The sequence below is a fragment of the Microcoleus sp. B5-D4 genome, assembly GCF_036705145.1.
Lineage (GTDB): Bacteria > Cyanobacteriota > Cyanobacteriia > Cyanobacteriales > Microcoleaceae > Microcoleus.
Map to the genome: position 1 here is coordinate 149997 of NZ_JAUBTV010000002.1, position 57136 is coordinate 207132.

General features: G+C 45.8%; 62 protein-coding genes and 1 pseudogene. 35 read left to right on the forward strand and 28 right to left on the reverse strand.

The annotated features are described in order from the left end of the window. The 5 genes and pseudogenes from QUB10_RS01590 to QUB10_RS01610 form a co-directional block, all read left to right on the forward strand. Positions 1-717: pseudogene (locus QUB10_RS01590) on the forward strand (precorrin-3B synthase); the annotation flags it as partial. A 178-nt stretch (positions 718-895) separates the two neighbouring features. Next, on the forward strand, positions 896-1525 hold the full coding sequence (locus QUB10_RS01595) for a precorrin-8X methylmutase (protein WP_333198861.1): 630 nt from the start codon (positions 896-898) through the stop codon (positions 1523-1525). Beyond that, the gene (locus tag QUB10_RS01600; protein ID WP_333198863.1) at positions 1522-2232 is read left to right on the forward strand and encodes a precorrin-2 C(20)-methyltransferase; all 711 of its coding nucleotides are present in this window, start codon (positions 1522-1524) and stop codon (positions 2230-2232) included. Before QUB10_RS01595 ends, QUB10_RS01600 begins: the two co-directional genes overlap by 4 nt. A gap of 227 nt (positions 2233-2459) precedes the next feature. Then, on the forward strand, positions 2460-3542 hold the full coding sequence (psbA, locus tag QUB10_RS01605; protein ID WP_333107820.1) for a photosystem II q(b) protein: 1083 nt from the start codon (positions 2460-2462) through the stop codon (positions 3540-3542). 205 nt (positions 3543-3747) lie between these two features. Continuing rightward, positions 3748-4326: a Uma2 family endonuclease gene (locus QUB10_RS01610; RefSeq protein WP_333058540.1), complete on the forward strand. Its 579-nt coding sequence runs from the start codon at positions 3748-3750 to the stop codon at positions 4324-4326. A 16-nt stretch (positions 4327-4342) separates the two neighbouring features. On the opposite strand, the gene QUB10_RS01615 is transcribed toward QUB10_RS01610, so the two are convergent. From QUB10_RS01615 to QUB10_RS01630, 4 genes are all read right to left on the reverse strand, one after another. Next, the gene (locus tag QUB10_RS01615) at positions 4343-4477 is read right to left on the reverse strand and encodes a hypothetical protein (RefSeq protein ID WP_333198866.1); all 135 of its coding nucleotides are present in this window, start codon (positions 4475-4477) and stop codon (positions 4343-4345) included. Then, positions 4474-4698 carry a type II toxin-antitoxin system HicA family toxin gene (locus QUB10_RS01620; protein WP_333058538.1) on the reverse strand — a complete coding sequence of 75 codons (225 nt, stop codon included), beginning with the start codon at positions 4696-4698 and terminating at the stop codon, positions 4474-4476. Before QUB10_RS01620 ends, QUB10_RS01615 begins: the two co-directional genes overlap by 4 nt. A 2-nt stretch (positions 4699-4700) precedes the next feature. Further along, the gene (locus QUB10_RS01625) at positions 4701-4910 is read right to left on the reverse strand and encodes a type II toxin-antitoxin system HicB family antitoxin (RefSeq protein WP_333058537.1); all 210 of its coding nucleotides are present in this window, start codon (positions 4908-4910) and stop codon (positions 4701-4703) included. 307 nt (positions 4911-5217) lie between these two features. Continuing rightward, positions 5218-6339: an ATP-binding protein gene (locus tag QUB10_RS01630; protein ID WP_333198869.1), complete on the reverse strand. Its 1122-nt coding sequence runs from the start codon at positions 6337-6339 to the stop codon at positions 5218-5220. 197 nt (positions 6340-6536) lie between these two features. On the opposite strand from QUB10_RS01630, the gene QUB10_RS01635 reads away from it, so the two are divergent. Continuing rightward, on the forward strand, positions 6537-7085 hold the full coding sequence (locus tag QUB10_RS01635; RefSeq protein WP_333198871.1) for a hypothetical protein: 549 nt from the start codon (positions 6537-6539) through the stop codon (positions 7083-7085). 194 nt (positions 7086-7279) lie between these two features. Here the strand turns inward: QUB10_RS01635 and QUB10_RS01640 are convergent, their stop codons facing one another. The 6 genes from QUB10_RS01640 to QUB10_RS01665 form a co-directional block, all read right to left on the reverse strand. After that, the gene (locus tag QUB10_RS01640; protein WP_333198873.1) at positions 7280-8173 is read right to left on the reverse strand and encodes a pentapeptide repeat-containing protein; all 894 of its coding nucleotides are present in this window, start codon (positions 8171-8173) and stop codon (positions 7280-7282) included. 142 nt (positions 8174-8315) lie between these two features. Next, the gene (locus tag QUB10_RS01645) at positions 8316-9299 is read right to left on the reverse strand and encodes a hypothetical protein (RefSeq protein WP_333198875.1); all 984 of its coding nucleotides are present in this window, start codon (positions 9297-9299) and stop codon (positions 8316-8318) included. 25 nt (positions 9300-9324) lie between these two features. Further along, positions 9325-9522 carry a DUF433 domain-containing protein gene (locus tag QUB10_RS01650; protein ID WP_333198877.1) on the reverse strand — a complete coding sequence of 66 codons (198 nt, stop codon included), beginning with the start codon at positions 9520-9522 and terminating at the stop codon, positions 9325-9327. A gap of 197 nt (positions 9523-9719) precedes the next feature. Then, entirely contained in the window at positions 9720-10328 is a 609-nt protein-coding gene (locus QUB10_RS01655) for a Uma2 family endonuclease (RefSeq protein WP_333198878.1), read from the reverse strand. Positions 10329-10888: 560 nt separating this feature from the next. Further along, positions 10889-11266 carry a hypothetical protein gene (locus QUB10_RS01660; protein WP_333198880.1) on the reverse strand — a complete coding sequence of 126 codons (378 nt, stop codon included), beginning with the start codon at positions 11264-11266 and terminating at the stop codon, positions 10889-10891. Between the two features lie 27 nt (positions 11267-11293). Then, positions 11294-11539, reverse strand: a complete 246-nt coding sequence (locus QUB10_RS01665; protein ID WP_333198882.1) for a hypothetical protein — start codon at positions 11537-11539, stop codon at positions 11294-11296. Between QUB10_RS01665 and QUB10_RS01670 the strand changes: the two genes are divergently transcribed. Further along, positions 11534-11920, forward strand: a complete 387-nt coding sequence (locus QUB10_RS01670) for a hypothetical protein (protein ID WP_333198884.1) — start codon at positions 11534-11536, stop codon at positions 11918-11920. The two genes, QUB10_RS01665 and QUB10_RS01670, sit on opposite strands and share 6 nt — an antisense overlap. 740 nt (positions 11921-12660) lie before the next feature. Here the strand turns inward: QUB10_RS01670 and QUB10_RS01675 are convergent. Beyond that, positions 12661-13446 (reverse strand): PspA/IM30 family protein, encoded by a 786-nt coding sequence (locus QUB10_RS01675; protein ID WP_006635936.1) that lies wholly within the window; start codon positions 13444-13446, stop codon positions 12661-12663. Between the two features lie 70 nt (positions 13447-13516). Between QUB10_RS01675 and QUB10_RS01680 the strand changes: the two genes are divergently transcribed. After that, complete coding sequence (locus QUB10_RS01680) at positions 13517-13693, forward strand: hypothetical protein (RefSeq protein ID WP_333057771.1); 177 nt, start codon at positions 13517-13519, stop codon at positions 13691-13693. A gap of 53 nt (positions 13694-13746) precedes the next feature. Here QUB10_RS01680 and QUB10_RS01685 read toward each other — a convergent pair whose 3' ends face one another. From QUB10_RS01685 to QUB10_RS01695, 3 genes are all read right to left on the reverse strand, one after another. Next, a complete protein-coding gene (locus QUB10_RS01685) occupies positions 13747-14451 on the reverse strand; it encodes a PspA/IM30 family protein (protein ID WP_333198886.1) in 705 nt (234 codons plus the stop codon). Positions 14452-14595: 144 nt separating this feature from the next. After that, positions 14596-15822 (reverse strand): SPOR domain-containing protein, encoded by a 1227-nt coding sequence (locus QUB10_RS01690; protein ID WP_333198888.1) that lies wholly within the window; start codon positions 15820-15822, stop codon positions 14596-14598. A 25-nt stretch (positions 15823-15847) separates the two neighbouring features. Continuing rightward, positions 15848-17095: a transposase gene (locus QUB10_RS01695; protein ID WP_333198890.1), complete on the reverse strand. Its 1248-nt coding sequence runs from the start codon at positions 17093-17095 to the stop codon at positions 15848-15850. Positions 17096-17637: 542 nt separating this feature from the next. On the opposite strand from QUB10_RS01695, the gene QUB10_RS01700 reads away from it, so the two are divergent. Beyond that, positions 17638-17967 (forward strand): hypothetical protein, encoded by a 330-nt coding sequence (locus QUB10_RS01700; RefSeq protein ID WP_333157113.1) that lies wholly within the window; start codon positions 17638-17640, stop codon positions 17965-17967. Between the two features lie 228 nt (positions 17968-18195). Here QUB10_RS01700 and menB read toward each other — a convergent pair whose 3' ends face one another. Both menB and QUB10_RS01710 read right to left on the reverse strand, forming a co-directional pair. Continuing rightward, positions 18196-19029 (reverse strand): 1,4-dihydroxy-2-naphthoyl-CoA synthase, encoded by an 834-nt coding sequence (gene menB, locus QUB10_RS01705; protein WP_015176244.1) that lies wholly within the window; start codon positions 19027-19029, stop codon positions 18196-18198. Positions 19030-19339: 310 nt separating this feature from the next. Further along, entirely contained in the window at positions 19340-19936 is a 597-nt protein-coding gene (locus tag QUB10_RS01710) for a TerB family tellurite resistance protein (protein ID WP_333198893.1), read from the reverse strand. Between the two features lie 75 nt (positions 19937-20011). Here QUB10_RS01710 and tadA point away from each other — a divergent pair, with 75 nt between their 5' ends. The 4 genes from tadA to QUB10_RS01730 all read left to right on the forward strand — a co-directional run bounded on the left by tadA (position 20012) and on the right by QUB10_RS01730 (position 22482). Next, positions 20012-20512 (forward strand): tRNA adenosine(34) deaminase TadA, encoded by a 501-nt coding sequence (gene tadA / locus QUB10_RS01715; RefSeq protein ID WP_333198895.1) that lies wholly within the window; start codon positions 20012-20014, stop codon positions 20510-20512. 568 nt (positions 20513-21080) lie between these two features. Then, positions 21081-21809 carry a lysophospholipid acyltransferase family protein gene (locus QUB10_RS01720; RefSeq protein WP_333198897.1) on the forward strand — a complete coding sequence of 243 codons (729 nt, stop codon included), beginning with the start codon at positions 21081-21083 and terminating at the stop codon, positions 21807-21809. 139 nt (positions 21810-21948) lie between these two features. Beyond that, positions 21949-22101, forward strand: a complete 153-nt coding sequence (locus QUB10_RS01725) for a hypothetical protein (RefSeq protein ID WP_333198900.1) — start codon at positions 21949-21951, stop codon at positions 22099-22101. Between the two features lie 24 nt (positions 22102-22125). Next, positions 22126-22482 carry a hypothetical protein gene (locus QUB10_RS01730; protein ID WP_333198902.1) on the forward strand — a complete coding sequence of 119 codons (357 nt, stop codon included), beginning with the start codon at positions 22126-22128 and terminating at the stop codon, positions 22480-22482. A 181-nt stretch (positions 22483-22663) separates the two neighbouring features. Here the strand turns inward: QUB10_RS01730 and QUB10_RS01735 are convergent, their stop codons facing one another. Beyond that, the gene (locus QUB10_RS01735; protein WP_333139323.1) at positions 22664-23428 is read right to left on the reverse strand and encodes an ABC transporter ATP-binding protein; all 765 of its coding nucleotides are present in this window, start codon (positions 23426-23428) and stop codon (positions 22664-22666) included. A gap of 9 nt (positions 23429-23437) precedes the next feature. Between QUB10_RS01735 and QUB10_RS01740 the strand changes: the two genes are divergently transcribed. The 9 genes from QUB10_RS01740 to QUB10_RS01780 all read left to right on the forward strand — a co-directional run bounded on the left by QUB10_RS01740 (position 23438) and on the right by QUB10_RS01780 (position 31101). Beyond that, on the forward strand, positions 23438-23575 hold the full coding sequence (locus QUB10_RS01740) for a hypothetical protein (protein ID WP_333139325.1): 138 nt from the start codon (positions 23438-23440) through the stop codon (positions 23573-23575). A 560-nt stretch (positions 23576-24135) separates the two neighbouring features. Continuing rightward, positions 24136-24966 carry a DUF4231 domain-containing protein gene (locus QUB10_RS01745; protein ID WP_333198905.1) on the forward strand — a complete coding sequence of 277 codons (831 nt, stop codon included), beginning with the start codon at positions 24136-24138 and terminating at the stop codon, positions 24964-24966. Between the two features lie 262 nt (positions 24967-25228). Then, a complete protein-coding gene (gene gor, locus QUB10_RS01750) occupies positions 25229-26572 on the forward strand; it encodes a glutathione-disulfide reductase (RefSeq protein WP_333198908.1) in 1344 nt (447 codons plus the stop codon). A 376-nt stretch (positions 26573-26948) separates the two neighbouring features. Next, positions 26949-27491, forward strand: a complete 543-nt coding sequence (locus QUB10_RS01755; RefSeq protein WP_333198912.1) for an opioid growth factor receptor-related protein — start codon at positions 26949-26951, stop codon at positions 27489-27491. Positions 27492-27783: 292 nt separating this feature from the next. Continuing rightward, on the forward strand, positions 27784-28374 hold the full coding sequence (locus QUB10_RS01760; protein WP_333157121.1) for a sigma-70 family RNA polymerase sigma factor: 591 nt from the start codon (positions 27784-27786) through the stop codon (positions 28372-28374). After that, the gene (locus QUB10_RS01765) at positions 28371-28817 is read left to right on the forward strand and encodes a hypothetical protein (RefSeq protein ID WP_333198915.1); all 447 of its coding nucleotides are present in this window, start codon (positions 28371-28373) and stop codon (positions 28815-28817) included. The genes QUB10_RS01760 and QUB10_RS01765 overlap by 4 nt, the downstream gene beginning before the upstream one ends. A gap of 19 nt (positions 28818-28836) precedes the next feature. Next, positions 28837-29322, forward strand: a complete 486-nt coding sequence (locus QUB10_RS01770; RefSeq protein ID WP_333198917.1) for a Spy/CpxP family protein refolding chaperone — start codon at positions 28837-28839, stop codon at positions 29320-29322. A gap of 346 nt (positions 29323-29668) precedes the next feature. Then, a complete protein-coding gene (locus QUB10_RS01775; RefSeq protein ID WP_333198920.1) occupies positions 29669-30361 on the forward strand; it encodes a YqiA/YcfP family alpha/beta fold hydrolase in 693 nt (230 codons plus the stop codon). A 32-nt stretch (positions 30362-30393) separates the two neighbouring features. Continuing rightward, positions 30394-31101 carry an ROK family protein gene (locus QUB10_RS01780; RefSeq protein ID WP_333198922.1) on the forward strand — a complete coding sequence of 236 codons (708 nt, stop codon included), beginning with the start codon at positions 30394-30396 and terminating at the stop codon, positions 31099-31101. A gap of 154 nt (positions 31102-31255) precedes the next feature. Here the strand turns inward: QUB10_RS01780 and QUB10_RS01785 are convergent, their stop codons facing one another. Continuing rightward, positions 31256-31540 (reverse strand): WGxxGxxG family protein, encoded by a 285-nt coding sequence (locus QUB10_RS01785; protein WP_333198924.1) that lies wholly within the window; start codon positions 31538-31540, stop codon positions 31256-31258. A 183-nt stretch (positions 31541-31723) separates the two neighbouring features. Between QUB10_RS01785 and QUB10_RS01790 the strand changes: the two genes are divergently transcribed. From QUB10_RS01790 to QUB10_RS01810, 5 genes are all read left to right on the forward strand, one after another. Further along, positions 31724-32905 carry a histidinol-phosphate transaminase gene (locus QUB10_RS01790; RefSeq protein WP_333198926.1) on the forward strand — a complete coding sequence of 394 codons (1182 nt, stop codon included), beginning with the start codon at positions 31724-31726 and terminating at the stop codon, positions 32903-32905. Positions 32906-32941: 36 nt separating this feature from the next. Beyond that, positions 32942-34132, forward strand: a complete 1191-nt coding sequence (locus QUB10_RS01795) for a DNA cytosine methyltransferase (protein ID WP_333198928.1) — start codon at positions 32942-32944, stop codon at positions 34130-34132. A gap of 38 nt (positions 34133-34170) precedes the next feature. Then, positions 34171-34782, forward strand: a complete 612-nt coding sequence (locus QUB10_RS01800; protein ID WP_333198930.1) for an Eco29kI family restriction endonuclease — start codon at positions 34171-34173, stop codon at positions 34780-34782. 86 nt (positions 34783-34868) lie between these two features. After that, positions 34869-35507 (forward strand): IS607 family transposase, encoded by a 639-nt coding sequence (locus QUB10_RS01805; RefSeq protein WP_333198932.1) that lies wholly within the window; start codon positions 34869-34871, stop codon positions 35505-35507. Continuing rightward, positions 35473-36666, forward strand: a complete 1194-nt coding sequence (locus tag QUB10_RS01810) for a transposase (RefSeq protein ID WP_333198933.1) — start codon at positions 35473-35475, stop codon at positions 36664-36666. The genes QUB10_RS01805 and QUB10_RS01810 overlap by 35 nt, the downstream gene beginning before the upstream one ends. 122 nt (positions 36667-36788) lie before the next feature. On the opposite strand, the gene QUB10_RS01815 is transcribed toward QUB10_RS01810, so the two are convergent. Then, on the reverse strand, positions 36789-37367 hold the full coding sequence (locus tag QUB10_RS01815) for a hypothetical protein (RefSeq protein WP_333198935.1): 579 nt from the start codon (positions 37365-37367) through the stop codon (positions 36789-36791). 58 nt (positions 37368-37425) lie between these two features. Here QUB10_RS01815 and QUB10_RS01820 point away from each other — a divergent pair, with 58 nt between their 5' ends. Together QUB10_RS01820 and QUB10_RS01825 are read left to right on the forward strand one after the other, a co-directional pair. Then, positions 37426-37851, forward strand: coding sequence for a DUF2358 domain-containing protein (locus QUB10_RS01820; RefSeq protein ID WP_333199006.1), 426 nt, complete (start codon positions 37426-37428; stop codon positions 37849-37851). A gap of 165 nt (positions 37852-38016) precedes the next feature. Further along, the gene (locus tag QUB10_RS01825; RefSeq protein WP_333198937.1) at positions 38017-38430 is read left to right on the forward strand and encodes a fasciclin domain-containing protein; all 414 of its coding nucleotides are present in this window, start codon (positions 38017-38019) and stop codon (positions 38428-38430) included. A gap of 189 nt (positions 38431-38619) precedes the next feature. Here QUB10_RS01825 and QUB10_RS01830 read toward each other — a convergent pair whose 3' ends face one another. After that, complete coding sequence (locus tag QUB10_RS01830; RefSeq protein WP_333157131.1) at positions 38620-40086, reverse strand: glycoside hydrolase family 13 protein; 1467 nt, start codon at positions 40084-40086, stop codon at positions 38620-38622. Between the two features lie 407 nt (positions 40087-40493). Here QUB10_RS01830 and QUB10_RS01835 point away from each other — a divergent pair, with 407 nt between their 5' ends. Then, complete coding sequence (locus tag QUB10_RS01835; protein WP_333157132.1) at positions 40494-40808, forward strand: hypothetical protein; 315 nt, start codon at positions 40494-40496, stop codon at positions 40806-40808. A 184-nt stretch (positions 40809-40992) separates the two neighbouring features. Further along, positions 40993-42282: a glucose-1-phosphate adenylyltransferase gene (locus QUB10_RS01840; RefSeq protein ID WP_333198939.1), complete on the forward strand. Its 1290-nt coding sequence runs from the start codon at positions 40993-40995 to the stop codon at positions 42280-42282. Between the two features lie 225 nt (positions 42283-42507). Here QUB10_RS01840 and QUB10_RS01845 read toward each other — a convergent pair whose 3' ends face one another. Continuing rightward, the gene (locus tag QUB10_RS01845) at positions 42508-42711 is read right to left on the reverse strand and encodes a hypothetical protein (RefSeq protein WP_333198941.1); all 204 of its coding nucleotides are present in this window, start codon (positions 42709-42711) and stop codon (positions 42508-42510) included. 891 nt (positions 42712-43602) lie between these two features. Here QUB10_RS01845 and QUB10_RS01850 point away from each other — a divergent pair. After that, complete coding sequence (locus QUB10_RS01850) at positions 43603-44613, forward strand: J domain-containing protein (RefSeq protein ID WP_333198943.1); 1011 nt, start codon at positions 43603-43605, stop codon at positions 44611-44613. 162 nt (positions 44614-44775) lie between these two features. Here QUB10_RS01850 and QUB10_RS01855 read toward each other — a convergent pair whose 3' ends face one another. From QUB10_RS01855 to QUB10_RS01875, 5 genes are all read right to left on the reverse strand, one after another. Further along, on the reverse strand, positions 44776-45051 hold the full coding sequence (locus QUB10_RS01855) for a DUF1816 domain-containing protein (RefSeq protein WP_333198946.1): 276 nt from the start codon (positions 45049-45051) through the stop codon (positions 44776-44778). Between the two features lie 369 nt (positions 45052-45420). Then, a complete protein-coding gene (locus QUB10_RS01860; protein WP_333198949.1) occupies positions 45421-45711 on the reverse strand; it encodes a DUF1816 domain-containing protein in 291 nt (96 codons plus the stop codon). Between the two features lie 235 nt (positions 45712-45946). Continuing rightward, positions 45947-46702 (reverse strand): DUF2993 domain-containing protein, encoded by a 756-nt coding sequence (locus QUB10_RS01865; RefSeq protein ID WP_333035730.1) that lies wholly within the window; start codon positions 46700-46702, stop codon positions 45947-45949. Between the two features lie 127 nt (positions 46703-46829). Then, on the reverse strand, positions 46830-47423 hold the full coding sequence (locus QUB10_RS01870; protein ID WP_333198951.1) for a pentapeptide repeat-containing protein: 594 nt from the start codon (positions 47421-47423) through the stop codon (positions 46830-46832). Positions 47424-47517: 94 nt separating this feature from the next. After that, positions 47518-48930, reverse strand: coding sequence for an HD domain-containing phosphohydrolase (locus QUB10_RS01875; protein WP_333198953.1), 1413 nt, complete (start codon positions 48928-48930; stop codon positions 47518-47520). 426 nt (positions 48931-49356) lie between these two features. Here QUB10_RS01875 and QUB10_RS01880 point away from each other — a divergent pair, with 426 nt between their 5' ends. After that, positions 49357-50094: a DUF2993 domain-containing protein gene (locus tag QUB10_RS01880; RefSeq protein WP_333198955.1), complete on the forward strand. Its 738-nt coding sequence runs from the start codon at positions 49357-49359 to the stop codon at positions 50092-50094. Positions 50095-50328: 234 nt separating this feature from the next. Further along, a complete protein-coding gene (locus QUB10_RS01885) occupies positions 50329-50913 on the forward strand; it encodes a DUF6658 family protein (RefSeq protein ID WP_333198957.1) in 585 nt (194 codons plus the stop codon). A gap of 378 nt (positions 50914-51291) precedes the next feature. Here QUB10_RS01885 and psb35 read toward each other — a convergent pair whose 3' ends face one another. Next, a complete protein-coding gene (gene psb35, locus QUB10_RS01890; RefSeq protein WP_333198959.1) occupies positions 51292-51486 on the reverse strand; it encodes a photosystem II assembly protein Psb35 in 195 nt (64 codons plus the stop codon). Between the two features lie 137 nt (positions 51487-51623). Here psb35 and QUB10_RS01895 point away from each other — a divergent pair, with 137 nt between their 5' ends. Further along, positions 51624-54638, forward strand: coding sequence for a glycerol-3-phosphate acyltransferase (locus QUB10_RS01895; RefSeq protein WP_333198961.1), 3015 nt, complete (start codon positions 51624-51626; stop codon positions 54636-54638). Positions 54639-54768: 130 nt separating this feature from the next. Here QUB10_RS01895 and QUB10_RS01900 read toward each other — a convergent pair whose 3' ends face one another. After that, complete coding sequence (locus QUB10_RS01900) at positions 54769-56499, reverse strand: phosphatase PAP2 family protein (protein WP_333198963.1); 1731 nt, start codon at positions 56497-56499, stop codon at positions 54769-54771. Between the last annotated feature and the right edge of the window lie 637 nt (positions 56500-57136).

Sequence of the window (57136 nt, forward strand, 5' to 3'; positions counted from 1 at the left end):
TCGATCGACTCATCTGCAAGGGCGATCGAACAATCCCGACATCTCGGCATTCATCCTCAGCGACAGTCCGGTTTCTCCTACATGGGAATTGCACTGCCTCTCGGTAGGCTAGAATCAAAGCAACTGCTGAATTTGGCAAATTTAGCCCAAAATCTAGCCAGCGGTACCCTGAGACTTACGCCGTGGCAAAATCTGTTGATTTCTGATATCCCCAACTCCCAGCTTTTTGAGGTAAAACAGCAAATCGCCGATTTGGGATTGCACTCGTCGGCGACTCGCCTAGATTCGTGCTTGGTGGCTTGTGCGGGCAGCACCGGCTGTGCGTCGGCGGCGACAGATACTCAAAGTCACGCCCTAGCAATGGTGAGGGATTTAGCGCAAAAATTGACGATCGACCTGCCGATTAACATTCATTTCAGCGGTTGCCAAAAGTCCTGCGCCCAGCACCAGCCAATTGATATCACGCTGGTGGGAATTCAGATTGAGCGAGGACACGAGACGATCGAAGGTTACGACATTTATGCGGGTAGAAAAGATTTGCCCTTCGGACGACCAATTTTTCCGGCGGTGAGTTGGGCCGAGATGCCCGGTGCGATCGAGCGAATGTTGCAGGTATATCAGCGGTTTCGAGAGCCTTGGGAGTCATTTGGTGAGTTTGTCGATCGGCAGGCGATCGACAAATTGCAGGAATTGTTGAGTACCGAAAATCGGAATTGAAAGTGAAAAAATATCCCATGAAAACAGACAATTTTTAATTATTTCTCTTTCTATATTTCTTGATATTTCTTCCTTCGCGTCCTACCCTTTGGGAACGGCTTCGCCGAACGCGCCTTCGCGGTTCATTCAAAAAATCTATTTCACAAATCCCACAAAATTCCCATAGCAGTTTTAAACAATGATTGACTACATTCGAGACGGAACAGAAATCTACATTAAATCCTTCGCCACAATTCGAGCCGAAGCAGATTTGTCAAGCTTGCCGCCCGATTTAGAATCGGTAGCCGTGCGACTAATTCACAGTTGCGGCATGACCGATATTGTTGCAGATTTAGCAGCTTCGCCCGGTGCCGCCACCTGCGGACGCCAAGCCCTCGCCGCAGGTGCGCCGATTCTGTGCGATGCCCGGATGGTGGCCGAAGGCATCACTCGCAAACGCCTTCCCGCTGACAATCCGGTGATTTGCACCCTCTGGCATTCCGAAATCCCGGAGTTGGCGCGACAAATGGGAAATACTCGATCGGCCGCGGCCCTGGATTTATGGCTAGACAACTTGCAGGGTGCGGTTGTGGCAATTGGCAATGCCCCGACAGCTTTGTTCCGACTACTGGAAATGCTGGATGCCGGAGCACCCAAACCGGCTTTAATTCTGGGTTTCCCGGTAGGATTTGTCGGGGCCGCCGAATCCAAAGCCGAACTGGCCGCCAACAGTCGGGGAGTGCCATTTATTACGTTGCACGGGCGGCGCGGTGGCAGTGCAATGGCAACGGCGGCTGTGAATGCGTTAGCGAAAAAGGATGAATTATGACTAAGGCTACTGGTAAATTGTACGGTTTGGGTATTGGCCCTGGCGATCCAGAGTTGATTACTTTGAAAGCTTATCGGATTTTGCAATCGGTGCCGGTGATTGCCTATCCGGCGATGGAAAATGGTAAGGTGCTGGCGCGGGCGATCGTCGCAGATTATCTGCGCCCGGAGCAAATTGAGATTCCGATGCCGTTGCCTTTTAGTCCGACGCGATCGTCTCAACCTTATTATGATATTGCTGCCGAGAAAATTGCCGCACATCTGAGCGAGGGACAGGATGTGGCGGTGCTATGTGAGGGCGAACCTTTTCTCTACGGCTCGTTTATGTATCTATTCAACCGTTTGTCGGGGAGATTTACGACGGAAGTTGTGCCGGGAATTTCTTCGACAATGGCTAGTGCGGCTGCGCTGGGAGTGCCACTAACTTATCGTAACGATGTGTTAAGTATTATGCCTGCGACGCTGGATGCTGAGGTTTTGCGCGATCGACTGGCGGTTGTTGATGCTGCTGTGATTATTAAACTGGGGCGGCATTTTGCGAAAGTCCGGGACGTACTGATTGAGTTGGGACAGTTCGATCGAGCATTGTATATAGAACGCGCAACTATGCCGAATCAGCGAATTCGGGCGATCGCAGATGTCGAACCCGCTGAAGTTCCCTATTGGGCTCTCATTATGATACCTAGCCAGCAGAAGTCTGTATCTTAATATTTCCATGCCTGAAGGCGACGCGCTTCCAGGCTTTACCTACTTTTTGTCCATTCTTTCCCATTTATCCACCATTCCTGCTATTGATAAGTCAATCTTATACATATCATCAGTTAATCTGTTGTTAAAAAACTTTACAAACCTGAGAATATGCTTTATGTTTATTTACATGGCGGAACACAAAGCCGTCACGAACATTGAAAACCAAATAAAGCAATCATAAACAAATGACAACAACCTTACAGCAGCGCGAAAGCGCCAATGTCTGGGAACGCTTTTGTGAGTGGGTCACAAGCACCGACAACCGCATTTACATCGGTTGGTTCGGCGTCTTGATGATTCCTACCTTGCTCAGCGCCACCATCTGCTACATCATCGCCTTCATCGCTGCTCCTCCAGTGGACATCGACGGCATCCGTGAACCAGTAGCAGGTTCCTTGATGTACGGTAACAACATCATCACAGGTGCTGTTGTTCCTTCATCCAACGCAATTGGTCTTCACTTCTACCCAATCTGGGAAGCAGCTTCCTTAGATGAGTGGTTGTACAACGGCGGCCCTTACCAATTGGTAATTTTCCACTTCCTGATCGGTGTATTTTGCTACATGGGTCGTGAATGGGAATTGTCCTACCGCTTAGGTATGCGTCCTTGGATCTGCGTCGCTTACTCTGCACCAGTTGCAGCAGCAACCGCAGTATTCTTGATCTACCCGATCGGACAAGGCAGCTTTTCTGACGGTATGCCCTTGGGTATCTCCGGTACATTCAACTTCATGATCGTGTTCCAAGCTGAGCACAACATCCTGATGCACCCCTTCCACATGTTGGGAGTTGCTGGTGTCTTCGGTGGTAGCTTGTTCTCCGCCATGCACGGTTCCTTGGTAACATCCTCTTTGGTTCGTGAAACAACCGAAACCGAATCACAAAACTACGGTTACAAATTCGGTCAAGAAGAAGAAACCTACAACATCGTTGCAGCCCACGGCTACTTCGGTCGTTTGATTTTCCAATACGCTTCTTTCAACAACAGCCGTTCTTTGCACTTCTTGTTAGGTGCATGGCCAGTTGTCGGTATCTGGTTTACCGCTTTGGGTATCTCCACGATGGCTTTCAACTTGAACGGTTTCAACTTCAACCAATCGATTATCGACTCTCAAGGTCGTGTCATCAATACTTGGGCTGATGTCATCAACCGCGCTAACTTGGGTATGGAAGTAATGCACGAGCGCAATGCTCACAACTTCCCGCTTGACTTGGCTGCTAGTGAAGTCACCCCAGTAGCTTTGGTTGCTCCTTCTATCAACGGTTAATTTTTAACTTGAGATTGACAAAAAGCGCTCCTAGAAATAGGGGCGCTTTTTGTTTGGGAAAAAATATTTTGCGATGACTCGGCGGTTGAAACCGCGTCTACACAAACGAAGTCCGCCTCCGCGGACTAAAGAATAGAATATTACGATAGACTCCAAATTTTTGAAGTCGTATATTATGGAAAAATGATTGTGAAAGGTAAGTCAGATGGTTGTCGCAATTTCTAAAGCAGGATTGGGTAAAGGTGCGGCCTTCCTGTCAAACGTGACATGGGAGACTCTGGAAAAATTGGATGCTGATTTGGCGGACACTGGGGCGCGTTTAACTTATTTGGATGGGTGTTTAGAAATTATGGCTCCTTTATCTGAGGCCCACGAAGAACCTAAAAACACTTTAGGCCAGCTTTTAGAAATTTATATGCGGATGAGAAATATTCGTTTCTACGGGCGCGGCAGTACAACCATCGGGATGAAGGAATTGGGCGCACGGAAGGAACCAGATGAGTCTTACTGTTTGGGTACGCGCAAGTCAGTTCCAGATTTGGCGATCGAGGTGACAGTGACGAGTGGTGGAATTGATACGCTGGAAATCTATCGTCGGGTTGGAGTGCAGGAGGTTTGGTTTTGGGAGGATGGTGTAATTTCGGTTTATTGTTTGCGTCCAACGGGGTATGAGTTGGTGAGTAAGAGTGAACTGTTGGCGGATTTGGATTTGCGATCGATCGAGTTCTATTCGCGTATGGCAGACCAATATGATGCGGTGAATGCTTTTATGCGATCGTTGTAGAAGTTGAGAAGAGCGATTAAAAAAATCCTGCTTTCCCCTCACATTTTGCCTTGGCGGGAGTTTGTTTCCCAGCAGTTTCAGTTCCCGGATTTCGGTAGTTTTGCAGCAGCAATTGGGGCAAAAAGTAGTCACGTAGTTCACGTAAACTCACCGGGACTCCAACATTTCCTCAACTGTCAAGCCAATATCAATTGCAATCCGCTGAAGCAATCGAGGTGATATATCACGCCCTTTATGAAAAGGAACAGTAGTTCCTCGCCCATCTTGATGACGGAACTGCTTATGTGAGCCTTTTTGACGCACCTCTACAAAGTCAAGGTTCTCTAGTATGCGGACTATTTCCTGTGGTTTCAGAACTGGGATATTGCTCATGTTTATCGGATCACAATCTGTTGTGTACCTATAAACTCAGTCTGAATGACGAGAGTATCATCTTCTAGGAGCATCTCAATTACCTCACGCAGATTCTCGTGTAACTCATCCAAGGTTTCTCCCTGGGAATGCGCCCCAGGAAATCCAGGAATATAACCAACGTAAAGCTTGGTCTCAGAATCTTTTTCGATTATAGCGGTAAATGTTTTCATAAGATTTGCTTTCTATTCGTTAAATGTAAGAAATGTAATCTCTCATAGATTATATAATATTTCACCTGCACTGAATGTATGCTTTGAATACGGGATTGAGGAAAAAGAGCGATCGCCCTCCTACTAACACTTTTTCCACTAAGCCACGTCGCGCTAAAGATTGTATAGCTTGCCAAAATTCTGGTTGGGATAATTCACTATCAGTAGCTTTTCGGGAAATATCTACAGTTTCATTTTGAGTTGCTAACCAGTATAATGCCTTTTTTTCTGAGCCTGATAAACGCTCTAGGTGAGAGTCTAAGATGGGTTATAAGTCACCTACAAATAAATCATTTACATCGGATAAAAACAGGGAAACGCTACCATCAAATAACTCCAAAATAGTTGCAGCAATGATATTTAGCCAGGAAGGATGACCTTGATAAAGGGCGATCAAGTCTGACCATTTTTCCTCATCGACTAATCCTTTTTGTTGAAAAATTTCTGCGGCTTGTTGTCCTAACCCTTTGAGGTGTAAGCTTCGGGTGGAGAGGTTCTCGGCTTCTAAATTCGCGAGTTCTTTGGGTTTTTCCCAACTGAGGAGGATTAAACAACTCTGATGAGAGGATGTGGCAATTTGTTTAAAAAATTTGCCATAATCTTCATAGCCTGCTAAATATTGACCTGCTAATTGACTGCTACTAAAAATATTCTGTACGTCATCAAGAATTACTAGACAGCGAGAAGATCGGAAATAATCGATGATTGTGGGTAATGGGGGTTGTTGCGATCGCCCAAAAAATTGCTTGAGTTCGGTTTCGAGGGTGGAAAGTGTGGGAGTGTGGGTGAGACTTAACCAAATAATATAATCAAATTCAGTTTGAATTTGTTCGATGAGTTTGAGGGCGATCGCGCTTTTGCCAATTCCACTTAAGCCGTAGACGGTAATTAAGCGGGTGTGGGCTTGTAAAATCCATTGTTTGAGGGTGGAGAGTTCTGAGGTGCGATCGTAAAAGTAAGGGAGTTCGGGTGCGTCTGTTAAATCGATTATGGGCGATCGGGCTTGATTTTGGGGAGATTCAGGGGGAAAGGGCGAGGGCGTTTCTGTATCTTTGATAGTTTGTAGAAATTCACCGCAAATATTAACATTATCAATTTGTAAACAATCTCCCCAATGGGCAACTTGAGAAACACGATATTTTTTCTCTAACTTGGAACGAAAGTTAAATTTATTAAGATCTTCTCCTAATTCCTCACGCAACTTTTCCCATAACTTAGCCGCTTCTTTTTTAACGTGAGATTCACTACAATTAAACTCTTTAGCTATTTGAGGATATTTTTGCCTTTGCCAAACACCCGTTAATATTGCTTCCTGTAGGGGTGTGAGATGTTCTCCAGTTTTATCAACACTCAAATTATTCGCCCATTCTACAACATCTTTAACATTCATGGGTCAGGGTTGAATGAGGTTTACTGAACTATATCCTACTAAATCCTACTTTGTCAACCGATTTATACTAAGTTCTACTAAATACCTTCAGGATGGTTAAAAATTTAGGGTGCTAAATCCAACCGTTTTGAGTTGTCATATCTCAGGTAAATGTTGCAAACTATAAATTAGTTTAAATAGTTAGGAGGGTATGTATTATGGATTTTTTATTTGCCATACCAAGTTTTATTCTCCACTTGATATCAAGTTTATTTGCTTGGGTTTTCAGTGTCCTATCGGGAATTGTAGGTATTTTTCTATTGCCCGTTAAGCTCGTGTGGGGATTATTAATGGGGGTTGGTAAAACACTAATTTCAATAATATTATTACCAACTTTATTATTTTCCCACCCAGGAGAAATCTCATCATCGCAACCTGTTGTCGCCACAACTCCTACAATTCCTAATAACAATCTTGAACAAATATTCAATGAAATAAAGCGGCTAGAATTCGCAGGCAGAAATATGGAGCCTTTGAGAACTAAAGAAAAATTAGGACAGTGCGGTGACAAAATGCGAGAATACAAAGCTCAAGCAGAAAATTTAATTAATAAAACGAATGCCCTACCTATAAAATATAAGATAACATTAGGATCGGCAGCTATAAGACTCGATTCTTGCGTGTCTTGCACAACTGATGCCAAACAACAATGCGAAATGGTTCGAGTTGATATCAGTGATTACCAATCAATGATGAATGAAGAGTAAGAAACAACCAGTATTAAGCTGTTAAGCATTTAAACTGGGTATGAGCAAAACGCCAAACGCTTACACCTTAATCTTGACAGCAAATCGGAATAAGTGATTTAAATGCACAACAGCTTAGTAGAGTGCGTCATATGTATATAAATTTTCGATTAAACAGATCGATTATAGCAGGTGACACACTCTACTAAGTAAAACTAACGTCGATAGAGAGTGCCATCAGGCATTTTTGCACCGTTGAGATTTGCTTGTCTCAAGTCTGCACCACTCAGGTTAGCTTGCTGTAAGTTGCTACCAGTAAAGTTTGCTTTTTGTAAGTCAACTCCACTTAAGTCTACTGCACTCAACTTGTTTGCTAGTAAATTTAGTAAATCTTGACTATTTAGCGTGGAACTTCGCCATAAAGCGCTGTTATTTAAATGTAGCTGAATTAACCCTAGTAATTCGTCCTTACTAAGATTTACCTGATTAGGATCGCTTTTGATTAAGTTAATTAAATCATGCTGATCTAACTTAGAATTGACGAGCTTCTGTACGTCTTGCTGGCTGAAGTTAACTTTATTCCAGTCTAACCCACTGAAATCCAAGTTACTAGGGTCAGCTTTGATAAAATTGACTAAATCTTGCTTGCTCAAGTTAGCTTTAACTATCTTGATTGAATCTTCCTTACTCAACTTAATTTTACTCCAGTCAAATCCCTGAAAATCTAAGTTGCCAGGGTTTTTAACTTTGCTGATTTTGACTTCACTCAAGTCAGCACCTGTTAAGTCTACGCCCGTCAAATTTGCACCACTCAAATCTGATCTTCTCAAATCAGCATTATGCAGGTTAACACCTTGTAGATTCTTACCACTGAGGTTAGCACCTGGTTTGATTTCGGTTTCATTGGCTACTGCATTGCTCGTAGATTCTTTACTGCCACAAGTTCCTTGTCCGAAAACTAAAAAGCAATCAGTTTTTTTAGTTACATTAGGTTGAGTTCCTTCTGCTCGGACTTTTTCAGGGTGCATCAAGAGGATTCCCACACAGCAAAATATGACAATTAAAAACTTGCTCGTCAACTTTTTAGCCATTGTCATTTGAGGTAGCATCGTAAATTTTATCCGATAGTGAGTTTGACAGAAATTGAGACCGATATGATATTTGCTAGTCTAACAGCAAAACAGGGAAACGGCCCGCGAACGGGCTACTTTTTTAAAGTATACTTTCCCTAAATAGTATCTCCACATTTAACTAGCGAGGCCCAGCTTCAATTGCAGAATTGGCTATTTGAATGAGCGTTTCCTCTCGCCCATTCTTCATGGTTACTCGGTACAAAACGCCTTGATACTGCCATTCAACTAAGGCCGTGCAGTAAGCACCGCAGCCATTAGAAAAAACTCCTTGTGTTCGGCCGGCTAATTTAATGGTTTTGAATTCACTCCTAAATCCTCTAGGCGGTGCTTGGGCTGGTTCTCCACCTCTTTCTGCTGAGATACTCCCGATATAGCAAGGCGTACTGCTGCAATTAGGTATGTGGCCCATTTCAACACTATAGCCATTTGTTTCTACTCGGTTTTTAAAGTAAATTTTTTCTGAGAATGGAAGCTGACTGGGGAGAAAAATTGGTACTCTTGTCTTACCTTCAATCTGTGATAGAATTTCACGAACTGGAAAAGAAATACTCGATCGAGAATTACCACCTTCAGAATTAGCAGACTGAGGGCGAAACCCTTGCACAAAATTTGTCCACCGCTGAATTTTATTACCAGTAATATCTAAAATTGGAATAGAACGAGTCCTGGATATTGGCCGCCCAGCCTCCCCCTGAGAATATTCGATCGCAGTACGCTCTGGTTTCCCTAAACCATAAGTATTAGCAATATCGCTAGCCAACTGACAGTTGATTCTGAATTGCCCCATATCAATTTTACCATTTCCGGCGCGGTAATACCAAGTTCTACCGCCAGCTTGGGGTATCTCCTGACAGTCCGAATATGTCACCTCAAACATCTTGGCAATATGCACGTCATAGAGGCGCAATTGACCCCCATAAGCAGATTTTGTGGTATTGGTTTCTGACACCGTAAGGGTATAAGTTCCTTCTGCGTGTTGCAATCTCATGGGAACTTGTGTTTGAGCGATCGCCCCTGGTATACCCTGAATTTGGGTTACTGCTCCCCAACTCAAAGTAACAAACCCCAAACTTGTTAGTAATAATTGTTTTGTAACTTTCATTTGTCCCTTAAAAGGTAGAGGATATTTACAGCCTATCTTCAATATAATTTAAAGCTGCGTTAATTTCTTCCTCTGTAAGCTCAAACAATCCTCTGATAAACTTAGGCGGATATTGAGCCGTCACATAGTCCATGATGTCGTAGATAGTGATGCGCGTACCTGCGATCGTCAGTCCTCTTTCTGTACGGATGATAGCTGTTTGTTCGTTGGATATGGTTGTCATCTCTATAGCCTCCTACAAGTTATCTCTATATTACTAGCTGATTAATTCCCAGCCCTAGATGTGCTATCGCTAAAGTTGTATTCGCCAATAGCCGATCAATATGATGCGGTGAATGCTTTTATGCAATTGATGTAGAAATTGAGAAGAGTGCAGCACAAGCATTGTTAACTTTCATTAGAAGTGTCACCATATCGCCCTTAAAAATTAATCCGGCGGTAGACTTCCGACATCGGAAGTTCTATATTTAAACTGTGCAGGACGATCGCCCGATCGAGCCGATCGCAAACTTGCCATTGCCAGCGATCGCTACTTGGGCGATCGCCATTATAATATTGCTCAATATAGGGTTCAGCTTGACTAACCAGCAAATATTCACAAAAACTAGCAAGAGAGCGATATTTTCTGAACTTGTCACCTCGATCGTAGCCTTCAGTAGAGGGGGAAAGAACCTCAACAATCAGTAAAGGATTGAGAATTTCATCCGTGCGATCGCCATTGAATTCCGGTTCACCATCAATTACCATAACATCGGGATAAGTTCCATGATTGAAGCTAGGAATCCAAATGCGTAGATCGCCGTTATAGATTTGAAAATTTGTGTCTCGCAGAGCCACGTTAAGAAAAGTCGTAATATCTACGGTAATACGGCTGTGAGCGGGAGAACCTCCTGGCATAGCGATAATCTCTCCGTTACAATATTCGTGACGTTCTTCAGCAGTTTCCTCGATCGCCCGGTATTCATCTGGAGTAAAGTGAGTCTTTGTCGCACCTGGAAGATTTGGCGGGTTGGTTTGAGTTATAACCACGATCGCACCTCCTAAATAATTAGACCTTAAATAATTATGGCTGACAGCTAGATAATTGTCTCAACCCAGAGGCGTTTTCTGGATTACATTCAAATTCCAAAAAAAACTCTCCCTGCCTTTTCCCGCTTCAGTTTCACAACCGTTAAATTCTCGCTTTCCTTTTAGTTTTAACACTCAATTGCTTAGTAAGCGATGTATAATAATGCAAAGCAAAAAGCAGATTAATTCCAAAAAACACCAAAGTTAAAACAAATGTAAAAAAAGACGTAAACGACAGCCGGGAAGTCATCGTAAACATCGCCAAAATGATTGAGCAAAGGCCAAAACCGGAAGCAAAAGAACTTAAAAGCAGCAACCGAACCTTAGACATAGTTTAATTTAAAGATTATCAGTAAAATACACTCTTGGCATCCACAGAGGAGTGCCAAATGATACTTATTACTATATAGCGGAATTGCTCAGTTCCGCCAAGCGCAAAACGACTGCTTTCCTAAAAAGGTTTGAATTATAGAGAAAAATACAGCCCGCGCTCTTGTAAACTCCTGTTGCCCAACTTAATATCAATCAAAGGAATTCCCCAGCCTCCGCAAGCATTCCACCTTTCGCCGTACAGTCACCGCAGCCGCAATCCCGCTGACAGCAAAGTATTCGCTTCCAAAACCGCGCTTGCCCTGGGATACCAAACATTGCCAAAATCCACAAACGCCGTCACCTGCAAAACTCCTTGTTTGTCGTCGGTGCGCTTGCATCGGATACCGCAACTCGGCTGAATCACAAATCCCGCTATCGGCAAGCATTGCATCCTGACGGTAGCCCTGCCATGTGTTTGAGCCCCCTATACCGAATTGTTCGATCGACAAAAGCTCTGCCCCAGCCAATTTCACACCCGATCGCACCACCAGCAGCCTCTCAGGAACCAAAAACCGCACGTAGTGCAATTGACCTCGCCACGCAAAAATCGACTGTCAGGGCTGCTGCTGCTCACCGTAGCGCCCAATGCTGCCACTTCCTGACAAAACTGCGATCGCCCCGCCAAGACATCTCTCTCCCCTCTGAGTAAAATCCTGAAACAGCCTCAGCACCGCAACCCGATTTCTGCCCCGATTATCTGCTTCCGGCGACAACGGAAAATCCTTTCCCAGCAAAGATGTATCGCTTTCTCGCCTGCAGGTACCAATACCGATCGCAATTTCTCTTCTCGGATTTTGCACGATCAGCTCGCGGTAAGTCAACTGCCAACTACTTCAAATCGATCGACTTTTATCGTACCCGGAATCTTAGCAATTCTGCAGGCTGTGTCGGTGGGGGAACAGCAGGCGGCAAAAGCTGTTCGGCTGAAAGCAAGGGTGCTGGCGGCGCGGGTTATGGGAGAGGAGCCGGATTTGGCCGTCGCGGGTTGGGAATCGGAAATTCGTGTCTGTTTTCTCCTCGGTTCGGCAATGGAGGGAGAGTTTCTGGGGCCTCACTTTGGGTCAATTGATCGAACTCCGGGATGCTATTTTCTTGCTCTTTACTGTCTCTATCTAATTCTGAACCCGAGTATAAATCACGAAGCCGATCGCGATCGTCTGCTGTTTCTTGATCTAGTTTGAATTGAGACGGTAAATGATCATGCAAAATTGGCGCTTGCACCCCTGAGTCGGTAGCAACCATCGACTCGCCAATACTTAGAGCTGATAGCAGTGCGGGGCAAATAGCGGCCATTGAAAAACCAAGCGCTAATGCCTTGAAAAACTTGATTTTACAAAAGCCTCTAGAAGATTGCACGGGCATGACAGATTAGCCATATTTGATAGTTATTTACACTTACGATCGGGCGAGACCGACGCAATTGCAAGGAATAAAACCACTCTATCACTTTTTAAACAATTAATTCCTTAACTCCATATAAAGATAGTTGACAGCAACTCTAGTTTGTGTAGTTAACAATTACTAAAAACACTCCGACCGAAAGCATCCAGGATACAAGCCCCCGGATTCATTCCGAAAGCAGACTCAGGACCGGTGAAATAAAAAACCTGTATCCGATGAAACTTGCCCCCGGAATTTATCCGTGGGGCCAATGCTTCAATTCTTTAATCTCAAATCTAAAATCTAAAATCTAAAATCGATTGACCTCCCAAGCTAGCCCTCTTGCAAGGAATAAAATTACTCTATCACTTTTTAAACACTTAATTCCTTAAATCAATATAAATATAGTTGACATAATTCCTACTTTGTGCATACGAGGATTAGTCAAAAAAACTCCGACCTCCCAAGCTAGTCCTGTAGGTCGGCGGAGCATTCTATCAAACCTGCGATCTGACAAATAGGTAAATTTTGATACAGATTACTACATTTTATTGAGCTGCGATCGCAATTCTTCCAACTCAGCGTCAATCACCGGACTCGACTCCGAGCTACTAGCTGCTGCCGTTTTACCCGCTGCTGGCAATTGACCTTGAGACACAGAACCCCCGGTCAGTTGAGCTTTCATCTGAGCCAACTCGTCGTCAACATCACCGCCGCTTTCGAGCAAGCGGAACTGTTCCTCTAAATTGCTGCCGCCGGCTGCCAATTCTGCCGAAGCCCCCGCGCGAGCTTCAATCTGCAAAACTTTTTCTTCCATGCGATCAAAAGCTGCCATTGAACTGCCAGTATTCAAGGTGCCAATGGTATTGTTGAGCTGTTCCTGAGCTTTAGCAGCGGATATTCTCGCTTTGAGCATATCCTTCTTAGTCTTAGCTTCGGAAATTTTGCTCTCCAAACCGATCAAGTTGCGCTTGAGACTTTCCACCTGAGCCGATTGCTGATCCAGACTGGCTTTCAGGGTAGCCGCCGTTTCAGCGTGAGACTTTTTGCGAACCAGCGCTTCCCGAGCCAAAGTCTCGTCTCCTTTTTGCAGGGCTAGCTGAGCGCGCTGCTGCCACTGGTTAGACTGAGATTCAGCTTGATTGTACTGAGTCTGGGTGCGCTTTTGAGTGGCGATCGCGCTGGCAACGGCCTGACGCAACTGCACCAAGTCTTCCTGCATATCCGTAACAGACTGTTCTAAAATCTTTTCCGGGTCTTCAGCTTTGTTGACCAGATCGTTAAGATTGGCTTTGACGACTCGGCTAATGCGGTCAAATAATCCCATAATGCTATTTTTCCTGGGTGAGGTGTACGAAGTAGGCGGCAAGAAGGCTTGATAGCCCTAGCCCGCAGTTGTGAAATTCACTCTGGTCAGATTTTTAGTGCGATTTAGTTTTTGGCAATTTTTGCAGACAGATAAATCCAGTTTAAAGCGATCGAGTAATGTGATGCAGGCAAGCTTATTCATGCACCTACCTCTTGAGTTTAACTTCGATCCGGGAATTCCCCAACAGGCTTCGAGCCATCTCTAGCTAGGCTGTTGAGAAGTTTTTGCTCGTCCCGACTCTTGTTCTGTTGGCGGGGTTCAGGATGCGGGCGGCTCCCTCGACGGCAATTTGGGTGTATTGTGGCCCGGAAGCATTTGTGCTTTCATCGCCGCCAACTCGGTATCCACATCGTCGGCACCTTCGAGAGAGAGAAACTTCTTTTCTAAATCATTAGTTCCGAGTTCTGCGATTGCTTCGGAGCGAGCTTCTAGCTGCATGACTTTCTCTTCCATCCGTTCAAACGCGCTCAAAGCGCTGCCGGTACTGAGATTGCCCATCATTTCTTGCAGCCTTTCCGACGATGCGGCCGATCGAGCTCGGGCAATGTACATATCTTTTTTAGATTTTGCCTCGGAAATTTTACTTTCGAGCGCCCGCATATTTTCTTTAAGTTTAGTCACAACAGCCGATTGCTGATCCAGACTGGCTTTCATCGCCGTTGCCGTTTCTTGATAAGATTTCTTGCGCGTCAGAGCTTCCCGCGCCAAATTTTCCTCGCCTTTTTGCAAAGCTAGCTGCGCCCGCTGATACCATTCTGCTGCTGTAGACTCAGCTTGGGAACACTGGCGTTCGGTGCGTTTTTGAGCGGCAATAGCCCCTGCCACAGCTTGTCTGAGCTGCACTAAATCTTCCTGCATATCCATTACAGCCTGTTCCAGAATTTTTTCTGGGTCTTCGGCAGCCCCGACCAAACTGTTAATATTGGCTCGAATCACTCGCCATAGGCGATCGAATAATCCCATTTTGCCCGTCTCCCGATTTTATTAAATTTTAGATTTAGGACAGGGAATTGACAATTACAAAACCAATTTTGTGTTAGACAAAACATTCCTCATTGTCGAGCTTTGTCTAACAATTTAGTTAAAGTTTTTCACCCTTTACCTAATTTATGGCTGATAGTATTGTGGCTTCACCCCTTTTTCTTGGAGTTCTTTCGCCAAACGTTCTGCTGAGGCAGGATCGTTCAAAGCCCCCATTTGGATCTTGACACCCTTTGAGAAGTTCCGCACGTAGGCATCGGGAACAGCGGTTCTGGCTTGCTGCAGCGATTTTTCGTCGGTGTAATCGGTGACAACGTAATAGAAACCGTCGGCCGCCCGTGCAGGCCTTCCCAGCGGGGATGCGGCGGCTGGGGATGCGGCGGCTGGGGATGCGGCGGCTGGGGATGTGGCGGCAGGCTGGGCTGGGGAGGGTGTTGGAGGCAGTGTCGGCAGTGTCGGCACAGGCTGGGCGGCGCTGGGGCTGGGAGTGGGAAGCAAAGCCGTACTCAGATTGTTGAGTCCTTGTTCCCTACCTCTGGCGGGGTTGCCGTCTTCTGTAGGAATCGGCACAGCCGCGCCCGGGCCCGGAGGCGCTGGCGGAGTTGGCGGGATTGATGCTTTTGGTGACGGGGAAGGAATCGGGCTGACTGTAGGCTTGACATTGCTGAGAGTGCTCAAATCTAGCTCGACAAATTCCTTGGATACCAGATTTGGTGCTTTCGGCAGTTCCTTGGTGCTGGTATCTGAGGTGGCAGTAGAGGCGGGACTGTCGCTTGAAGAGGGTGCGTTGCGATCGAGCAAACGGTTCAGGCCGGCAATCTTAACTAGATTTGACGGGTACATGACGGCGTAGCCCAAAGCTGTGCATGACAGCAAAAACAGCAGCATCGAACTCAGTCCCAAGGGAGTTAACAAACTGGCGGCTAAACTGCGTTCTACCGTAGGCTCAGCTTTTGACTCGTCCAAACTTTCGATCAGTTTTTCGCTGGATTCGAGATAATTGTTGGGTGCGAAGGCACTGCTAGATAATTTTGTGCCACCCCTGGTAGTTGCTAGCGGGGCATCGCCCTGAGTGCCGGCAAGGGATAGGGGCAGCGATAGCGGCTGCTGGGTTTCTTCCGCAGTCTCCGGCGCCAAATTTTGGGCTAGCTGTTGCTCGGTTGTGGCTGTTTGCTTGCCGCTACGAACTGAGGGCGACACCCACTGTTCGGCGCGCCTCCTGTGCCTTCTGTATGTTGTCAGTTCTGCTTCTAGATTTACATCTAGACTCCCCAGGACTGCTTGCAAAGCAGGGTTGATTGGGGTTGAAGAGGATTGATGATTTGGGGATTCAACCGAAGAACGCTTACTCATTAGCAAAACTCCTACCGCCTCTGAATTAATAATGTTTTGATTGTAGAGATAAACAAGAAGCGTAAATTACCCAGCACGCTCCCTGAGTACAGGTACAGTGTGGGCTTTCAATAGCCCTGAAATGATCTTGCACATTGCAAAACAATCTCGAACCTTCGGGCTTATTTACGAAAGCCCCAATAGCAGCAATATTCTTACTGCCGTTTAAGTCGGCATCACCTTTCCATCCACAATGACCACAAGCAAACTTTTTGCCGTTTCTATAAGATTCACCCTTTACAGGGTGAATCTGATTGCATTTGTGGCACATTTGGCTAGTGTATCTAGGCTCCACAAACAAAATCTTTACGCTATGCTTTATAGCTTTGTAGATCAGGAATTGGCGCAACTGAAAAAATGCCCAGCTATTGCTAAGTCTCCGCTCTTTTTTTGAGCGTGGCTGCTGATTTGTGCGTTCCCTAATTCCCGTCAAATCTTCCAAAGCGATAACTTGATTTTTGTTCTTAGCCTTGGTTACGATACGGTGACTGATAGTGTGATTTACCAAGGTCTGAAAGCGCTTTTCCTTGCCCGACAACCGTTTCAACAATTCTCGACATCTACGCCGAGTGCTGCGCGTGCCTTTCGTGGCTTTTCGCTGGATATTTGCTCTCAACTTGGCATAATGATTTCTAACTTTGGTAATTTGTTTACCGCTAAATGTATCTCCATCAGAAGTAACTGCAATATCAGTCCTACCCAAGTCACAACCCAAAACTTGATTGCAAGGTGGAGGCTCGGCTGGCTGAGATTCAAGCTGAATATTAAGATAGTAACTGCCATTTTTGCGTTTGCACAAAGTAGCAGTCTTGGGGTTTTGACCTTTCAATAATCCAAGTTGGTAGTTCCCGATAGCCAGTGCAAACCTTTCCCTACCACCAGTAGTGGTCAAACTTACTGTCCAATCTTTTTCCCTAAAAGAAAAGATACGGGTATCGTAAGTGACGCTAGTAGGAGCAAAGCGGATGACTGGCTTCCCATCTTTTTTAGCTGTTTTTCTGTTGCCAGAAACCCGTCTAATAGCATGGATTGCTAGCTGTGCCGAAAGTCCAAACATATCTCTGACATCGTGATATACCAAAGATTGCATCGCCAATTCATTTGTCAGGGTTGGCGGCACAGTTTGGTTCACGTATTCACAAGCATTAGCGAACGCCTGAAGGGTCGCATCAAGTTTGAGGGACTGCTCAGGCGTTACTTGAAGTTTGCAAGATACTGTCAGGACTTGTTTCATGACAAGAGTGTATCACGTATTGAATAAATTCTGTTGCGTTTATAGATAATTTGTTCAGCTCTTGAGCCTCACGCGCATTCCTCCCGTCACTCAACGGAGTACCGTTAGAGTGCAGGACTCCTGCTGTTTTAGTTGAAAACTTGCCTATTTTATTATGATTAGCTACTTTTGGCGTCAATGCAACAGGGGCTCGCTCGTCGGCAGCTATTTTTCATTTTCATTGGAAAACTTAATTGTTGCTGTTTCCCGGAGGCTGCTTACCGACACTCTCAGCCAATTTTTGTATTCTCAGCTACCGCTTATTTGTAACCTATCATACTGGTTTGGCATTTGTACTTTTTCTTGATCCCTAACGCCTTTATAAACTTTTAACCTTTGTTTTTACCTATACAATGAGCAGCGACAGAGCTAATTGTTTCTATATATAACGAGATTATAAATAAATTATAAAATTTATTTATGCTCCGGGGATCGCTACAACCCAGACAGCATAAAGGTTGGGATGCTCTAAAACCTGCTAGCTCTACAAAGGAGAATTAGAGATGAAAATGATTTCCCTAAGAACTTTTATGCAAACCTCCTTAACTTCACCTTTAACTTCAGCTTGTGGTCACTGCCGTCACTATACCCCTGAAGGCAGACGCGGGGGTGTTTGCGCTTTACTAGGCGGCCCGGTTCAAAGTCAGTGGAAAGCTTGTACTTTAGCGGTTTCGCCTTTTAGGTCATCTTGGGAAAACATAGAAGAAATTGGACTGTGGCAAGAATCGACTCTGACGCTGCAAGATGCTACCGTCTCTCTTTCCGATCGCCATGCCTGCCAGCTTACAGGCACAACTTTAACCGAAAAATCGGCAGCAGCAGTCTCAGTTTAGTTAGTCGGCTGCCCTGCTGCTCATACCATTTTCGATTTTCGATTTTCGATAGGGGAATCACCGATCATTATCATGGTTTGGATCTGGCAAAGCAGTTTCATTCTTTTTGGCAACAGGTATCAATACTGACACTTTTGGACGACAGGGTGCATTGGGCTTTACTAACTCCGAAAAATCAGCAGCATCTACTTTAATATGAGCGAACAAAAAACTGATTTCTCCATCCAGCTATGGCAGCCAAGGATATTGACTAAAATCAGGTTGCCGTTTTTCTAAAAAGGCTTGTTTGCCTTCTGCGCCTTCCTGCGTCATATAGTACAGCAAAGTGGCATTTCCCGCCAGTTCTTGCAAACCGGCTTGACCGTCGCAGTCGGCATTAAAAGCGGATTTCAAGCAGCGAATCGCGATCGGACTTTTTTCGAGAATTTCCGCAGCCCACTGAATCCCTTCTATTTCTAGTTGTTCGACGGGCACGACGCAGTTGACTAAACCCATTTCTAGGGCTTGCTGCGCGCTGTACTGGCGACACAAAAACCAAATTTCTCTGGCTTTTTTCTGGCCGACTACTCTGGCGAGATAGCTAGCTCCGAAACCACCGTCGAAACTGCCGACTTTGGGGCCGGTCTGTCCGAAAATAGCATTGTCAGCAGCGATCGTCAAGTCGCAAATTAAGTGCAGAACGTGACCCCCTCCAATTGCGTAGCCTGCAACTAAAGCAATTACAACTTTGGGCATAGATCGAATCAACTTCTGCAAGTCGAGCACGTTCAACCGGGGTATGCCACCTTCGTCTACATATCCCGCCGAGCCCCGCACGCTTTGGTCGCCGCCGGCACAAAAGGCGTATTTGCCGTCTGTATGAGGCCCCGCACCGGTGAAAAGGACAACGCCGATTTTTGTGTCTTCGCGGGCATCAGTAAAGGCATCGCACAGTTCCAGAACTGTTTTGGGACGGAAAGCGTTCCGTTTGTGAGGTCGATTGATGGTAATTTTGGCGGTGCCACCACTTTTGTGATACAGAATGTCTTCGTAGGTTTTGGCGGTTTGCCATTCAATTTGCATAATCAATCAATTTGAGATTGGAGATTGAGCTGAGTCAATCAAGGCAGCGACAAGTCGCTTTTAGATTTTAGAGGCATTCGGTTCAATGGGATAGAAGGGTCGATCGACTGTTGCAAAAAAAAATAAAGCGGGACTTAGGCAGAAACCAGGTTTTTGAGCAACATACGCCGTGCAGCGCTCTTGGTAGGGTTTAAACAACCCGGTTTTTGACGGTAAGAGCGCGCAAGTCCCGTCTCAAATGGAAACAGCGTCAAATCCTCGAAATCCTCTCTCACTAATGTTTACTGCCCCAAAACTTATATGCGCTGGATTATTTGCGGAGTAAAATACTCAGCAAGTGCTTTGCTGCTTTGCCAAATACCGGATCGCGGGACTCGAATTCGCTGGGATCGAGTAAAGCTTTAACTTCGGCAAAAGCTTCTGAGTCGAGGGTTCCTTCTTTAGTAAATAAAGTGTCTATGACTGCAATGTGTCTGGAGTCGAGGCCGAGCCGATTTGCGATCGACTGTAAGTACATTTGCTCCCGCATATCGATGTGTCCGTCTGCCGCTGACATTTCGTAGCCGGAACCGATGAGCAACAGTTTTTCAGATTCTGAGAACAAAGCTGTCAGGGTTAGCAATTCCGTGGGGTTGAAGTAAACCTGCTGTTTCGATACTCCTTTGACAAGGCGCTGAATTAGTTCGATCCGATCGCGGTCGCCGCTGGCAAAGGCTTTGAGAGTCTTTTGCAGCCGTTCTTCTTCTTCAACTGCGATCGTCCTGTCAATAATCATCACTCCGCGCAGGATGGAAATCAGAGCCGTCAGAAACACTACCAAAGGAGTGATATCTTGTTCGCGGAGCTTTTGCCGACTAATGCGGCACAACAGCTCAACAATTTCAGTGGTAATCGTAGTGGTGTCCATAATTAAAGACTCTCGATTAAGCTGTAATGTAACTTTATTTATCGATCTTAAGTTTTTCTGTTACTTAGGTATGACGTGAATTATAAAGCTGAGCCGTTGTCTATTAGTGATACTACTTATTTTATTCACAAACGCTGGATGACTAGGGCTGTCGAATTGGCACAAGCAGCCGGTGATGCCGGTGAAGTACCCGTGGGCGCTGCCATTGTTGACGGTACTGGCAAATTGATTGCCGAAGCGCAAAATCGGCGAGAGCGAGATTGCGATCCGACTGCTCACGCTGAAATCTTGGCTTTGCGCGCGGCAGGCAAAGTTTTGCAAGACTGGCATCTCAACCAATGCACGCTCTACGTAACGCTGGAGCCTTGCCCGATGTGCGCGGGTGCGATCGTCCAAGCTCGGATTGGTCTGCTGGTATACGGAGCAGATGACTCGAAAACTGGCACGATTCGGACTGCAGCTAATATTCCCGATAGCGCCCATTCGTGTCACCGCTTAGAGGTGCTCGGCGGTATTATGGAGTCTGTTTGCCGCGATCAGTTGCTTTCTTGGTTTGAAGCGCGCCGGAAAAATTAACAGGTAAAATTTTTTACTCTCTTCGGGGCGATGTTTAATCGAAATTGACAATCAAGCATCCAGGATACCCGCCACGTGATTCATGCGTCCAGAAAGAAAAAACCTGTATCCGATCAAGGAGCCCCCGAATTTATCCGTGGGGTCAGTCGATTTTCGATTTTCGATTTTCGATTTTCGATTCTCGATTTACCCCACAGATGCAATCTGGGAGCTTGAACTAGGGTCGAAAATTTTTATCTTTCCACGACTCCTGTACGTGGCAGCGTATCCGTTTTTGGGCTGGGTCAATGCTTCAATTCTAAAATCTAAAATCTAAAATCTAAAATGGATTGACCCTTTAACTGGAATAATAGATCCGTAATTGCCAGCTCAAGCTTTCGAGGCGGCCGACTGCTCTGCATTAGTGCTGTCCGGTTGGCTGAGGTTTTACCTGTTAGAGATTATCTCTTGCGGGCGCGATCGCTCGATCGGCACAAGGCCAATAGCAAAACTGTCCCGATCTAAAAACTAAAGATTTAGCCAACACCTTACTTTAGACTTTAGATCTCGATAAAGCAGCTTAATTGCTATGCCCCACACCGCCACGATCGCCGTTGAGTCCAGTAAATCATCTCTAGTGAAGCCAATGCCTGCCAAGGTAGCATCTAATACCTCTCGCGTTTCTCCTTGGTTAACCTCCTTGCTCTATCCGCTAGGTCACTATGTTGTCCTACCGTTTCATTTTGGCAAGATTGAGATAACCGGACAGGAGCACTTGCCGAAAGACGGGCCTGTCATCTTAGCCCCTACGCACCGCTCCCGGTGGGATGCCCTGATGATGCCTTATTCAACTGGACAGAAGGTGACTGGACGCGATTTGCGGTTTATGGTAACTGCTGATGAAGTGAAAGGACTGCAAGGTTGGTTCATCAGAAATTTGGGGGGGTTTGCTGTGGATCTCAAGCATCCGGCAATTGGCAGTCTCCGTTACGGCGTGGAACTACTCCTCGAGAAAGAAATGTTGGTGATTTTTCCCGAAGGCGGCATTTTTCAGGATGGCGAAGTTCACCCGATTAAGCCTGGATTGGCGCGTTTGGCCATGCAAGCAGAGTTGAGCAAACCGGGTTTGGGGGTGAAAATTGTACCGATGAGTATCCGCTATCGCCCGCGGATTCCTCAATGGGGTGCTCAGGTAAAAATTGCGATCGGTTCTCCGATTTCCGTGGCGGATTATGCCAATGGTGGCGGTGGTAAAAAAGAAGCAAGATTGTTGAGTGCCCAGCTCGAAATGGATCTTAAAAAGCTTGATGAAAGTTGAGGGGAAGTTCGGCAACGAGCAATGTACGGGATGTAACGGATAGAAGGAAGAAGGAAGTTCGGCAACGAGCAATGTACGGGATGTAACGGATGCCAGGAAGAAGGAAGTTCGGCAACGGATTATATAACGGATGTAACGGATGTCAGTCCGATGGCAGTCGGAAGAAGGAAGAAGGAAGAAGGAAAGAGGAAGAGGGAAGAAGGAAGAAGGAAGAAGGAATTATGATATAATTTTTTCTGGTGCTGTCGAGAGATGCAGCACTTATTTGGTTGCTTTGTTATGCCTGTATTAAGTGTGAGCATTAATGGGTTGTGCTTTGAACTTTAAGCCTGGTCAAATTGTTAGTTTAGAATGTGGAGATGCGTGCCTGCATTCCGAGGTGATCCAAGTGGTTGAGGCACGTCAAGTTTGTTGGGTGCGCCCTTTGATGTTAGTTGTATCTGTGTCGGGGAAGGATTCACCCACAGAATACACTTTATCGGATTTGCGAGATGGTGCTGATTTGCTTTGGCCGCTGAGCTTGTTTCGGGCGGCTTTAGATACTGAGGTAATTTCACTGTTGACCCAGTTGCACTCTCTGGATGCTGAGAAAAAGGATGGTGCGATCGCATCTCGGCAACTTAGAGATTTTGTCGATCGAGTTTGGGAAGCTTTTCCGAGTGCTTTTCATTAATCACATATCGGGTGTTTTGTCTATTAGTCCGCCAGGGGTTGAAAACCCCTGTCTAATAGCTAAAGCCCTGTTGGATAGAAGTAATACTCTCTTGATTCTTCAGTCCGCGTAGGCGGACTTCGTTTGTCTAGAAGCGATTTCAATCGCCCAATTTTCTTGTCGCTTTTCGCGGACTATTATACTAAAATACAGCGTGTGAAAGCTCTTCGGGGTTGAGATTATTGTGAATAACTTGACCGTCGCGGAACCAGACAACGCGGCGAGTTTGACGCGCGACTTCGGGTTCGTGCGTTACCATAACAACAGTCATGCCACTTTCATTGAATTCTGTAAAAATATCCATTACTTCTTGAGTAGTTTTTGTATCCAATGCACCTGTAGGTTCGTCAGCCAGCAACAACACGGGACGGTTGACAATAGCCCGGGCTATGGCTACCCGCTGCTGCTGTCCTCCTGATAGTTGATTCGGTCTGTTTTGCAGCCGACTTTCCAGGCCTACTTTGGTTAAAGCATCTACTCCCCGTTCGCGTCTTTCTGCTGCGGGAATGCCGGCATAAACCATCGGTAACATGACATTTTCTAATGCTGTCAATTGAGGCAATAGGTGAAATTGTTGGAAGACAAAACCTAATTTTAAATTGCGAATTCCGGCTAATTCTGATTCGGGCATTTGGGCGACATCTACGCCGTCTAAGTAGTAACTGCCGCTGGTCGGTCGATCGAGACAGCCGATAATATTCATAGCTGTAGATTTGCCGGAACCCGATGCGCCCATAATCGAGCAATATTCTCCTTGTCTTACGGTCAAGCTGACGCCGTTTAAGGCGCGAACTTCCAGGTCGCCAATCCCGTAAACTTTTGTTACCTCTTCCAGACCGACAACAACGGGCTTTGAGAGGACTTGCGGGTCGAGGTCTTGGTATGTATCGGTTTGTAGTTCAGGCATTTTTTTTCTGTGCGATCGACACAACTAACTACTAAGCTAACACTTCCCATCGGTTTTGGCGATCGGGGTGACGGCTGTTTCGATGCTAATGAACAGAAAATCTATATTCAAATCAAAGTGAATACTTTGACACCAACTGGGAGGTAAAGTCGGAGTGGAAACAAAAATCGGCGTTGCTGAATGGGGTATAAAATTTGTAGGGGAAATCCCCCCGTGATTGCCCCACCGCTGACGGTGTAAGGACTTAGAATTATCCCTACAGGCAAAATCATACATCAATTCAGCAGAGCCAAAAAATCTATACTATTTATGCACTGACCGAAAGCATCCAGGATACAAGTCCCCGGATTCATGCGTCCAGAAATAAAAAACCTGTATCCGATAAAGGAACCCCCGAATTTATCTCGCGCAAGTCAATGCTAAAATCTAAAATCTAAAATCTAAAATCGATTGACTCTCTCTGTAGGGTGCTTATGGCAACCACTGTCAAAATACGATCGCCCTGCTTTACGTCATCCTACCCGTTGGCGATGACCAATAAACCCAGTTTATTGGTCATCTACTGTTATACAAGGAATATTTAAAGATCGCCATCAACAACTTTTCAAGGGTTTCAGGGCCTTCTTCACCAAGTTGACAGGGCTTGGGTGAAATAGACACCCAAATAGGCTAAACTTGTGTCCGATCACAAAACAGACTACAAACCAATGACTACTTCTGCAGATACAAACCAGACCGAGATTTCCAATACAGTCTCATCGAGTCCACAAATGTTATCTTTCCTGAAAATTGTTGAGTATTTATCCATAGCCGCTTTTGTGGGTGCGTGCCTCCTTACCAGAGTTTTTCCAGACAATCAACTTATCGTTATTTTGGGATCTGTTTTTCTCTCTAGTTTTATTTTTCTCTTCCTGGCCAATAGGCAATTGGCTCAAAACTCTAGGAATAATGCTAATCTGTTAGAAATCCGAAGAAAAGCGGAACTATATAATTACCTCTTAAACCCGAATAATGTTTCGGATAACAATTCGATTACCCCGGTGAGAGAAAAGGCTTTACGATATTGCCAGGAGTTGATTGACGACTATAAAAACACCAGAGAGACTTCGAGAAATATTTACTATACTTTCCAGTTGGCAACCGTGATTTTCTCGGGAGTCACACCAATTTTAGTATTGGTAGACAAATTGGAACCAGGTCAATCTTTGCTCAAGTGGCTGCCCGTAATTTGTCCCGCTGTCGCCTCGATAGTCGCCAGTATAGTTACCTCCTTTCCTTTTCAGGAGAATTGGATTTCTGCTAACACGGCTGTGGAATTGTTAGAAGCGGAACAGGAGAAATTTGTATTAGGAGTGACTCCAGCTTATCGTTGCTATGATGTAGCGGACGCAGCCCAACATCAACAAATGACAAAAATGGCAATAGAAAACTTTATCAATCAGGTGAATGAGATTCATCTCAAGCAAATCCAAAAACCTGATGATACAGCGTCAAAGGATCAGAATACAGACCCAGCTCAATCTACCGAGTTAAAGTAGGGGCCGAGTTAACGAATCTGACAATACCAGTAAGCAGGTAGGGTTGAGTGAGGCCACCTGCTATTATACGGCTAAACTTTTCATCACAGATGGCATTTTGGGGCTATCCTATAACCAAATATCGGCTAGTCCCCCGTTTTTTTACCCCTCAATTAGCTATGTATGTAGCGATCGGAAGTTCTCAAAGGCAAAATTTTTGAGCTATCATTAAGAAAATTTAAGCGTAAACTTGGTAAGTTGAGGATTTTTGGTAAATACAATTATGACATACGATTACGATTTGTTTGTGATAGGTGCGGGTTCCGGCGGATTGGCGAGTTCCAAGCGAGCAGCATCCTACGGCGCAAAAGTGGCGATCGCCGAAAATGACTTAGTAGGCGGAACCTGCGTAATTCGCGGCTGTGTCCCGAAAAAACTCATGGTGTACGCTTCAACATTTTCGCACCTTTATGAAGATGCGGTGGGCTACGGTTGGAGTCCAGTAGAAAGCAGCTTCGACTGGGAAAAACTCGTCACCACGGTAGACACAGAAGTGCGCCGACTGAGCAAACTGCACATCAGCTTTCTTGAAAAAGCCGGAGTCGAATTAATCTCAGGATACGCCAAATTTATTGACCCCCATACCGTCGAAGTTGGTGACAAAAAATTTACCGCAGCCAAAATCTTAATAGCAGTCGGCGGAGAAGCGCAAAGAGTCCCAATTGTCGGCATCGAACACGCGATTACCTCTCGCGAAATCTTCCTACTAAAAGAGCAGCCAAAACGGTTGGCAATTTGGGGTGGTGGCTACATCGGCGTCGAATTTGCTTGCATTATGAACGGGTTGGGAAGCCAAGTAACTCAAATCATCCGCCGTGAATTAATTTTGAACGAGTTCGACACAGAAATTCGCACCAACGTGCAAGAAGGAATGATTAAGCACGGCATAAACATTTTGACAGAAAGCTCGATAAACCACATTGAGAAAACCCCAGAAGGCTTAAAATTAACTCTGTCGGGAACAGCCGAAGGAACGCTAATAGTAGACGCGCTGTTGTGCGCTACGGGGCGCAAACCCAACTTGGAAAAATTGGCTTTAGAAAATGCGGGAGTAGAAATAGATAAAGGTGCGATCGCAGTTACCAAAGACAGCCGCACCAGTCAGCCGCACATTTTTGCAGTGGGAGATTGCACCAACCGCATCAATTTAACGCCAATTGCGATCGCCGAAGGACGCGCTTTTGCAGATACTGAATTTGGCAACAATCCGAGAGCAATTACTCACGAAAATGTCCCGTCAGCGGTATTTTCCCAGCCGGAAGCGGCTACAGTCGGCTTAACAGAAAGCCAAGCCAGAGCTAAATTTGGCGATTCAATTAAGTGCTACACAGCCAAGTTTCGGCCGATGTTTCATGCTTTGACAGGTGCAGATGAGAAAACTTTTGTCAAGTTAATCGTTGAAACTAATACTGACAGAGTTTTGGGCGTGCACATGGTTGGGAAAGACGCGGGCGAAATTATTCAAGGAATGGCGATCGCTGTTAATATGGGAGCTACGAAGAAAGACTTCGACGCGACTATTGGCATTCACCCATCGACTGCTGAAGAGTTTGTTACTTTGCGGTAAAGCGGGCGAAGCCGCCAGGGACTTAAGTCCCTGGCTAATAGCTAAAGTCGGTTAAAACTGAAATCTTGCACCAATGTCAATAAAGGGCTATTGGTGGGGTAGGGGCGGGTTTATTTAACCTATCTGCAACCGGAGAGGCTGTTGGCGAACCCGCCCCTACAGGTAATTGCGAATGGTGCAAGATGTGAGTTAAAACTGACTGAAGAACAACATTCTTAAAAATCTGTAGGGGCGGGTTCACCAATAGCTTAAAGAGATACCGAAAGACTCAAAAACCCGCCCCCACCCCGCGATCAATTCCTTTATTTATATTGGTGTAACATCTCAGTTTTAACCGACTGAAGAGTAACCTTCTGATTTTTTGTATAGCAGATTAATGAGTGATTCAATAAAACAAAACAAAATTTTAGCATTCTATCTCGGTCAGCAGCCTGATTCACAAGGTCGGGCGATCGAGGATATTTGGTCGTGGGATTACCAGAAGCTGGAATCCGTGCACAATTACATTCAATGGCTGTTTCCGCTGAGAGAAAAGAGTCGTTTTAATTCCAGTGCTCCTACTTTAAATGATGAGGTGATTCAAGCTTTTAGAACAAGTGAAGAGTTGAAAAATCGCTTACTTTATTCGTTCAAGGTCATGCTGGGATTTTACGGTTTGGAATGCCGCGAAGGGGAAAACGCAGAAATTGTAATTGCGAAATCAGAGGAATATTTGTCAAGAAAAAGAGAGTGGATTGAACAATTTAATCACAATTACCTGCGGCTGACTAGGATTCTCACAAGTTTGACAGAGTTGGGATTGAAAAATTACGCTTTAGCTTTTTTCAACTGTTTAGATGAGCTCTATAACGAAGACAAAGAAAGTATTGGTTTAAAAACTTATACTTATTGGAAAAATGCTGTAAATAGTTATAAATAACATCTTGCATTATTGTTAAGAACGGGCAAGATGCCCGTTCCACAATAAAATTGAGTTTTGTGGAACAGGTCTCTTGCCTGTTAGGGGCGGGCTAGAAGCCCAACCTTTACTGCCCACAATAAAATTTATTTAATTTTTGTGGAACAGGCATCTTGCCTGTTACTGACATTGGTGCAGTTTTCCAGCCCAAGCGGATTCATGCTCAAAATAAAATTTTAAATGATTTGAACCTTTTTCGCCATCGCCCTGTCTAAACACTTCAGATAACGAACTGGTGGGGGAGACTTCACAGGTGTTAGCTGTGTCAGCCAATGTTTTAACCGATGACTGTTCCGACTCGGACTTAGTTGCTCAATGTTTAAAGGGCGATCGCACTTGCTTTCGCTACCTTTACAAACGCTACCAACACAAAGTCAGGTCAACCCTTTACCAACTCTGCGGCCCGTCGCTTCTTGACGATTTAGCGCAAGAAGTATTCCTGCGAGTCTGGAAAGGATTGCCCAAACTCAAGCACCAGGAAAACTTTTCTACTTGGCTTTATCGAATCACTTGGAATGTGGCTTCCGACCAAAGACAAGCATTTGCTAAACAGCATTCTTTTGACTCCCAACTCAAAAATCAAGAAACAATGGATCGAGTTATTCTCAAAGATAACACCTCGGACTTGATGCAGTTGCACTATCAAGATTTAGTGCAGCGGGGACTGGAGCAATTGAGCTTTGAACACCGCAGCGTTTTGGTGCTGCACGACTTAGAAGACATTCCGCAAAAAGAAGTAGCCCAAATTTTGGGACTGCCTGCGGGAACCGTCAAATCTCGCGTGTTTTATGCCCGAAATGCTGTGCGGCAATTTTTGCAAAAAGAAGGTGTCAGCGAGCTATGAATAACCCAAGCAGCGACCAAGAGTTAGTTAATTTCTTGAAGCAACATCGCCCAAATATTCCTGAAGCTGCACCAGATTTAGAGCTAAAAATTTTAGCGACAATAGAAAGTAATCAGGCGAGCGTTGTTAATGAAACCCAGCGGAAAAAAACGCGAGTAACTACGTCACCTAAGTCTAATGACAGGTTAAAAGTATCATCTGTTTCTAAGTGGGCTGTGTCGTCTGCGATTGCTGCTGGTTTGCTAGTTCTTTGGTCTGGCTACCGTCCGTTTGAGACTGCACAATTGCCCGATGAGGAAACTGCTAAGTTAGAAGCATTTTTAGTCACTAACTGGGAGGGTGTCCTCCATGATTCTCCCCAAGAAAATATGACCAATCGCCCGCAAACAGAGTGGTTGAATTTCCCAGTTTCCTCGGATAGCGAACCGCCAACAAATAACTAATCTCAAAGAGGTAATTTTCATGTCAATTCGTCGTATTTCTGCCCTAGCCGTTTTAATGCTGACTCTCGGCAGCACAGCCGCAGCAATAGCAGTTCCTAATCCCCTAGAACCGGAAACAATTGCCCAAAACCAGCGTCCCAATCGACCCGCTGGCAGGGAAGGTGGGATGTTCGAGAAACTTAATTTAAGCGCAGACCAAAAGCAGCAAATGCAAGCCGTGCGCGATCGCTACAAAGACCAAGTTTCCCAACGAATGCAAGCAGTCCGCCAAGCCAGACAAGAATTGGAAACGATGATGTCCGGCACGGAAAATGCCAGCCAAATACGCGACAAACACCGTCAAATAATCGGATTGAGGCAGCAGTTGGAAGAGGTGCAATTTGAAATTACACTCGCAATGCGAGAAGTTCTCACTGCCGAACAACGTAGCCAATTAGCTCAACTGATGCAGCAGCGCCGACAAACTGCTAAAAACCGGATGCAAAACGGTCAAAAGCCCCAGTAATTGACGAGTAGTTTAGAGTGAATCGCAGGGTACACAGTACGCACTCTGCGATTCATTGTAAGCAGGTAAATATTAATAAATTCAGGCATTGATAAAGGCAGCTTTTATGTAATCTATGCGATGGTTTTGTCTCTCCGTAAAAGCCATTTAAAAGCACAGCATTTTTAAGTCTATGCGATTGCTTTATCTTTTTATAAACCCTCTAAACCCAACAATTTAAATGCGTGCGAATGCTTGATATGTTTTGAATCTCAGTAGATATTTTCTTGGAGTTAGTGTCGGGATTTTTTTTATAACTCATTTTAAGTTAAAATAATTAGTTGAGAAGTCTCATCAAAATTTCTGGATGAATCTACAGAACGATTCGAGTTACATTTATTTACACGGATTTGCTTCAAGTCCCGATTCCCTTAAGGCAAAATATTTCCGAGATCGCTGTTCTTACCTAGGAATTGACCTAAAAACTCCCGATCTCAATCAAAACGATTTTTCGGGGCTCACTCTCACCCGCCAATTAAACCAAATAGAAACAGACTTTTTGTCAACAACATCCTCCCAATCTCCCACAGAAAATGTAAAAACTCTAGGGGGAGTCACCATAATTGGGTCTAGTTTTGGGGGGCTGACAGCGGCTTGGTTGGCCCAGCGACAATTGTCAGTAAAACAAATAGTTTTGTTAGCACCGGCTTTTGACTTTATCTCCCACTGGCTGCCACTGTTGGGACAGCAACAGTTAGAAAAATGGCAGTCTGAGAAATATTTGCCCGTTTACCACTACGGCCAACAAGGTTATCTGCCGCTGAATTATCAGTTTGTGGCAGATATGGCTCAATACCCTGAACAAAAATTAATGCGCTCCGTGCCTACGTTAATTCTTCACGGCAAGCATGATACAATAATACCGATTCAAGCTAGCAGAGATTTTGCCGCTAACCGTCCCTGGGTGCAATTAATTGAATTAGAAGACGATCATTCTTTGGGAAATGTCCTAGCGGAAATGTGGGAAGCGATTCAAAAGTTTTGCCAATTCCAAAATTAAAATTTGACCAACTTGCAAGTCTTAAAAATCAAATGACTGAACAAGATCGATCGACTCGCACCCTAGCCGTTGACATTGGCGGAAGTGGCATCAAAGTTATGGTTTTGGACAATGAAGGCGAGCCCCAAACGGAACGCAGCCGTTTAGAAACGCCTCAACCACCGAAACCGGAACCCGTACTAGAGGCGATCGCCTCTTTAGCAAGCGGACAAGGGGAATTTGACCGAGTATCCGTCGGTTTTCCCGGCGTCGTGCGTCTAGGCGTTATCAAAACCGCAGTGAATTTAGATCCGTCTTGGATAGATTTTGACCTAGAAACTACCCTCAAAGATCGCTTGGGAAAACCTGTGCGAGTGGCTAACGATGCCGATATTCAAGGATTGGGAGCAATTGCTGGGACGGGGGTAGAATTAGTAATTACCCTTGGCACCGGTTTCGGTTCTGCCTTATTTGTCGATGGTATCTTGGTGCCAAATCTAGAATTAGGACATCACCCGTTTCGCAAAGGGGAAACTTACGAACAGCAATTAGGGCGATCGGCATTAGATACAGTCGGTTCCAAAAGATGGAATCGCCGTCTGGAAAAAGCCCTCACCTATCTGCAAAATCTCTTTAACTGCGATCGCATTTACATCGGCGGCGGCAATACTAAAAAGATTGCTATTGAGTTACCGCCACAGGTTAAAATAGTACCCAATGTGAGCGGTTTATTGGGCGGGATTGCTTTGTGGCGGGATTGAATAAACTTTGTGGCAAAAATGGCCATTAATATCAAAGAAACCGGGTTTCTTGCTGGGATGAAAGGCAATAATCCAGTCTTTCCGTAAAAAACCCGGTTTCTGAATCCACGACGGTTGATTTGGTTTTTGGCTGGTGCGATGGCAGTTTAAACAATTATTGGCCCATCGGATCGCGGTAGCGTTTGGGTTCATCCTTGCGAAACAGATTCGCCAAACCGAGGATGCCCAACAAACCCAAAGCACCCCAATGATTGTTGTCTTCCTTGCTTTCTTGAAAGGGAGTTCTGTCTAGAACAACTCCATTAGACTCAGTATTGTTCTGGGCCGGAGCTGACTCGGTTTGAGCTGAGGCAGGCATAGCTGAAGGGAGAACAGCCAAACTCAAAGCTATGAGGGTAGCGGCGGCATTTTTAGATAGATCGGAAGGCTTGACTTTCATACTTGGTTTCCACATATTAGCAGTTACTTTCTAAGAATAATCAATTTGCCACAGCCAACGCATCAATCGATCGACAGAAACTAAATCCCCCCTCTCCTCTTGCTTTCGAGATAGAACAAGCTCTATGCTAAGTTCAGATGCTTCTAAGCAGATTATCTAAAATAAAAAGTCGTAAACTATACCATGCTTCCCTTTATCCGAAAAGACTTAGCCGAACTTACCGCATACACTCCCCATCCGGGCGGCACATCAGGAGAACCAGCGCACTCCGAAAGTGCGATCGATCGCCTCGATACCAATGAATGCCCCTACGACTTGCCAGAAGAATTAAAAAAAAAGCTAGCTTGGACTTACCAGCAGTTAATTGAGACAAATCGCTATCCCGACGGAGGCCACGCAGCGCTCAAAGAGGATCTCGCCCACTACGTCAATGAATCCCTAAATGTCCCCCCCCTTAACAAGGGGGGGCTAGGGGGGGTTACACTGCCAAAAACCGCCATTACAGCCGACAATATTTCTGTGGGCAACGGTTCCGACGAACTAATTCGCTCCATCTTAATAGCTACTTGCTTAGGCGGTACAGGCTCTATTTTCGTTGCGAATCCCACCTTTTCGATGTATGGAATAATCGCCCAAACCCTCGGAATTCCCGTTGTGAGTGCTCAGCGGAAAGAGGAAAATTTTGAAATCGATATCGAGGCTGCTAAAAGGGCGATAGCCCAAAATCAAAATCCCCCCGTGCGCGCCGTCTTTGTCGTTCATCCCAATTCTCCCACAGCCAATGCTTTGACAGCAGATGAAATAGAATGGTTGTCAAATTTACCCGAAGAGATATTAGTAGTAATTGACGAAGCATATTTTGAATTCAGCCAAAATACTTTAGCCGACCAATTGCACAACCACCCGAATTGGATAATTTTGCGGACATTTTCCAAAGCATTTCGGCTAGCATCAATGAGAGTCGGATATGCGATCGCCCATCCCGAACTCACAGCCGCCTTAGAAAAAATTCGTCTCCCCTACAACCTTCCCAGTTTCTCGCAAACTGCAGCCGAGTTAGCCCTAGGGCAGCGGCAGTTATTGCTAGCAACCATTCCCGAAACTTTATCAGAAAGAGCCAAATTAATTGCAGCGCTAACTCAGCATCAAAAATTGCAAGTTTGGCCGAGTGCGGCTAACTTCGTTTATCTGCGAGTCAAAGCTGGTGAGGGCGAATCTGCCGAACAGGAACACAAACAAATCATGCAGCAGCTAAAAGAGGGAGGTACTTTAATTAGGCATACTGGGGGAGGTTTGCGAATTACGGTGGGTAGCCCGGAGGAAAATCAGCGGACAGTCGATCGAATCGCTGCGATTTTAGATTAAAATTAATATCCACCGTTGCTCAATACAATGCTAATAATGAACTCTGTAGAACTATTCAGCGGAGCAGGAGGCTTAGCAATAGGCGTATCAAAAGCCGGCTTTTGTCACAAAGCAGTGATCGAGCTGGACAAAAATGCCTGCGAGACAATTCGAGAAAATCAGCGGCGGGGTGTAAAAGCGATTTCAAACTGGTCTGTTTTTGAGACAGATATCGCGAAATTCGATTTTACATCCCTAGAACTCAAAGAGGGGGTAGATCTCCTAACTGGAGGGCCGCCGTGTCAGCCTTTTTCTGTAGGAGGAAAACACTGCGGGAGTGAGGACGATCGAAATATGTTTCCGCACTTTTTTCGGGCCGTGCGAGAACTCAAACCCAAGGCATTTGTTATCGAAAATGTTAAAGGTTTATTGCGTTCCTCCTTCACTAAATATTTTGAGTATATTGTCCTACAACTCACTTATCCAGAAGTTGTACAAAGACTGGATGAGGATTGGCCCCATCACCTGTCCCGGTTAGAAAAGCATCATACCGCCGGCCGGGGTGAGGGACTATCATACCGTGTAGTGTTTCGCTTACTCAACGCGGCAGACTACGGCATTCCCCAAAAGCGCGAAAGGGTTTTTATTGTAGGTTTTCGATCGGATTTAGGATTAGAGTGGTCTTTTCCTGAACCGACTTGTTCTCAGGAAGCCTTGCATTGGGAGCAATGGGTGACTGGCAATTATTGGGAGCGCAATCAAATCTCTAAAAGCGATCGTCCAGACATACCTAGCAAGCTTTCCTCGCGCATATTCAATCTTCAGTTCAACTTGTTTCCACCTCAAAAACAGCCTTGGCGCACTGTGCGGGATGCCATTTCGGACTTACCACAAGAAGGCAATAAAGAAAGCCAAAACAGGGTACTCAATCACATTTTTATACCAGGAGCCAGAAAGTATCCAGGCCATACGGGCAGCTTGTTAGATGAACCAGCTAAAACTTTAAAAGCAGGAGTTCACGGGGTCCCTGGAGGAGAAAATATGTTAGTTGAGCCCACGGGACAGGTGCGTTACTTTACGCTTCGCGAAGCTGCTAGACTGCAAACTTTCCCTGACGAATACTTCTTTCCTCACAGTTGGACAGAAACTATGAAGCAGTTGGGGAATGCTGTACCAGTCGCTTTGGCAGAAGTTATTGCCTCTAGCATTAGATTGCGGCTGGAGACAGTTAGAACAGCGAGAGTGTAGTCAATGAATTTGAGATTTTAGATTTGAGAATTTACTCCATGCTCGAAGTATTTAGAGTCCCGCCAGATTTACAAGAAAACTTAATCGCTTTCTGTGGCAAGCAAAATTGTTATAATCTTCAGGAACTGGATCGTGTCAGGGAGGATTTGATCCAATATTGCGGAGCATATTTGCTGTACTACCAGGGCGACTTCTCAATGTATAACCTTATTAAACAGGCAAACTTGAGTAAGTGCTGTCTGCCAATCTATGTAGGTAAAGCAGCTCCGGGCGGTCGTCGGACGGGGCGTACAACTATTGGCAACACTCTTTACGGACGCTTGTCAGAGCATAGAAAATCTATCGAAGCTGTAGACAATCTAAAAATTGAGGATTTTGCCTTCAAAGTCGCGCCGAGGGAAATCGATTTAGTTTCATGGGGAGAAGCAGTGTTGATCCGTCACTTCAGCCCTGTTTGGAATAGAGAAATATCGGGATTCGGGATACATGACCCTGGAAGTGGGCGAGCAGGGCAAAAACGTTCTGTATGGGATAGATTGCACCTCGGTCGCACTTTTGCCACCAAGCTTCCTGTAGGGAATACTCCGCTCGATATTGATGCTTTGTCGGTTAGTATAACACAGCATTGTCAGCGGATGATAGAAGAGTAATCCCTAGGACGGGCTTTTCTTAGACATTTCCCTTATAAATCAGACAATTGGTGTAGACTGGAATAATTCACCTAACCAAACCCAATATGTCCACATATGTACCACCAAGAATCGCTGTTCAACGACTCGGAGTATGTTCAAAAACCCTTGAACGGTGGGAAAAAGAAGGGAAAATCAAAGCGTACCGAACACCATCAGGACAGCGACGATACGACTGTGACTCAGTTGTCAATATTCCATCTACTAAACCAACCATCCTCTACGCCAGAGTTAGCAGTCGAAGTCAAAAAGCCGACCTTCTACGACAGGCTGACTTTCTTCTGTCTCGCTACCCCGGATGCGAAATCATCCAAGACATCGGGAGTGGCCTCAACTTCAAAAGAAAAGGTCTTATCGCCCTATTGGAACACATTTACACAGGCGACATCGGAATGGTTGTCATTGCCTCAAAAGATAGATTATGCCGGTTCGGATTCGATCTTATCTCATGGTTTGCGGAGCGGGGCGGGTGCAAGATTGTGGTTCTCAACAATAGTTCACTCAGTCCAGAACGGGAGATGGTTGAAGACATACTTGCCATCATCCACGTCTTCAGTTGCCGATTGTACGGACTCAGAAAGTACAAAAAGCAAATCATTGAAGACTCTGACGTACCGGGTTTATCCAAAGAGGGAGACGAAGAAAGTTTGGATGTTGAGAATTCATGCCAATCGAAAAGTGTATAACAATGCGATTGCTTACCTGAATAAACACCAGGGAAAATTTATCTACTACACTGTAGAGAAAAAAACTAACCAGCCAGTCTTAAAAACTTCTGGCAAGCAAGCTTTTCGGAGCTTTTGTAAAACTCTAGGCGACGAAATAATCCCTAAATGGTGTAAAGAGTTAGGAATAGCCCACAGTTTAGATAACGCCCTTTTCGAGGCTTATACAGCTTGGAAGAAAACTGACAAACAACCCGCTCAAATAGGTAAAGGGAAAAAGGCAAAACCCCATCCTTTAGTCGGACTGAAGATAGCCCGATTCAGATCGATCCGAGCCCAAAAGCAGACTATTCAGTTCGCTCCGGGCGACTATAAAAACGGTCATCTAATGGCGAATGCCAGTAAAAATTTGGAGAAACCTCTGTGGACTGGACAAGATTTTTGCTTAATTAACTACGACAAAGCCGTAGAAGTCACTTACAACAAGGGACGCTGGTTTGTGAATATGCCAGTAGAGATCAACGTTCCGGAGTCTAAAAACGGCGGAAAAACTGTCGCGCTCGACCCCGGACTGCGCTGTTTTTTAACTGGATTTGACGGCAATTCTTTTACTGAATTCGGGAAATATGACTTGGGGAAAATTGCTAGATTGTGCCAGCATTTAGACAAAATGCAATCAAAACTTAGCCGTTCTAAAGGCGGTGAGTTCTCTCGATTGCGCTATCGACTAAAACAAGCTATGGAAAAGGTAAGAACGAAAATCAAAAATTTACGTTCTGAAATCCACAAACAAGTAGCGAGTTACTTGGCTCGGAATTACGATGTCATTTATTTACCCACCTTTGAAACTTCTCAAATGGTGGCAAAAGGCGCTCGTAAGCTCAATTCCAAATCGGCGAGGGCGATGATGACTTGGGCATTCTATCAGTTCTCGCAAACCTTGGAGCATCTCTGTAATCGTTACGGTTCGAGATTGGTTAGGGTGACTGAAGAATACACTTCTAAAACTTGTACAAAATGCGGTCATATTCACAAAAAATTGGGTGGCTCTAAAAGTTTTAAATGTCCCAATTGTGGTTATGAAATACCCCGCGATTTTAATGGCGCTTTGGGGATTTTTCTCAAAGCTTTGTGGGATACCACCATACTCTGGGACCTGTCTGATGAGTGTGCTATCTGAAGATTTTCACCGATTGTCGGGGATTGTCTGAATTAAAAGTATCAGTTAGGGTGTCCTTAATTTGGCGTCTGATTCGATAGTTTGCTGCCACAGTTGAGAATTGGGAAATAGATAAAATATTTTCATCTTAGATCATTTTCTTGTCGCGCCGCCCGAATGGTTTGGGGAAATACGCCTACTAAAAGTGCCAAAGCTTCATCGGGAATTTGTGCCACCGTTTCCCAATCCAAATATTGTTCAAACTGAGTTAAAACCATTTGTGCGCGTTCCAAAGCTGTAGGCTTTGCCGTTAACTGTTCCATTAACCGCACCCACTGCCGCCGAATTCCCAAAGCTTTCTGTATTTCTTGGGGAGAGTGAGGGCAAACCAAACAAAAATCGCCCACGGGAATCGCCTGCACAGAGTCAACATCAAAAGCGCCCCCAACGGCAGCCCCAGGCCCGGCAAACTCCGCGTGGAAACGTTTAATCAAAATTAGGCCGTTCCGGCGACGGCTATCTACCATCAACAGCTTGCCGCTGTTGATTTCTGCGAGAATGTCAGAGGAGTGGGGGTGTTCTGTCAAATCTGTGCCAAGGTTTCGATTTCGCAAGTCCGGGTCAGCAGAAAGGCCGAGGCGGACAATATAATTAGAGGTAAGATTAGAGCTGGTTGAAGTATCAATTTTTTTCTCCTCCCGCTGCCGATCGAGATTATTCATTTAAAGTCATAAATTAATACTGTCACAAGGTGGTCGTTTGAGTGCGATCGAATATCAAATGCAGGTAGAACAAGCAGTAGACACCCTGAAAGCGGATCTCCCGACGCTTTTTGAAAAAGACATCTCCTACGACATCTACACAAAAGATGTTTATTTTCAAGACCCTGTTAACAAATTTAAAGGAAAAATCAACTATCGCATTATCTTTTGGACTCTGCGATTTCACGGGCAGCTATTCTTTAACGAGATTTACTTCGACCTGCACGACGTAGGTCAGACAGCCCCTGATACTATTGTGGCAAATTGGACTGTTCGCGGGACACTGCGGGTTCCCTGGAAAGCTCGGATTTTTTTTAACGGCTACTCTACTTATAAACTGGATAAAGACGGCTTAATTTACGAACATATCGACACCTGGGACAGAGAACCCGGAGAGATTTTAAAGCAGTTTTTCCGCAAAGGGGAGGAGGCGACCCAAGTATAAGCCACAAAGGTCGATCGGGCCGAGCCATCAGGGCCGGCCACCGAGTTAACTTATAATGGCTAAAATAATCATCATCCCTCCGATTCATTTTCTGCTATTTGTAAATTGCTAAAATGACTGTCGCCTCTGATTCAATTTCTGCTATTTGCACTCCTGAAAAACATCATGGCTGATATTGTCGAGACTGCCACCAATGCCGGTTCTTTCAAAACCCTCGTGACTGTTATTGAAGCGGCTGGTTTGTTAGAGTTATTGCAAAGTCCGGGCCCCTACACCGTCTTAGCACCCACTGACGAGGCATTTGCAAAAATTCCTACGAACACTATTACGTCTTGGCTGGAAGACATACCCAAGCTCAAGAAAATTCTGACTTATCACATTCTGTTTGGCGAGGTACTAACTGAGAACTTGCTTGAGTTGAGTTCTACTGAAACAGTGGAAGGTTCTGTGGTGGGAATTGATACTTCAGACGGCATTAAAGTGAATGATTCTAAAGTTCTCACTTCCAATATTCTTGCCGACAATGGCGTCATCCATATCATTGATGCGGTGCTAATACCAGCATTGGTTGCAGCATAATCAAACTTGCGGCATCTCTAAATTTAGTAGGGTGCTTATGGGCGCACCTTACATTTTAAACTAGAGAACTTACGCAAGTGTCACAATTAGTAAGGTGGGTCAGATCCCAAGCCATCGATCATCCGTCCATAACTCGGTCTGACGCACCCTACAAGTCGATTGGATCGTGACACTTGCGTAATTGCTGAACTAATTATCCCAACCTAAAATCAATCCTGAGCGCGCCGGCAGCATCAATTCTAAAAGGCGAGTTTCCCCGTCACCTTTCCAAACAAACTCGCCTTTACCGAACAGCAATTTATCGTGAGGAGATTTCAAACTAGCTGGCTCAAAGCTAATATTAGCTTCTTCGGTCGCGACATTGACAGCAACAACTATTTCCTCATACCCCAAAATTCGGGCAAAAACGTAAACCGTTCCCTCAGCAAACAGAACTTGATACGAACCAGTGCGGAGGGCAGCGTATTTCTGCCGCAAAGCTATCAACTGCTTGTGATAATCTAAAACATCCAGTTCCCAGTGAGCTTCTAAGGGAAAACCGCGGCGGGAATCGGGGTCTAGAGCACCGGGCAAACCAACTTCATCGCCGTAGTAAATGCTAGGAGCTCCGGGAAAAGTTAACAGCAGCAAAGTTGCGAGTTCGACACTAGCTTTATCGCCTCCTGCAATTGTTAACAACCTCGCAGTATCGTGACTGGCCAACAAATTAAGTTGAGTTAGCTGTATTGGCCACGGGTACAGTTCCAAAACCTGCTGAATTTTGTCGCCGTACTCTTTAGCAAAAAGCGGCGGATAGGGATGGTAAGCACGGCCTTCAATTTGAGTTAAATCTACCCTGTCCCCCGCTGCAAAAGCAATAGTCGGTGCAGCAAAAAGATAATTCATTACCCCGTCAAATTGAGTACCGTCGAGCCATTCTGTCGCATCTTCCCAAACTTCGCCCACAATGTAAGCTTCGGGATTAACTGCTTTAACTCGGTCTCTAAATTCCTGCCAAAATCCCGGAGTTTTAATTTCAAAAGGAACGTCCAGCCGCCAGCCATCGACGCCGAATTTAATCCAATATTCGGCGATTTCCATGATGTATTCTCGCACTTCTGGATTGTCGTGATTGAATACAGGAAGGGCTCGATTCCCGTCCCAACCAGCATAATTAGCAGGAAAATTGCCGTCGTAGGCCGATAGCGGCCAGCCTTCAATTTTAAACCAATCTACCCAAGGAGAATGCGGGCCGTTTTCGAGGATGTCGTGGAAGAAGAAAAAGCCGCGGCTGGCGTGGTTGAATACGCCGTCGAGGACAACTTTGATATTGCGATCGTGGGCGGCGTCTAGAAGATCTTTAAAAGCTGGATTGCCGCCCAACATCGGATCGACTTGATAGTAGTCGTGGGTGTGGTAGCGGTGATTGCTGGCCGACTGAAATATGGGGGTGAAGTAAATTGCGTTAATGCCTAAGTCTTGCAAGTAGTCTAGCTGTTCCATCACGCCCCACAAGTCGCCGCCTTTGTAGCCTTGCAGGGTGGGGATTGCGTGCCATTCTTCCCACATGAAGTTTTGCAGCATACGTTTGCGAGGCTGTTTGCTTTTGGCGAAGCGATCGGGGAATATTTGGTAGAATACGGCGTTTTTAACCCAGTCCGGCGTTTGAATTTGCATACACTTTTTCTAGCTTTTACGGCTTAGGCTACAGTAGCAGAGGTTTCTAGGGGATCTAACTTTTGGTAGAGAATAGACATTTTATCCCTTTTTGTTGATCGACAAATTGTAAAATATTACACAAATTTGCAGTCAATCTAAGATGGAAAACTGACTTTACCTAGAAATTTATCGTCCCGACGGGCGGCGCTTCCTGAGTGCTGTGGAGTCGGGCAAACTCAGATAACACAAACGCCAGCAAAAAGAACCGGATCAAATTCAAGCAGAACCCGATCGCACTTTGATCCCCTACAGAGCGTCAATCGATTTTAGATTTTAGATTTTAGATTTTAGAATTGAAGCATTGACCCCACGGAGAAATTCGCGGGGCAAGTTTCATCAGATACAGGTTTTTTATTTCTGGACGGATGAATCACGTGGCGGGTATCCTGGATGCTTTCGGTCAGCGGGCGTGGCGGTGCGATAGACCGGCCTTGAAAAAGAACAATAGCGCCATGAGCGTCGATCGAGAAATTGCCAAAACGGGGAATTTACCCAAAAAACTTGTAATTAACAGCCAAAACCCCGAACCTTATTCTTTTGTTAAACTGCGCTTATTTATGGAAGGGTATTTTAACTCACAACTCAAAAATTTTTTAAATATCCATATGGTATTGATGGGTATTTTAACTCACAACTCAAAACTCCTAAGTCCAGACCCGGACACACTCCAACTCTCATAAACCTGATTTTTTAACTCTTATTGAGGGTTTGAAGAAGTATTTGGATTAAACAACCTGGTTTGTGGGTAAGCGACTCAACTCATAACTCAAAACTCAAAACTTCCTTGCTCCCCCCCCTTGTCAAGAAGCCCTCACCATCCGACACTGTACTTGGAGAGTTAATCGACCCTAGGGAGAAAGTTCCTTGAAAAAAGTTTTAGCCATCATCCTCGGTGGCGGTGTAGGCACCCGCCTTTACCCCCTAACCAAATTGCGAGCCAAACCCGCAGTTCCCCTCGCAGGCAAATATCGCCTCATCGATATTCCTGTGAGCAACTGCATAAACTCGGAAATAGTCAAAATCTACGTCCTCACCCAATTCAACTCGGCATCCCTCAACCGTCACATCTCTCGCACCTACCAGTTTTCCGGCTTCACCGAGGGATTTGTCGAGGTGCTCGCCGCCCAGCAAACTCAGGAAAACCCCAACTGGTTTCAAGGGACAGCCGACGCAGTTCGCCAATATCTCTCGCTGCTAGAACAGTGGGACGTTGATGAATACTTGATTCTTTCGGGCGATCACCTGTACCGCATGGACTACCAGAAGTTTGTGCACAGACACCGCGAAACCAACGCGGATATAACCCTCTCGGTTTTGCCAATGGACGAGAAGCGGGCCTCGGATTTTGGTTTGATGAAAATCGACGACACCGGCCGCATTGTTTCTTTCAGCGAAAAGCCAAAAGGCGATGGGCTCAAACAAATGCAGGTGGATACTACTACACTGGGACTGACAGCGCAGCAGGCTCAGGAAAGTCCTTACATTGCTTCGATGGGGATTTACGTCTTCAAAAGAGAAGTTCTGATTAAACTCCTGAAAGAATCTCCCAACCAAACTGATTTTGGTAAAGAGATAATTCCGAATTCTGCAAAAGACCACAACGTTCAAGCTTATTTGTTTGACGATTACTGGGAAGATATCGGAACCATTGAGGCTTTTTACGAGGCTAACTTGGCTCTGACAAAACAGCCTCAGCCGCCTTTCAGTTTCTATGATGAAAAGGCGCCGATTTATACTCGCCCGCGTTTCTTGCCGCCGACTAAGCTTTTAAATACTCACGTGACTGAATCGATTATTGCTGAAGGCTGCATTCTCAAAGAGTGCCGGATCGACCATTCTGTGTTGGGAGTTCGATCGCGCATTGAAGCTGGATGTACGATTCAAGACACCCTGGTCCTGGGTGCTGACTTCTACGAACCCGACGCCGAACGGCATTCGAGTTTGGACAACGGCGGCGTCGCCCTCGGTATCGGTGCAGATACTACAATTCGCCGCGCGATTGTGGATAAAAATGCCCGCATCGGCCGCAATGTTCAATTAATTAATAAAGACCGAGTGGAAGAAGCCAACCGCGAAAACCAAGGTTTTTACATCCGCAGCGGCATTATCGTAGTCCTGAAAAATGCCACGATTCCTGATGGAACTATCATTTAGTTATTAGTCATTAGTCATTAGTCGTCAGTCATTAGTTTTTTAAGTTAAAATCTGTTACCTGCTTTTCAAGTGACTGATGATAAATAATGAAATTAGTGACAGATCACCAATGACCGATGACTGATGACTGATGACGAAATTCATTCTTTTTTTGTTGATTATTAATTCCCACCGCTGATGCGAGGTTGTCGAAATACTTGGCTTTATTCAAAGGCTCGCGCATTATTAATAAGCGACCGTCTCTGTTACTGTCTGCCGTGAGACAGATATGTCCGATCGCCTGCGTCTGGCGAATAACTTCTGGTTCTTGTATTTGCGCTGGTAGCACGACTGACAAATGCGCTGCCCGTTTCTGAGTACCACAGCACTCTCGGAACTATCTTTCCAATCGTCGCAGCAGCCGCAAGGCCAACTTAGCAAATAATTCATAATCTTAGCACCCTCGTAGCGTTAAAAGCTTATCGCTATACTATCCTATCTTAATGTTTTATAAAAATGTGTGATTTAGCTAACAGACAGCGGAGAAATTATGTTATATTACTTGGATTTAAATCTATTCAGAGGTTGTAAAAATAAAATTTTATAGGACGGGTCTGGGGTCAATAAAAAATATCTAGAAAATTTGTGGAAGAACGGCGCAATTTAGGGTATTATATAGTCACAATTTAGACACCAGATTGGCTCGAAATTGCTGAGGAAAACCTGCTAAGATTTGGATTGGGTAATAAAGCTCATATCGAGAAGTTCGTAGGCGTAAGCCGGGGCGTAGCCATCGCACCGCGCCCCGGAAAAAAAGACCAAAAAAAGATCGATCGTCCGCGCATGTCAACCCTCCTGGGCTCGCGCCCGCAACAGCAGCAGCTTTCCCCGCCTCACCTCAACCGGGCTGCAGCCTCCCGAAAGCCCTAAGCCTCATAACTCCCCAAAAGTTTTCGCTGCAGGAGTTTCAGCGTCTCACAGCTCACAGGTATAGCAACGGCCTATAGGGTAAGGACGTTCTTAATTGATGAAAGCATGGTTTTTGCTGTCGAATGCCAAAAGCATTTCTAGATGCGGCTGCTCCGGCTCCCTTGGGCACGAGAGAGCCGAATGCTATAAAATCTTAAACAGCAGCGGAGTGCGGAAATTGCGATCGAACGCCCAGCAACAACCGAACTCGATCGAGTCCCAACCTTTGATAACCTATAATTTGAATGAGATGCTGCAGGCACTTCGGCTCCTGGCATTATACTAATGCGCCATCCTGCGGCTAATTTGGGATTTATTCTTTCTAACAACTAACAACTAACAAATAACAACTAATAAAGAGGGGATTACTTAATGGCTGCAACAGATTTTAAAGACTATTACGCTATTTTGGGACTCAACAAAACGACCAGTTCTGACGAAATTAAAAAAACTTTCCGCAAACTAGCCCGCAAATATCACCCGGACATGAACCCCGGAAACAAAGAAGCCGAAGCTCGTTTTAAAGAAGTAAACGAAGCTTACGAAGTGCTCTCAGACCCTGAAAAACGCAAAAAATACGATCAATACGGTCAATACTGGAAGCAAGCGGCCACAACTCCAGGCGGATGGCCCGGCGGGGGCAGTACGAATGTAGACTTTGGCGGGGTTGACTTCAGCGAGTACGGCAGTTTTGACGAATTTATCAATGCCTTGTTAGGTCGCGCGGGTAGTAGTCCGGGTAATGCGCGCAACGCCAAGTGGAATTACAGCAACTACCGCAGCACCAGCGGCGGGCCCACCGGGTTTGGCGGATTTGAAGATTTCGCGGGGTACGAAAACCGCACCGCAGGAAGCTCTCTCGACACCGAGGTCGCCATTTCCCTGACTCTGGGGGAAGCATTTCGGGGAACTTCTAAGCGAGTCGCCACGGGGGAAGTTTCGATTCCTGCTGGAGTGAAAACCGGCAGTAAAATTCGGATAAAAGGTAAAGGTCAAGTTGACCCATACACCAAGCAACAGGGAGATTTGTACCTAAAATTAGAAGTGTTGCCTCACGCTTTCTTCCAGTTTGAGGGAGAGAATTTGGTCTGCGAAGTGCCGATAACTCCCGACGAAGCGGTGTTGGGAGCTTCAATTGAAGTGCCGGCGCCAGAAGGTATGATCACTGTGAAATTTCCAGCCGGGATTCGTTCGGGTCAGTCTTTGCGGTTGCGGGGCAAAGGATGGCCGAAACCGAAGAAAGACGAGCGGACTGATTTGTTAGTAAAAATTGCGATCGTGCCACCGAAAGAAATTAGCAGTGTAGAACGCGAATGCTATGAAAAAATCAAAGCAAATCGCACTTTTAATCCTCGCAGTAATCTCAATCAGATGGTGCTTTGAAAAAGCGTGCATTTCTCGGACGCAAATAAGATTCTTTCTTCACTATTTCATCGGGACACAGCATTGTTGTGTCCCTAGTGTATGCCAGCGCGATCTCATTTGAAAAAAACCCTGTTAACAACTCAAATTTTATTCGCCCGTAATTTGCACTTTCCCACCTTCTCAAGACTCTTCGCTAGCTCTTAGCTGAGTAGGTTGACTACCTTGTTTGATGTTGATGCTAATTTTTTTAGCTCCTTTGTTCTCCAGGTCTCGGATGTAGTAGTTCGAGTTGTCGGAAGCTTCCTGTCTGCTGTCATAGGGCCCAAAGTAATAGGTACTCTTTGGGGAATCTGTATCCACTTCTACCCACCATTCGTCGCGTCGAGTGCTGCTAGCAGGTTGAGCTAGCACCCAAAAAGCTGTGAAAAACATACCCAACATAGAGATTTCAAACATATTTACCTCGGAGAAGACTTAAGTAGTTTTTACTGTTCTCAATTTATCAACGCAACGAGAGCGATCGGCTCATCCTCAGTGCTGATTCGATCCCGATAAATTTTGGCAGTTAATGGTTCATAAAATCTGCATTTTGGTGGAGAAGATGCCGACTTTTAAGCCACCACTACAAATACAAACTCCGCAAGGTAAGGACTAGGACAAGATGAGGCTTAATATTATTGTTGAGGCTTGAGGTAATTGAAAGCTCAAACAAAACTTAGGCACTCTTGACGCTCAGAAACCGGGTTATTTAACAGATACCCCTCGCGAGAGAGGGAGTATTTTAGTCAAAAAACCCGGTTTCTGGAGTCTGGACTATCAAAATTCTTAAGCCGCGATACCCTCTGAGAATTCACTGTCGCAAATCGTGAGTTCCGAAGGCTGACAGCGTTTGATGCGGATGCTAACTCTTTTGGCTTTCTCGCTTTCTAGGTCTTCGATGTAGCCCGGAATATTGCTGGAGGCTTCTTTGTCGGTGTCGAAGGGGCCAAAATAGTAGGTACAGCGGGGCAAATCTGTGACGATTTCTACCCACCATTTCTCAGGGCTGCGGGGGCTGGAGCCAGCAAACACGGACAATACTGCGACGTAGATACAAAATAAATAAATTCCGAGCATTTTTATTCTTGAGGGTGGTTTAATTTATTATTTAAATCTATCAAAATAATTTGCCCGCTCGAATCAACCTCTGTGCTGATTTTGCCTCGATCGACTTTAGATGCGAGATTTTAGATCTTAGATTTTTCCTCCCATCTAATATCTAAAGCAAAACCCGCCGGTGCGGGTTGTTTGCTAACTGAAAAATGCTCTTTTTCCAAACTAGATGGCTGGGCAAACCTCAGCCTGGTGAGGTTTAGCGCTTGCCTTTGGGAAACTGTTCGATACCAGCCCAACCGTAGAAAACCAGCTCGTCGTTCTGAACTCGGCAGCGGTCTACTCGCAGTTGAGTGCCTTCTAAGGCAAATTTGTCTAAGTCTAGCAAGTTATTTACGTGGGCAATTATAGCTTGACCCAAGTCTACTGCTTGCTCGTCACCGCCGTAAGTAACGCTGACAAATTGGATTTTGCGTCTGTCTTCAACTTGCAATTGAGCAGTAATATCTATTTTGACCGGTTCGCTGGCATCGCCTACGGTAATTTCGGACTGAAGCCGAATTGATTTGTCGGTTCCGAAGCTGACTTCAGTGTTTTGAAAGTGCAGAGATTGCTCTTGGTACTTCAGCTTCTGGAGTTTTTCAACTACAAAAGGTGTATTGAATGAGGTGGTTAAATCCGATCGACTTAAGACTACTCGCATATTTGCCTGGGTAGGCTGCCGTAATTTCACTTGACCTGCAAAAATCGCCCCAAAATCAATGGAGAGTGCTTGCAGATAGAGTTCCATCACTTCTATGCGAAGGCCGTTGTACATCAACATACCTTTGCCAACGAAGTCGAAACCGTCGATGCTTCCCTGCAAGAGTTTGGCTACTGGTTCGACTCGGATGTTGGCCTCGGCCTTTTCAGAACGCTTGAATAAGGCTGCGATCGCAGCTCCTGCTACTTTACTAACAAGGCGATCGCCACTTTGACCTTGAAAGGATGTACCGCTAAACAAAGCTGCTACCATTTATTCGTTTGCTCATCTACAGTCGCCATTATAACCTCATATTAAGAAATGTAAAAATCGCTTGTGCTTATTCACCTCATAAGCAGATCTTGTTTTTTGTCTGTGTTCAAAACAACATTGTTGAAATTTAAGGGCTCAGGGGGGTACCTTGGAGACAGGCGCGATCGAGCAAAGCTCCATCCCAAAGGGTTTTTTCCATCATGGCGCAAAGCAAATTAGCCCCCGTCAGGTTAGCGCCGCGCAGTACGGCTCCATTCAGGATCGCTTCTTCCAAGTCAGCTCCTGACAAATCAGCGCCGGACAAATTAGCATGGCTCAAATCGGCACCAAGCAAAATTGCCCTAGCCAAAGCAGCGCCCCGCAAATCGGCACCGCGCAAATCGACACCGCTCAAATCCAAATTGCCGATGGATGCCCCCGTCAAAAAAGCACCCCCAAAACTTGCGTCGCGGACTAAAGCGTTAGCGAAGGAAGCTCCCCGCAAATCGGCATTCCGAAAATCTGCCCCTCGCAGGTTAGCGCCGCTCAAGTCAGCGCCGCGGAGGTTGGCTCGCAATACGGCCCGCTGCAAGTTAGCGCCGGCGAGATTAGCTCCACTCAAGTTGGCTTGAGACAAGTTAGCACCGGCGAGATCGGCTCCGGCTAAGTCTTTGCCGGCTAAATCAGTGCCGGCCAACATCAAAATTTTGCCTTGGCGTATGGCTTCGAGGTCATTAGTCATTAGTCAGTTGTCAGTTGTTGGTTGTCAGTTGTTGGTTAACAGTCAACAGTCAACAGTCAACAGTCAACAGTCAACAGTCAACAGTCGAGTTATTTTATAATGCCGGAGCGGTCGCGGTCGTTCGATCGCCCAAATCCTCCAACCACACGTTAGGCAGTTGGCTAGGGCGAGTTGGTAACTCCATCAAACCCATTTCTGCCAGCCTGACGACGTTGCCCAGAGTTTCCACCAAAGCCGGATCGAAGCGCGTGCCCGACAGTTCCCGGCACTCTTCCAAAGCTTCGCTCAAACTCAAAGCGGGACGATCGCCACGCGGTTGAGTCAGTTCTTGAAAATAAGCGACCAACCCCAAAATCCGCGAAGTCATCGGTATCGCTTCGGCTCGCAAACCCTCTGGCCTGCCGCTGCCGTCCCAATATTCGAGTTTATGCTTGACAATTTCCGCTACGGGTGCTAGTTCCGGCATTGCTTGCAGCAGTTGGGAACCAATGAAACTGCGATCGCGCCAAAACGAGAAAGTTGCTTCGTCAAAAGCATCGGGAGTGCGATCGAACACCTCATTCGGGGCAGAAACTAAGCCGACTCGAAATAGCAATCCAGCCAGCCGCAGCCTCCGCAACTGCAAAGCCGGCAAATCCAGCAGTTGACCCAAAGTTTCCGACAAAGCCGCCACCTGCAATGACGCTGTGGGGTTTGCGGTATCGCGTTCGTCTACGCGCTGGGCCATGCGTAGAAAAGCTTGAAGTTTGTTAGCGTTCAAATTCCGGCTGACGCGCAAAGCTTGACCTTCCAATTCCCACAACTCGCGGGTTTGGCGGTTAATTGCTACCATTTGCTGCTGAGAACTTTGCAGGTAAGTGACTATCCGCGATACCACGCCACTAATGTCGGCCAAGGGCGGGCCAATGGTTGCCAGGATTTCGTGGTGCATTTCCAGCAAAGTGTCGGCCAGGGGAGAATTGTAATGTCGCGTCTGTTCTATAAAAATTTCTGCAGCCGCCGACACCAAAGACTGGTCAAACGACCACAAACCGTAGAACTTTCGTTCTGTATCTACTTCAGGCTTGCCTTCTGGCAAGTATTCCTGGGCTGAAAGTTCGCGGCAAAGCACCATTGCTTTGTATGTCGGGGCGAGGATGATTAAATTCCATTCTTCGATTATGGGGTCATTCTCATCGAGATTTATTAAAGATACATTTTCTAATTGCCCGGTTTTGTGGGTAGCAAAACCGCTGTCGGCTACTGCACCTATGACAACGCGCCGAGAGGCATTAGCAATATCTAGGTAGCGATCGGCTTCCTGTAAATACCATTTTCCCTGCTGAAACGTTACCAAAACTAAGGGTTGGAGTTCGTTCTTGTCCCCGCCACTGGTTTGCAAAATGTGGTCTTCTAGGGCGTGACATAGGGCTACTAGGGTGTTTTTGAAGTATACCCCGTAGCTAGAAGGCAGTTTTCCGTCGGGAAGTGTAGCTTGTAGTCTAGCGAGAGTTGATTCTGGATTCATTGCAAATGGCGGTGCCGGCTCTTAACTTAATTGTACCGGGCGATCGAACTTCTCGAAAAGACTTTTGGCAAAAATCCAAGTTTTTGATTTTTCACCGCTTCGCCACCGAGTCAATCGATTTTAGATTTTAGATTTTAGATTAAAGAATTGAAGCATTGACTTGCGCGAGATCAATACGTTCGGCAAGTTTCATCGGATACAGGTTTTTTATTTCTGGACGGATGAATCACGTGGCGGGTATCCTGGATGCTTGATTGTCAATGTAGAGTGCGCCGAAGAGTACCTGATTAATTTTAGCAATTTGCTGGAAACCCTCTGTCTTTGGCTAAGTTTTTTTCAGACGAGAAACCTGCCGAGAGGAAGACGCATACTTTATTAAGTATTAACTACTATTTTTAAACAATAATATTATTAGGAATTCTGAGCGTGCTTCAACAAAATAGAAGTTTAGGGGAACAGGCGATCGACAAAGTGGCAGAGATTGCTATTGCTAGCAAATTAGACGAATCAGAAACTTTGTCTGTCACAGTCAACACCGATCCGATCCAGCTAGCCCAGGGTTCAGTAGAGGCGGTTGCCGTTGAGGGCACAGGGTTGGTAATGCAACAAGATTTGCGCGTGGAAGATTTGCAAATTCACATAAAGGATATTGCTGTCAATCCCCTCACCGCTATGTTTGGCAAAATTGAACTGAACGGGCCTGCCTTCGGTGCGGCGCGCGCTGTTTTAACAGAAAGCGATATCAACCGCGCTTTTAATTCCGAATACATCAGCAGGAAACTGAAAAACTTAAAAGTTACTGTTGACGGACAACAGCAGACAATAGACGTTAAAACTATTGAGTGCCAATTGCTAGCCGGAAAAATCGCTTTAAATGCTGAGGTATTGGTGCAGGAAACTGCCTCAACTGAAAAAATTTATTTTACATCAAAACCTCAGATCGCAGCGGGCGGTTGGGCAATTTCTCTTCAGGATGTCGAGTATCCCGAAAACAAGGAATTTTCGCCGGACTTAACTGAAGCTTTGGCGGACAAAGCTGGTGAAGTTTTAAACTTGCGAAATTTTGAACTTGAGGGAATGTCCCTGCGAATTCAGCAGCTAAATGTGGAAGCTGGTTTGCTGACTTTGCAAGCTGAAGCGAAAGTCGAAAAATTCCCTAATTAAGAGCTTGTAGGGTGTGTCAGAAACAAAAAATCTCTTCAATTCCAGCAACTATTGGAACTGGCGCACCCTACCATTATGCTTTGCTTGGGCAAAATCTCCGCAGTTTATGAAATCCCTCTAAAGTTATAAAAAAGTCGATAGCAACCCGCAGCAAAATATCACCGCCGTTAGAGGCACGCATGGGGAGTTTACTTTTACTCTTGACAAGTAGTAGTAAAAAATCGGGAAATTTTTGTGAACACTGTAACTGCTTTTTTTAAAAGACTGCGTATCGGTCAATTTTTGACTCAATTTTTGACTGTATTTATGGCAGGTGTGCTGCTGTTTACCAGCACCGCTTGTAATCCCGGCGATGTTCGAGGTGCTCGGCCAGAGAATCCTCCCGTTCAAATGGGAGGAATGAATAACCCTCACAAGGCCGGTGGAGATGGATACACGAATTATCAAATGTCTACTGACCCTAAAGTCAATCAATCGCCTGCTAAAGCAGAAAAGAATCGGGCTGATTTGTCGATTGTAGGCGATCGTCTCCTGGCCTCGACTACCGCTGAATCTAATTCCTCAAAGCTGCTTTATCCGGGTTCTGCACCGATGGAAACTGACAAGTTCGACCTCGAACTCGGCGGAGATAAAACTCTGTTAGAAGCGCCAGACGGACAGCCGGCTAAGGCTCAACCCGTATTCGATCGCAGCGATCCCGATGCCAATATTTTAGAGAGAGTAGGCGCCGCTGTTAAGGATGCTTCTGCTTTCCTGAAAGATAGCGCTGAAGATGCCAAGGAAAGCTCGGTGACGAAACTCAATCCGCTGCAAAAATAAGCTAGCAGAACTTGCGCGGTATCGCCGATTTGTAGGGGCTTTTTCAGAATTGCCCCTACACTATATTCACAAGACTTAGGCAGAAATTCTATATCTGTCTTGAACGGAGAATCTCTAGGTGCGCTGGACGCACCTTACGCTATATATATCGTCTAAAACTACTTTTTAGCCTTAGTCCTGTATATGTAGGGTGCTTAGGGGCGCACCTTATTGTAGATTTTAGATTGGGGATTTGAGATTTATAGGACTTGCGCCAAAAATGGAAAGGTGAACCCTTGAAATTGCCGCGCTCTGGCTAGCAATGACAACTGGTAATGACCGAGTTTTCTCATTAATAATGCACAAGTCCTGCTTTTATTCCTCTAAAGAAACTTTGTTTTATTTACGTTTCGAGTCAGAAACATCAGCAATCAAATCGTCTTTATCAACTTTCGGTACAAAATCAGGGCGTTCTTTGGATTCCCAACCGGGGGGACGCTTGGAGTTGTACCAGGCGATCGAGCCGATCGTAACTGCGGCAATAAAGCCAGCGACAAGAACTGCTATTGGGGTCGTCAAGCTGACATCTGTCATGATAGTTAAATCCTTATCTACTCTACTTTTATATTATCTTAAGTGTTAATGCCGTCTGGTTGATATATCGGAAGACAGAAAAATTGACATAATTGCCGTCATAATGTTTAGAGCGTGAAAATAGGAGAGCAGATTTTATGCCGTTGGGGACAATAGCATGGCTGTTGGCTGCTAGTTTCAGTCTGGGTGCTTTACCGCTAACGGGATGGGCGGTGCGAGTGTTTAGCCGCCGAGATTTGAGGGCGCTGGGCACGGGGAATGTGGGTGTGTCTGCTGCTTTCATTCACGGGGGGAAACTAGCGGGAATTGCTGCGGTGTTGGCGGAAATTGCCAGGGGTATTTTGCCGGTTTTGGCGGGGCGATTTTACTTCCCGGATGCACCTGCGATCGCGATCGCCCTGTTAATTCCTCTAGTTGCAGGCAGATATGCGATCGCCCGAGGTGGAGGCGTGACCAACGCTGTTTGGGGTCTTTTGGTATTTTCGCCGCCGGTGGCTGTTTCATCGGGCATTTGGGGGCTGCTGGTGTGGGGTTTGGCACAGCGGTGGTGGGGTGAGGGCGATCGGGCGAGACTCTTTGCTTCCCGTTGCGGGTGTCTGTGCACGCCAATTTGGGTTTGGGTGTGGCGACAATCAATGCCCGAATTTTTAGCAGCAGCAGGATTAGCTTTGTTGTTAGCAGCAATTAATTTCAGTCAAGGTGATGATATGGCTTTATCTAAATCAGATCAATTGTTTTCTCTTGATGACTCGTTAGATGCTGCAATCTGCGGCGATAAAGCTGCTAAATTGTCTCAACTCAAACGAGCCGGGTTTAATGTACCCTCTGGTTGGATATTATCACAAGAAGCGGGCATCGGGCATCGAGGAAATAGTGAGGAATTGTCAATTCCTAATTCTTTAATCGAAAATCTAAAATCCAAAATCCAAAATCGAATGATTGTGCGTTCTTCTGCTGCGGGAGAAGATGGCGATACGAGTTCGGCCGCCGGACAATATCAAACTATTGGCCCTGTTTTCACTGAAGCAGAATTACTCGACGGCATTAATCGCTGCCGCCAGTCTTATTGGACTTCCGAAGCTGTGGCTTATCGCCGACAGCGACAATTGCCCGACACCCAAATGGCTGTATTAATTCAGCCTTATATTGACAGCGAATTGGCGGGAGTCATGTTCAGCCGCAATCCTTTAGATGGTGGTTCCCAGGTAATTATAGAAGCTTTACCGGGAGGAGCAGAATCTGTTGTCGGCGGCCAATGTACTCCGGTTCATTTAGAAATTGATTTTAGTAAACCTGAATCCTTAGAAAAAAAATTAACTGAACTTCAAAGTAATTCAATTATTGCTCAATCGATTTTAGCAGAATTGGTGAAACAAGCCCAAGCGATTGAAGCATTTTTTCACGGAATTCCGCAGGATATTGAGTGGAGTTGGGACGGGGAAAAAGTTTGGATTTTGCAAAGCCGCCCAATTACTAATTTGCAGCCTTTTTGGACGCGTACTATTGCAGCGGAAGTGATTCCCGGTGCAATTCGTCCGCTAACTTGGTCGATTAATCGGCCGCTGACTTGCGGCGTTTGGGGAGAAATATTCAAGGTGGTTTTGGGCGATCGCGCGATCGGCTTAAACTTTAATGAAACGGCAACTTTGCTCGGTTCTCACGCCTATTTTAATGCGACTTTGTTGGGCGAAATTTTTCGGATGATGGGATTGCCGGAGCAGGGTTTGGAATTTTTGCTCAGAGGGCAAAAAATGGGCAAGCCGCCTTTGGGGAAGATTTTGCCTTCTTTGCCTGGGTTGTGGCGTCTGGTGCAGCGAGAGAGGGCGCTCAATGCAGAATTTAAGGGCGATCGTAGTTCTATTTTCCTCCCGGCACTGCAAAGTCTGGAGAAGGCCGGCACGACACGGATTTTGACACGGATACACGGATTAATTATGGAGGATGAGTCAAAAGGAATATTAATGCCCAATGCCCAATGCCCAATGCCCAATGCCCAATGCCCAATGCCCAATGCCCAATGCCCAATGCCCAATTATCAATATTTAACGGAATTGTTGGAGAGAGCGGAGCAAATTCAGGAGTGGCTGAAACCGATTACTTACTACAATATATTAGGGCCGATCGGGCTGGCTATTCGCAAGGCAATTTTTCGCGTTGATGATGACTGGCTTGCTAATGACAGCGCTCCTGAAATTGCTTCGGTGCGAGCTTTACAGCAGTTGGCTCAGAAATTGCGGCAAGCTGCTGTTTCCCAGCCTGACGAAACTGGTTCAGTCGCAGATTTAGCACAGACATTTGCGGCAACTCCGGCTTTACAAGCCGACTTTGAAAAGTGGCTTGATATTTACGGATATTTGAGCGAGGTGGGGACGGATATTGCTGTTCCTACTTGGCGAGAACAACCGGAAGTTTATCAAAAGTTGCTAATAAATATGGCTCAAAAAGGCGCAACAAATTTAGTTGAAAAGCGTGAAAGAGGATTGACTTTTTCGCAGAAGTGGCGATTAGATAAATGTCAAGAAAGAGCGCTTGTCAAAAACGAAATTAGCGAAATTTACGCGCGGTTGTTGGCTCATTTACGGTGGACTTTTTTGGAGATTGAAGCTTGCGGATTGGCAATGCAGGTGTTTCACGAAAGCGGGGATATTTTTTATCTGGAATTTGGGGAAATTCAGCAGTGGATTCGTAGCGGCGCGAGTGTTTCTTTTCAGGATACAATTAGCCAAAGGCGCGATCGCCTGGTAGCCGATCGCGATCGTCCGATTCCCCCTGTTGTCTACGGCAATTTGCTGCCAAATTCTCAGACAAGGGCGATCGACTCCGCAACATCGGAAACTAATATCATCCAGGGAATTCCCGCAAGTATTGGCCGTGTCGAAGGCTTTGTCAAGATTTGCCGCACCGCGAGCACGGATTTAGGAGAAAATGCGATCGCAGTAGTCCCATACACCGATGCAGGTTGGGCACCGCTGCTATTAGGAGCAACAGCAATTATCGCCGAAGTTGGCGGCCAACTATCTCACGGAGCAATTATCGCTCGCGAGTACAAAATTCCCGCAGTTATGAATATTTCTGAAGCTACAACTCGCTTGCGAGACGGTCAAAAAGTCCGAGTAGATGGCTATCTCGGCACTGTGGAATTGCTGGAATAATTAGGAACAGGCAAGATGCCTGTTCCACAATAAAATTGAGTTTTGTGGAACGGGCATCTTGCCCGTTCCTAAAAAGATTATTGAAAATGGTGCAACATCTCAGCAATCTTGTAAACCCGCCCCAACTTTCCTAGGCTGTTAAGAAATTCTGGACAACATAATTCCCCACATTTCTACCCACACTTAAACCATTTACGTTAGCACTCATGAAATGAATGCCTCCGTAAATGCGACTCAGGCCCGATTCGTCGGCCGCTTCGCTGAAGTTTTGATAGGTTCGCAAAGTGTTGACAGATGGATCACCCCGATCAGCAAAGCCGTAATCCGAACCAAATACAGAACTCATAACAGGATCTGCCGCACCGCTAAAGGTACTGTGGCCCGACGTGTACTCAGGGAACGGTGGAGTAGTTAGCAGCGGAGTCCACAGGGGGTCGGCTGTCGTTTCGGGATTGTTGTCTGTGTCAGCTTGGCGGATAGCTGTCACCGGCCGCCATAAATTGTACTGGTACTTGGCATCCCAGCAACTAATAGCTGCATCGGCGAGAGCAATATTCAGCAGGGCGAACAAGCGGGCGCTATCTTCTAAGGATTGACCAGTGAGATTCGCTGTTTCTTCGGCGATTTGGTTCCAGTGACCCGGAGGGGTAAACGTCCCAGCGCCGTTGGCCCAGAATTTGGCGATCACAGTTTGGTCTGCGGTGCGCGTAAGACTGTCACTTTTGCCGATTTCTTGGACGTAGTTAACTTCCTCTGCGTACTGCGCGCTGTCAAGGGCGGGCGGGGCGACCGGGCGGAACTGAGAACCGCTAGTCATGGCAAAGGGAGTAACTTCTGCCCACTGTGGTGCCAGCGCGGGGGCAAGGGCGGGGGGAGTCGGCACCCAACTGCCAAGGTTGGTTGAGGGGGTGTACTGCACTACTTTTGTGATGCCGTCTGTACTCCGCGAACTGATAATTTGGTCAGCAACTTGCTGTCCGAGGGCAATCCCGTCTTCTTTAGCTTTGCCATCGGTAATTTTAGCTAAAGACGATGCGTATACTTCGTTGAATGTGGCTGCTTGCGCTGGGTAGACGCTGACTAAGACGCGATGGGCGGCTGCGGCGGTGGCAGCTTCTGCTGATGTGCCTGCTGGTGCATCTATGTTGACCTGGTAAGGGCTGTATTTTTTGCTGATCGAGTTAACAGCATCGTAAATGGCTGCGTGAACCATTGCCATGTTGCGGGAGGCGAGGGGAGGCGCGGTGTTGGCTGTCCGCACTGCATTCAGCATGACTCCGTTCCACTCAATGACAGGGTTTCCCGATAGCTGATTTGTGAATTGGTCGCGGTTGATTGTGTTGCTGTTGACTCCTTGCAATACTACTAAATACTCGCCCGTTAGTTTGTCTTGAATTACGGTGCTGTTGCTGTTGACTCCGGTGCCTTGCTGGATGTTTAAATCTTCAAAGGTGAGGCCATCTAGCAATCGAATTTTGTCATTGCCGTTGCCGAAGTCGGCGATGTAGTCGGCTGTTGCTACAGTTGGGCCACCGCTGCCTTTAGCAATGGCAAATATATCATCGCCTGTGCCGCCGCTCACGGTATCGCTACCTGCGCCTGCATAGATGATATCGTTGCCGGCATCGCCACCAATTAGGTCGCTGCCTTTGCCTCCCCAGAGAATGTCGTCGTCTGCACCGCCAATGATAGTATCGTTACCTTGGTCGCCGCAGATTTTGTCTTTGCCGACATCGCCTTCGAGATAGTCGTCTCCGCTGTTGGCATAAATTATGTCGTTGCCATCCAAAGCGTTAAATATGTCTGGTTGGGTGGTTCCTTCGAGATAGTCAAATTGAGGACTATGGGTCAGGGATGCCATGTTGATTTATTGGATATTTTGATTAAAGCGCATAGATTCCTACTGTCAGTAGATGCTTAAGTCTGTTTACCCCAGATTTAATATTATTAAACTTTGTTGTTCGTAAGCAAACGCCACAATAAAGGTTTATTAAATCTTTAACATTTAATGGGTTTTTGATGAACTTTTGCGCTGTAAATGTAATTCAAAATACTATTTACAAAAGTTCATCAAACAGCCTTGGTAACAAGTTAGAAAGTAGTAGATTCTGTCAATACTCCTTTGTGCATAAATATAATTGGATAATGATAATTCAACAAAAGGAGTAGATTCTGTCAATACCCCTTTGTGCATAAATATAATTGGATAATAATGATCATCAAACAAGGGGTAAGGGTGGGAGAGTCCGCCTGTGGCAGACTCTCCCACGCAAGGGCGCGATTATCATTATTAATAAGTTGTTGGCTCGATTGGCGTGGCACTGCGATCGATAACAGTGGCGGGCGATCGATAACAGTGGCGGGCGATCGATAACAGTGGCGGGCGATCGATCCCGGGTTGCACCACAAGTGTACTTTCGAGCGTCGGGGCGAGGACGATCGATTGCGAGAGTTGGTACGATCGAACGATATAATTGACAAATAATTGAGCGATTGTG

Coding starts and splice junctions, on each gene's coding strand:
- QUB10_RS01595 (WP_333198861.1), top strand. CDS start 896: ATGATTGACTACATTCGAGACGGAACAGAAATCTACATTAAATCCTTC.
- QUB10_RS01600 (WP_333198863.1), top strand. CDS start 1,522: ATGACTAAGGCTACTGGTAAATTGTACGGTTTGGGTATTGGCCCTGGC.
- psbA (WP_333107820.1), top strand. CDS start 2,460: ATGACAACAACCTTACAGCAGCGCGAAAGCGCCAATGTCTGGGAACGC.
- QUB10_RS01610 (WP_333058540.1), top strand. CDS start 3,748: ATGGTTGTCGCAATTTCTAAAGCAGGATTGGGTAAAGGTGCGGCCTTC.
- QUB10_RS01620 (WP_333058538.1), bottom strand. CDS start 4,698: ATGAGCAATATCCCAGTTCTGAAACCACAGGAAATAGTCCGCATACTA.
- QUB10_RS01625 (WP_333058537.1), bottom strand. CDS start 4,910: ATGAAAACATTTACCGCTATAATCGAAAAAGATTCTGAGACCAAGCTT.
- QUB10_RS01630 (WP_333198869.1), bottom strand. CDS start 6,339: ATGAATGTTAAAGATGTTGTAGAATGGGCGAATAATTTGAGTGTTGAT.
- QUB10_RS01635 (WP_333198871.1), top strand. CDS start 6,537: ATGGATTTTTTATTTGCCATACCAAGTTTTATTCTCCACTTGATATCA.
- QUB10_RS01640 (WP_333198873.1), bottom strand. CDS start 8,173: ATGCTACCTCAAATGACAATGGCTAAAAAGTTGACGAGCAAGTTTTTA.
- QUB10_RS01645 (WP_333198875.1), bottom strand. CDS start 9,299: ATGAAAGTTACAAAACAATTATTACTAACAAGTTTGGGGTTTGTTACT.
- QUB10_RS01650 (WP_333198877.1), bottom strand. CDS start 9,522: ATGACAACCATATCCAACGAACAAACAGCTATCATCCGTACAGAAAGA.
- QUB10_RS01675 (WP_006635936.1), bottom strand. CDS start 13,446: ATGGGATTATTTGACCGCATTAGCCGAGTCGTCAAAGCCAATCTTAAC.
- QUB10_RS01685 (WP_333198886.1), bottom strand. CDS start 14,451: ATGGGATTATTCGATCGCCTATGGCGAGTGATTCGAGCCAATATTAAC.
- QUB10_RS01690 (WP_333198888.1), bottom strand. CDS start 15,822: ATGAGTAAGCGTTCTTCGGTTGAATCCCCAAATCATCAATCCTCTTCA.
- QUB10_RS01695 (WP_333198890.1), bottom strand. CDS start 17,095: ATGAAACAAGTCCTGACAGTATCTTGCAAACTTCAAGTAACGCCTGAG.
- QUB10_RS01700 (WP_333157113.1), top strand. CDS start 17,638: ATGAAAATGATTTCCCTAAGAACTTTTATGCAAACCTCCTTAACTTCA.
- menB (WP_015176244.1), bottom strand. CDS start 19,029: ATGCAAATTGAATGGCAAACCGCCAAAACCTACGAAGACATTCTGTAT.
- QUB10_RS01710 (WP_333198893.1), bottom strand. CDS start 19,936: ATGGACACCACTACGATTACCACTGAAATTGTTGAGCTGTTGTGCCGC.
- QUB10_RS01720 (WP_333198897.1), top strand. CDS start 21,081: ATGCCCCACACCGCCACGATCGCCGTTGAGTCCAGTAAATCATCTCTA.
- QUB10_RS01725 (WP_333198900.1), top strand. CDS start 21,949: ATGTCAGTCCGATGGCAGTCGGAAGAAGGAAGAAGGAAGAAGGAAAGA.
- QUB10_RS01735 (WP_333139323.1), bottom strand. CDS start 23,428: ATGCCTGAACTACAAACCGATACATACCAAGACCTCGACCCGCAAGTC.
- QUB10_RS01745 (WP_333198905.1), top strand. CDS start 24,136: ATGACTACTTCTGCAGATACAAACCAGACCGAGATTTCCAATACAGTC.
- gor (WP_333198908.1), top strand. CDS start 25,229: ATGACATACGATTACGATTTGTTTGTGATAGGTGCGGGTTCCGGCGGA.
- QUB10_RS01755 (WP_333198912.1), top strand. CDS start 26,949: ATGAGTGATTCAATAAAACAAAACAAAATTTTAGCATTCTATCTCGGT.
- QUB10_RS01765 (WP_333198915.1), top strand. CDS start 28,371: ATGAATAACCCAAGCAGCGACCAAGAGTTAGTTAATTTCTTGAAGCAA.
- QUB10_RS01770 (WP_333198917.1), top strand. CDS start 28,837: ATGTCAATTCGTCGTATTTCTGCCCTAGCCGTTTTAATGCTGACTCTC.
- QUB10_RS01775 (WP_333198920.1), top strand. CDS start 29,669: ATGAATCTACAGAACGATTCGAGTTACATTTATTTACACGGATTTGCT.
- QUB10_RS01780 (WP_333198922.1), top strand. CDS start 30,394: ATGACTGAACAAGATCGATCGACTCGCACCCTAGCCGTTGACATTGGC.
- QUB10_RS01785 (WP_333198924.1), bottom strand. CDS start 31,540: ATGAAAGTCAAGCCTTCCGATCTATCTAAAAATGCCGCCGCTACCCTC.
- QUB10_RS01790 (WP_333198926.1), top strand. CDS start 31,724: ATGCTTCCCTTTATCCGAAAAGACTTAGCCGAACTTACCGCATACACT.
- QUB10_RS01795 (WP_333198928.1), top strand. CDS start 32,942: ATGAACTCTGTAGAACTATTCAGCGGAGCAGGAGGCTTAGCAATAGGC.
- QUB10_RS01800 (WP_333198930.1), top strand. CDS start 34,171: ATGCTCGAAGTATTTAGAGTCCCGCCAGATTTACAAGAAAACTTAATC.
- QUB10_RS01805 (WP_333198932.1), top strand. CDS start 34,869: ATGTCCACATATGTACCACCAAGAATCGCTGTTCAACGACTCGGAGTA.
- QUB10_RS01810 (WP_333198933.1), top strand. CDS start 35,473: ATGTTGAGAATTCATGCCAATCGAAAAGTGTATAACAATGCGATTGCT.
- QUB10_RS01815 (WP_333198935.1), bottom strand. CDS start 37,367: ATGAATAATCTCGATCGGCAGCGGGAGGAGAAAAAAATTGATACTTCA.
- QUB10_RS01820 (WP_333199006.1), top strand. CDS start 37,426: ATGCAGGTAGAACAAGCAGTAGACACCCTGAAAGCGGATCTCCCGACG.
- QUB10_RS01825 (WP_333198937.1), top strand. CDS start 38,017: ATGGCTGATATTGTCGAGACTGCCACCAATGCCGGTTCTTTCAAAACC.
- QUB10_RS01830 (WP_333157131.1), bottom strand. CDS start 40,086: ATGCAAATTCAAACGCCGGACTGGGTTAAAAACGCCGTATTCTACCAA.
- QUB10_RS01835 (WP_333157132.1), top strand. CDS start 40,494: ATGAATCACGTGGCGGGTATCCTGGATGCTTTCGGTCAGCGGGCGTGG.
- QUB10_RS01845 (WP_333198941.1), bottom strand. CDS start 42,711: ATGAATTATTTGCTAAGTTGGCCTTGCGGCTGCTGCGACGATTGGAAA.
- QUB10_RS01850 (WP_333198943.1), top strand. CDS start 43,603: ATGGCTGCAACAGATTTTAAAGACTATTACGCTATTTTGGGACTCAAC.
- QUB10_RS01855 (WP_333198946.1), bottom strand. CDS start 45,051: ATGTTTGAAATCTCTATGTTGGGTATGTTTTTCACAGCTTTTTGGGTG.
- QUB10_RS01860 (WP_333198949.1), bottom strand. CDS start 45,711: ATGCTCGGAATTTATTTATTTTGTATCTACGTCGCAGTATTGTCCGTG.
- QUB10_RS01865 (WP_333035730.1), bottom strand. CDS start 46,702: ATGGTAGCAGCTTTGTTTAGCGGTACATCCTTTCAAGGTCAAAGTGGC.
- QUB10_RS01870 (WP_333198951.1), bottom strand. CDS start 47,423: ATGACTAATGACCTCGAAGCCATACGCCAAGGCAAAATTTTGATGTTG.
- QUB10_RS01875 (WP_333198953.1), bottom strand. CDS start 48,930: ATGAATCCAGAATCAACTCTCGCTAGACTACAAGCTACACTTCCCGAC.
- psb35 (WP_333198959.1), bottom strand. CDS start 51,486: ATGACAGATGTCAGCTTGACGACCCCAATAGCAGTTCTTGTCGCTGGC.
- QUB10_RS01895 (WP_333198961.1), top strand. CDS start 51,624: ATGCCGTTGGGGACAATAGCATGGCTGTTGGCTGCTAGTTTCAGTCTG.
- QUB10_RS01900 (WP_333198963.1), bottom strand. CDS start 56,499: ATGGCATCCCTGACCCATAGTCCTCAATTTGACTATCTCGAAGGAACC.